This window comes from Streptomyces sp. NPDC093984 (assembly GCF_044764595.1).
Classification (GTDB): domain Bacteria; phylum Actinomycetota; class Actinomycetes; order Streptomycetales; family Streptomycetaceae; genus Streptomyces; species Streptomyces cynarae.
Genome location: NZ_JBIWIM010000012.1, coordinates 169991 through 220869 on the forward strand (window position 1 = coordinate 169991; position 50879 = coordinate 220869).

Consider the following 50879-nt stretch of genomic DNA (forward strand, 5'->3'; position numbering starts at 1 on the left):
TGCTGCTGATGCTGCCTGGCCTGGTCTCCGACGCGGCGGGCCTGCTCCTCCTGCTCCCGCCGGTCCAGAAGGCGGTCGGCCGATACGCGGAGCGCACGATCGACCGCACACTCCGCCGGTCCGCGTACGGCAGCTTCGGTGACGCCTTCCAGCAGGCTCGTATGCACCGCCCCGACGGGAAGGTCGTCCAGGGTGAGGTCATCAGGGACGAGCCCGCGGACACCTCGGGGGAGCCCCGCCCGCCCCTGCCCCGCTGACTTTCCGGGCCGGGGGCGGAGCCCCGTGGACGCCCGACCCACCCGCGCCGGACAACAAGACAGGGGCCCCGTGAACAAAACAGTGGGCGCCGTACGTCACAAAGACGTACGGCGCCCACTGACTGGCACGCACAGTATTCCGCCCGATCCCCGGAGGGATTACGCGGACTTGCGGCTGTCCCGCGGATGCACCGCGATGTTCATCGCGCCGGACCGCAGAACCGCGAGACGCTCCTCGAGGACCTCTTCGAGCTCCTCACGGGTGCGCCGCTCCATCAGCATGTCCCAGTGCGTACGCGCGGGCTTCGCCTTCTTCTCCTCCGGACCTTCGCCGTCCACCAGGAGCGCCTGGGCACCGCAGACCTTGCACTCCCACTCCGGCGGGATCTCCGCCTCGACCGAGAAGGGCATCTCGAACCGGTGCCCCTTCTCGCATGCGTACTCCACGGCCTGGCGCGGAGCCAGGTCGATGCCGCGGTCCGTCTCGTAGCTGGTCACCACGAGGCGCGTGCCGCGAAGAGCTCGCTCACTCATGAATCGTGCCTCCCGGGCTTGTCGCCCACAGGACAGGTGTCGCTGTCGTCGTCATCCGGTCAACGTCCGGTCGGCGGTAAAGATTCCCGTTCCGAGTCCCGTTCCGGGTCATGCGTCGCCGTCGTAGCCGCCCCTTGTTGTACCCACCGGCGCCCGGTTTGTCACATCTGCTAGCAGATGTCACCCAGCGTTTCGGCTCCTTTGACGCGCAGTAACGGTACGCCTGGCAGGCCAAACGCGTACACTACCGCCCTTTGCGCTCGGACGCTAAATCCTCTCGGGCACCGGATTGCCCGCGTCGCGCACCGCCTCGCGTACCGGAACCCGGGCCAGCAGCACGAACCCGAGGACGAAGAACGCCACCAGCGAGATGATCGCGTCCCGGTAGCTTCCCGTCAGCTGGTACGTGACCCCGAACAGGAGCGGGCCCAGCCAGCTCATGCCGCGGTCGCTCATCTCGTACGCGGAGAAGTACTCGGCCTCCTTGCCGGGTGGGACCAGATGTGAGAAAAGCGACCGGGACAGCGCCTGGCTGCCGCCGAGGACCAGCCCGATGCAGGCCGCCAGCGCGAAGAACCCGGCCGGCGCGCCCGCGGGCAGGAAGAAGCCGGCGGCGAGCGTCGCCGTCCAGGCGACCAGCGAGCCGAGGATCGTGCGCTTGGCGCCGTACGTCCGGGCCAGCCGGCCCATGCCCAGCGCGCCGCCCACCGCCAGCAGCTGCACCAGCAGCACGGCGGCGATCAGCGTCGACTGACCGAGGCCCAGTTCCTGGGAGCCGTACACCGAGGCCTGAGAGATCACCGTCTGGATGCCGTCGTTGTAGATGAGGTACGCCAGCAGGAAGGCGAGGGTGAGCGGGGTGCGGCGCATGTCCCGGACGGTCGCGGCGAGTTGCCGCCAGCCGTGCACCGCCTCAGCCGTCGACGTCGTACGGCGGTCGCGCAGGCGGCTGAGCGGGATCAGCGTGAAGGCGCCCCACCACAGGCCCGCCGAGGCCAGGCAGATGCGGACCGCCGTCGACTCCGAGACGCCGAAGGAGTCGTGGGCCGTGAAAAGGACCAGGTTCGCGATCAGGACCAGCGAACCGGCCGCGTAGCCGAAGGCCCAGCCGCGCGAGGAGACCGCGTCGCGCTCCTCGGGCGGGGCGATCAGCGGCAGATACGAGTTGTAGACCACCATCGAGACGGCCACCGACGCGTTCGCGACGATCAGCAGCAGGCCACCGAGCAGATACCGGTCACCGTCAAGGAAGAACAGGCCCGTCGTGGCCGAGGCGCCCAGGTACGCGCACAGAGCGAGCAGCGGCTTCTTGCGGCCGGTGCGGTCGGCCGCCGCGCCCGCGAGCGGCATCACGAGAATCGCCACGACGACCGAGGCCGAGACGCAGTAGGCGAAGAACGAGCCGGCGCGCACCGGAACGCCCAGCGGGTGGACGTATCCGTCCGGGTCCGCCGCCGACTTGGCCACCGAGGTGAGATAGGGACCGAGGAACACCGTCAGCACGCTCGTCGAGTAGACCGAGCACGCCCAGTCGTAGAAGTACCAGCCGCGTTGTTCGCGCCGCCGCTCGGCGGCCTCGTCGCCGGCCTGTGCCCGCACGGTGTCGGTGCCCACCCGTGCCCTCGCTTCCCCGTGGAACGTGATCGTGCGCGGGGCGTTCAGACCCAGGTGCCCCGTTCTTCGAGGACCTTGCGCAGTGTGTCGATGTGATCGGTCATGATGCCATCCACTCCCAGGTCCAGGAGCCGGTGCATGCGATCGGGTTCGTTGATCGTCCACACGTGCACCTGCAGTCCGAGCGCGTGGGCGGTGCGCACGAAGCGGTGGTCGACCACGGGGACGCCCGACTGGGACACCGGCACCTGGGCGGCGACCGCCGAGCGGCGCACCGCCGCCGGGATGCCCCAGGAGCGCAGCCGCAGGTTGAGGACACCGCGGGTGCCGTACGACGTCGCCAGGCGCGGTCCGGCCAGGCGCTGGGCGCGCACCACGCGTGCCTCGGAGAACGAGCCGACGCAGATGCGGTCCCAGGCGTCGGTGCGCTCGATCAGGTCCAGCAGGGGCCGCAGCGCGGGCTCCGCCTTGACGTCCACGTTCCAGCGCACATCCGGGAACTCCTCCAGCGCGTCCTCCAGGAGGGGCACCGGCTCGCTGCCCGCCACGCGCGCGTGCCGCACGTCCTCCCAGGGCAGGTCGGCGATCCGGCCCGCGCCGTCGGTCACCCGGTCCAGGGTCGCGTCGTGGAACGCCACCAGCTTCCCGTCGGCCGTGGCGTGCACGTCCGTCTCGATATAGCGGTAGCCCGCCGCCACCGCGCGCCGGAACTGCGCCATGGTGTTCTCCAGGCCGTGGGCCGCCCCGCCCCGGTGGGCGAAGGCGATCGGGCCGGGATGGTCGAGGTAGGGGTGGCGTATGAGGGTGGTCACGGACGCAGTATCGCGCGCTCCGGTTGCCCGGCGGCAACGACCGTGCTGCGCCCCGATGCCGCGGGGGCGGCGAACACGCGCAGGAAGAACTGGGCGAGCGGTCCGATGGACAGCGCGTACACGATGGTGCCGATCCCGACGGTGCCGCCGAGGGCGAAGCCGGTCGCGACGACGGTGATCTCCACGGCTGTGCGGATCAGCCGGATCGAGCGGCCCGTGCGCCGGTGCAGTCCCGTCATCAGGCCGTCTCGGGGGCCGGGACCGAAGTCGGCGGCGATGTAGAGGCCGGTCGCCACGCCGTTCAGCACCACGCCCGCGACCACGAGGGCCACGCGGACCGCCAGTGAGCGCACCTCGGGGAGCACGGCCAGGGTGGCGTCCATGGCGAAACCGATCACCAGGACGTTGGAGATGGTGCCGAGTCCCGGACGCTGCCTCAACGGGATCCACAGCAGCAGGACGGTCGCGCCCACGATCGTCAGTACGACACCCATGCTGAGCCCGGTGAGCTCGGACAGACCCTGGTGCAGGACGTTCCACGGCTCCAGGCCGAGACCCGCCTTCACCAGGAGTGCGGAGCTCGCGCCGTAGAGGGCGAGACCGGCGTAGAGCTGGAGCATCCGCCGCCCGAGACGGCTCCTCATGGACTTGTCAATGGACCGGTCGCTCGGCGAGTCGGCAGACAAAACGTGCCCCCCTGTGGTGGTAGTGGCCTGACGCATGTCACTCTGTGGCTTGGAAAGACAAGCCATCCATGGCCAATTCCGGGAAGGTGGACTGGGACTCATGGCGCAGTGGACCTCGGCGGTGGGGGCGGCACAGCTGGCCCGGCTGCTCACCTCCCAGCAGGACCGCCCCGCGGGCCCCGGCAGCCGCCGCCCGCCCGCGTACCGGGCGCTCGCGGACGGCATCCGGCTGCTCGTGCTGGAGGGCCGGGTACCGGTCGCCGCCCGGCTGCCCGCCGAGCGGGAGCTGGCGCTCGCCCTGTCGGTGAGCCGTACCACGGTCGCGGCCGCGTACGAGGCGCTGCGCACCGAGGGTTTCCTGGAATCCCGCCGCGGAGCGGGCAGCTGGACCGCCGTCCCGGCCGGGAACCCGCTGCCGGCGCGCGGCCTCGAACCCCTCCCGCCCGAGGCGCTCGGCTCGATGATCGACCTGGGCTGTGCCGCGCTGCCCGCGCCCGAGCCCTGGCTCACCCGCGCCGTGCAGGGTGCCCTCGAGGAACTGCCGCCGTACGCACACACGCACGGCGACTACCCGGCGGGCCTGCCCGCGCTGCGGTCCATGCTCGCCGACCGCTACACGGCGCGCGGCATCCCGACCATGCCCGAGCAGATCATGGTCACCACCGGAGCCATGGGCGCGATCGACGCGATCTGCCACCTGTTCGCCGGGCGCGGTGAGCGCATCGCCGTCGAGTCGCCGTCGTACGCCAACATCCTCCAGCTGATGCGGGAGGCGGGCGCCCGGCTCGTTCCCGTCGCCATGGCCGAGGGGCTCGGCGGCTGGGAGCTCGACCGCTGGCGCCAGGTGCTGCGCGAGGCCGCACCGCGGCTCGCCTACGTCGTCGCCGACTTCCACAATCCGACGGGCGCGCTCGCCGACGAGGACCAGCGCCGCCGCCTGGTGGAGGCGGCCCGCTCCGCCGGGACGGTCCTGGTCGTCGACGAGACGATGAGCGAGCTGTACCTCGAGGAGGGGCTCGAGATGCCGCGCCCGGTGAGCACCTTCGACCCGGCGGGCTCGACCGTCATCACCGTCGGCTCGGCGAGCAAGGCGTTCTGGGCGGGCATGCGCATCGGGTGGGTGCGGGCCGCCCCCGATGTCATCCGCAGCCTGGTCGCGGCCCGCGCCTACGCCGACCTGGGCACCCCGGTCCTTGAGCAGCTGGCCGTGAACTGGCTGCTGAGCACGGGCGGTTGGGAGCAGGCGGTGGAACTGCGGCGCGGCCAGGCCCGGGAGAACCGGGACGCCCTGGTCGCCGCGGTGCGCAAGGAGCTGCCGACGTGGGAGTTCTCGGTGCCCCGGGGCGGCCTGACGCTGTGGGTGCGCACCGGCGGCCTCTCGGGCTCCCGTCTCGCGGAGGCCGGGGAACGGGTCGGGGTCCGGGTGCCGTCGGGGCCGCGGTTCGGTGTGGACGGCGCCTTCGAGGGCTATGTGCGACTGCCGTTCACGGTGGGCGGCGCGGTGGCGGAGGAGGCGGCGGTGCGTCTGGCGGCCGCGGCCCGCCTGGTCCAGACGGGCGCGTCGGGGCCGGCGGAGGCTCCACGGACGTTCGTGGCCTGATCAGGGGCATGGTGCGGGACTGCGGTCAGCCCTCCACGGCCAGTGCCTCCGTCGGGACCGACTCGACCGGTGCGCCGCGGTCGGCCGGCTTCTCGCAGTCGATCGGAGCGCCGGGGGCGATCGGTGTGCTCGGGGCGATCGGTGTGCTCGGCGCGATCGGTTCGCTGGGGGCGCTCGGTTCGCTGCGGCGGGGCAGCAGGGCGAGGACCGCCTGTCGCTGCTGTTCGCCGGCGGTGTCGTCGTACGGGTCCGGGGTGGCCGGTACCTGGAGGCGGTGGACCGGGCCCGAGCCCAGTCGGGCGTAACCGCGGCCGGGCGGCACGTCCTTGACGGGGGTGGTGTGCGGCGGGGCGCCGAGCACCGCCTGCAGCTCGCCGGGGGCCACCGGGCCGAGCGCCACGCGCGCGCGGGTGTGCTGCAGGACCGCGTCGGACAGGGCGTCCAGGGCGTCCACCTGCTCGGCGACCACCACCGTGACGTTCGCCGCGCGGCCGTGCCGCAGCGGCACCTGGAGCAGGGCCTGGGGGTCGGGGCGGCCGTCGGCGGCGGCGAGAGGCCCGAGGACGGTCGGCCGGTCCAGCAGAATCCACAGCGGGCGCCTGACGTCGTCCGGCGGGGGGTGACCGGCCTGCCGGGCACGGTTGGCGGCGATCAGCCGCCGCTCCGTCTCATGGGTGGCCCACTCCAGGCTCGCCGCCGCCCCCGCGAGCCCGGACTCCACCGCCAGCACCCCGTCCCGGCCTGTCAGGAACGCGTACTCCCCGGCGCCACCACCCTCGACGATCAGCACGTCCCCGTGCTGCAGCGCCTGCAGGGCGATGGAGCGCACCAGCGTCGTCGTGCCGCTGCCGGGTGTGCCCGCGATCAGCAGGTGCGGCTCGGCGCACCGCGGGCCGGTGCGCCACAGCACCGGAGGCACGTCGCGTCGCTCCTCGCCGTGGGTGAGGGGGAGCGTGCGCTGGACGCCGGTGGGGTCGGTGAAGCCGAGGACCGTCTCGCCCGGGGCGGTCACGAAGCGCTGCGCGGCGATGTCGGTGGGCAGGGGAGGCAGCACGGTGACCGTCAGTTCGTTGCCTTCCTCGTCCCAGGCGAAGTGGTACTCGCGGTCCCGTCCCGACTTGGCGTGCAGGAGCTGTTCGATCCTGGCCCGTGACTCGGGCTCGCCGTCGGTGAAGTAGGCGGGATACCGGATGACGAGGCGGGAGACGCGGCCGGTGTCGTCGAACTCGCAGGAGGAGAAGGCCCGGGCGAAGTCCCCGCCGTGCGCGTACAGCGGAGCCGGGTCCTCGGCGGCCGAGAAGTACGGCACCAGAGCCTCGTACAGCGCGCCCAGCCGCTTGGCCTGCGCGGGGTCCGGGCCCGGGGGTGCCGTCGGCCTGTTTTCCCGGCCCTTCCAGGCCGACGCCGCCATCAACGTGATGGCGGCGAGCAGCGGCCCGTACGGCACCAGCGCCACGACCAGGATCACCGAGGCCACCAGGAAGAGCAGCGGCCCCCGCCGGTCCTTCGGTGTGTCCGCCCACGTGCGCCGCCCGGCCGCGGCCAGCCGGCGCAGGCCACGCGTGATGGTGATCACCGGGTGGAGGACGTCGGTGGCGCCGCCGGCCGCCGCCCGCGCCAGCTCCCGGCTGCGGGCGATCCGGTCGCCGCCGTTGCTCAGAATGCGGGGAAGGGGACGCCGAGCCACGTCGTTCTCCTGGGGGTGTGTGCGGACGGGAGCCGGGTCAGAAGTTGAGCCCGCCGAGGAGGCCCGCGAGACTCGCCCCGCCGGCCTTGATGCTGGGGGCGATGGCGGTGCTCGAGAGGTAGAACCCGAAGAGCGAGCAGACCGTCGCGTGGGAGCCCTTCAGGCCGTCCTTGCGGAAGAAGAGGAAGACGATGGTGCCGAGCAGCACGACGCCCGAGATGTTCAGAATCATTGCTCTCTCCTGGTTCGTGGGGACAGTCACCATGAGTCCTTCCAGGCTCACAGAATGTATCCATACGATAAAAGGTGCAACTGGGTGAAATTCACCGGATTTCCTTCGGTCGGCGGAGTCGCCTCCGTCCCTTGACCAGCCCTGACGCCCGCCACGGGACTCGTCGTGATCTTTGCCGAGTACGGGGCCGGTCATGTGACGCGGAAGCCAGTACGCTGGCGATTCACCCGTACGGGGCACCAGTACCGGAACCCGCGGGGCGTCAGTACCAGCAGCCGTAGTGGAGAGGCGGTCCGGCCGATGAGTGAAGCCCCCGACCCCGAGGTCGTGGAGCTCGCGACCAAGATCTTCGATCTGGCGCGGCGAGGCGAGACCGAGACGCTCGCGGCATACGTCGACGCGGGCGTTCCGGCCAACCTCACCAACGACCGCGGTGACACCCTGGTGATGCTCGCCGCCTACCACGGCCACGCCGACGCCGTCCGGGCCCTGCTCGAGCGCGGCGCGGAGGCGGACCGGGCCAACGACCGAGGCCAGACACCGCTCGCCGGAGCCGTCTTCAAGGGCGAGGCCGAGGTCATCCGGGTCCTCCTGGACGGCGGTGCCGACCCGGCCGCGGGGACGCCCTCGGCGATCGACACCGCCAAGATGTTCGGCAAGGCGGACCTGCTCGAACTGTTCGGCGCACACTGATCCGAACACACTGACCAGCGGAAACGACGAAAACGGGGGAGGCGGTACCGGACCGCCCGAAATAAGGTCGCGGCAGCGAGAGAGCCCGGGTCATCATGACGTCGTGATTCACGGACGCGACGGCCGGGCAGGTGATGCCGCACCGCGCGGACCGTGATCGGTCCCCACGGGCCACCAACGAGAGGCAGAGGAAAATGGTCTTCAGCGAGCAAGAGACGGCGGGCGCCCCGACGTGTTGTCACGCGGCCAGGTAATGCGTGTCCCCCGGTTGCGTCGACGCTTGATGTGAGGCTGTTTCCCATGTTCGAACCGGTCATAGCGCCCAGCGGTACGCTGCTCGGCCTGCTCCAGAGGGGCCGCGGCGACGGCACACTGCACGCGCTCACCGCCCCCCGCGCCGAGGCGCTCGCGGCCCTCGACCACTGTGTGCTGCGCGACCCCCGCCACGACTGGCAGGTGGAGAACCGCTCCCTGTACTACGCCCGGCTCTACCTCGACCTGGGCGGTGAGCTGGACGCCATCGAGGCGCACCTGTTCAGCGCCGAGGACGTCCTCGATGCGGACGAGTGCCGCACCGGACTCGCCCTCGCCGTCCTCGGGCACCTCGCCTCGTACGGCAGGCGCGACGCGCTCCAACTGCTGCGCAGGTACGCAGCCTCGGGCACCAACTGGGCCTGGGCCCTGGACGAGCTCGCCCTGCGCGACGACGACGCGGGCCTGCGCGCCCTGGCCGCTCCCGTCCTGGCACGCTTCCCGGCCGACCCCGAGGGCGAGGCCGAACTCGCCGCCGCCGTCCGGGACGCCTTCGAACCGCGGCCCTGGCGGCTCTGGGCCGACGACCCCCGGGAATCCATCGCCTCGCGCGTGCGTGCCGCACAGGAGGCCGGCTGTTTCGACCGCTGGCAGCGGCAGCTGCGGTCCCAGGGACCTCGCCCGGGGTGGAGCGTGCAGGCCGTCTTCGACTGGGCCCAGCAGGGCATCGAACGTGGTGCCGCGCTGCACGTGCCCGCCGCGCGCTGCCTCACCGCAGTCGCCGGCCCCGAGGACCGCGCCGAGATCGTCGAGGCCGCCCGCTCGGGCGGCGACGGGGCCCGCTCGACGGCCCTGCGGTACCTCGCCGACAGCAACGATCCGGACGCCCTCGAGCTCATCGAGAATGCCGTGACCACGGGTTCCGCGTTCGTCGTCGACGCGGCCGTGGACGCCTTCGAACGCATGCGCAGTCTCGCCGCCGTGGACCGCGCACGGCGCTGGGCCCGCCGGCCCGACGCCCTCGGGGCCGCCGCCGGGCGCATGCTCGCCTGCCGTGGCGGTGCCCAGGACAGCGACCTGGTCCTCGCGGCCCTCAGGGAGGCGGTTCGGGGCGAGGGCCCCGACGCGCCGACCCTGTGGACCCTCGTCGACGGCGCCGGACGGCTCGGCATCGCCTGCGCCGCGCCTGTCCTGCGCCATGTCTACCGCGAGACCGCGTCCTCCCATCTGCGGGGGCGAGCCGCCCGCGCGCTGGCCGCCACCGATCCCTCCTTCGCCTCGGGATTCGCCGTCGAATGCCTCTGGGACTGCGAGGAGTCCACCCGCGAGATCGCCGCACGGCACGCCGAGACGGGAGACGCCCGCGTCGTGGAGCGGCTGCGCCGGCTCGCCGCGGACCCCGCCGAGGAGGCCGAGGTGCAGACCGCCGTACGCAGCCGGATCGGGCCCGACATGCCGGCCGTGTGAACATCCGGTGACCCGCGGGTCAGGAGTGCGTGGACACGGGCGGACCTGCTCGGCTGTGCAGCTCAACGCTCATGGGACGTTCCCCGGCCGGAAAGATCGACGTTGACGCGGCCACGTCCGGCGCGGCGAGAACACGGGTATGCGTGTCGTCATCGTGACCGAATCCTTTCCCCCCGATGTGAACGGCGTGGCCCACTGCGCGCTGCAGACCGCCCGGCACCTCGTCGATCGCGGTCATGCTCCCCTCGTCGTCGCTCCGGCCACCTCTCCCAAGTTCTCGACTGCGTTCGAACCGGGAGGTGCCCCCATCGGCACAGGGCCCGACGCCCTCGCGCCGTGCCCCGTCGTCCGTGTCCCCTCCCTGCCGCTCCCCGGCTACCCCCAGGTGCGCGTGGCACTCCCCAGCCGACGCGTCGCCGCGGCCATCACCGAACACCGCGCCGACATCGTGCACCTGGCCAGCCCCTTCATCCTCGGCGTCCGCGGCATGGCGGCCGCCGCCCGGCTCGGCATCCCCGCCGTCGCCATCTACCAGACCGACCTCGCCGGCTACGCCCGCACCTACATGGGCGCGGGCGAGGCGGCGGCCTGGCGGCGCATCCGCTCCGTGCACGCTGCCGCCGACCGCACCCTCGCGCCCTCCAGCGCCGCCCTGCACGACCTGGAGGCACACGGTGTGCCCCGGGTGCAGCTGTGGCCACGGGGCGTCGACACCGTCCGTTTCCGGCCAGACCTGCGGGACGAGGCGATCCGCCGGGAACTCGCCCCGAACGGTGAGCTGATAGTCGGCTACGTCGGCCGGCTCGCCCCCGAGAAACACGTCGAACTCCTCGCCGGCGCCTGCGGTCTGGACGGCGTACGCGTCGTCGTCGTGGGCGACGGGCCGAGCGAGACCACCCTGCGCGCCGCCCTGCCCGGAGCCGCCTTCCTGGGCCGCCGCACCGGCGGCGAACTCGCCCGGATCTTCGCCTCGCTCGACGTCTTCGTGCACACCGGCCCCTTCGAGACGTTCTGCCAGACCGTGCAGGAGGCCATGGCGAGCGGCGTGCCGGTCGTCGCGCCCGCCGCGGGCGGCCCGCTCGACCTGGTGGCCCACGGCCGCACCGGACTGCTCGTGCCACCAGGGGACGCGGCCGCCTTCCGGGACGCCGTGTGGTCCCTGGCGGCCGACCCCGCGCTGCGGGCCGCCTACGGAGCCGCCGCGCGCACTCTCGTCGAGGGCCGCACCTGGGCCGCCGTCGGCGACCAGCTCATCGGCCACTACGCGGACGTGCTCGCCGCGCGCAAGACGGTGGTGGCGGCATGAGCTTCGCCACCGAGCGGACCGGCGCCGGGCTGCGTATCGTGCGCCTCGCCAACTTCGTCGCCCCGGCGTCCGGCGGTCTGCGCACCGCGCTGCGCGAGCTGGGCAAGGGCTTCAAGGAGGCCGGGCACGAGCCGGTGCTCATCGTGCCCGGCGAGCGCCACACCGACGAGACGACCGAGCAGGGCCGGGTCATCACCCTGCCCGGGCCGTTGCTGCCCGGCACCGGCGGCTACCGCGTCCTCGTGGACAAGCGCCGCGTCGCCGCCCTCCTGGAGGAACTGGACCCCGACCGTCTGGAGATCTCCGACCGCACGACCCTGCGCTGGACCGGGAAGTGGGCCCGGCGCGCCCGGGTCCCCGCCGTGATGGTCTCCCACGAGACCGCCGACGGCGTCCTGCGCACCTGGGGCCTGTCCGAGACCATGTCCCGGCGCGCCGCCGACGCCCTCAACATCCGTACGGCGCACACCTACGCGCGTGTGGTGTGCACCACCGAGTTCGCCGAGCGTGAGTTCGTGCGGATCGGCGCCCGCAACGTCGTACGGGCACCGCTGGGCGTCGACCTCGCACAGCGGCACCCGGCGCTGCGGGACGCGGGGCTGCGCGCACGGTACGCGCGCGGGGACGAGACGCTGCTCGTCATGTGCTCCCGGCTGTCCGTGGAGAAGAAGCCCGGCACGGCCCTGGACGCCCTGGAGGCCCTGCTGCACCGCGGACGGCGCGTGGTGCTGGTGGTCGCCGGGGAAGGGCCGCTGCGGGCCCGGCTCGCACAGCGGGCCGAGGAGCGGCGGCTGCCCGTCACCTTCCTCGGCCACGTCGCCGACCGGGACCTGCTCGGCGCGCTGCAGGCCACGGCCGACGTGTGCCTGGCCCCGGGACCCGCAGAGACCTTCGGGCTCGCCGCCCTTGAGGCGATGGCGTGCGGCACGCCCGTGGTGGCCAGCGCCCTCTCCGCGCTGCCCGAGGTGATCGGCTCGGCCGGGGCGACCGCCGTGAACACCGGTGAGGCCTTCGCCGACGCGGTGGAGGTGCTCATGGAGCGGTCCGAGTGCGAGCGCCGGGAGACGGCACGCGCGCGTGCCGAGTGCTTCGGCTGGAAGACGGCGGTGGACGCGTTCCTCGCGGCCCACGACGCCCTGCCGTTCGACGCTCCGACGGCGGCCGGTGACGCCCGCCCGCGGGAGGCGGCCCGGGAGGGCGTGCGATGAGACCCCTACGGTTCGTCGCGCTCGGCGACTCGCTGACGGAAGGCGTGGGCGACCCCGTCGGGGACACCTGGCGGGGGTGGGCCGCGCTCCTCGCCGACGGGCTCGCCCCGGCGAACAGCCCCGCGGAGTTCACCAACCTCGCCGTCAGCGGTGCCCAGACCCGGGACGTCCTGGAGCGGCAGACCCCGGCCGCGCTCGGCTTGCGTCCCGGCGTCGTCTCCGTGGTCATAGGCGTCAACGACACCCTGCGCTGCACCTTCGACATCCATGCCGTGGCCTCTCGCCTCGACCAGGTGTACGCCGCGTTCCGCGCTCAGGGCACGGCGCTGCTCACGGCCTGCCTGCCCGACCCGGGGACGATGCTGCGGCTGCCCGGAGCGCTGGCGCGCCCCCTGGCGCGGCGGCAGCGGGCCGTCAACACGGTCGTGCACGCGCTGTCCGAACGGCACGGGGCGGTGCATCTGCACGCGGCGCACGGGGACTGGATCAGCGACCGCGCGATGTGGAGCGCGGACCGGCTGCACCCGGGGGAGCGCGGGCACCGGCAGCTCGCCGTGCGCTTCCACGCGCTGCTCGCCGAGGCGGGCCTCGCCACCGGTGCCGCGCCCTCGGCGGAGCCCGAGTTCTCGGCGCCGAGCCGCTCGGCGAGCCTGTGGTGGCTGGCCACCGCCGGGACGGGCTGGGTGGCCAGGCGGTGCACCGACCTGCTGCCGCAGCTGATCACGCTGGCCGCCGACGAGGTCCGCCACAAGGCCAGGGGGTCCAGCGCCCGGCTGGACCTGACCGCCTCGCACGCGGTGGCCTCCGCGCTGACCGCGCTGTCGGTCGCGGAGCAGCCGGACGCGGCGTGAGCGGCCCGCCTACTGGCGGCTCACGGCCGTGAACCGCACGGGGGTGCCCGGGGCCGCCTGGGCGGCGGCCGCGAGGTCGGCGGTGCGGACGACCGCGATCACCGGGTACCCCCCGGTGGTCGGATGGTCGGCCAGGAAGACGACAGGGCGGCCGTCGGGCGGCACCTGCACCGCGCCCAGCACCATGCCCTCACTGGGGAGTTCACCGGTCCGGGCACGCTCCAGGGCGGGGCCTTCGGTGCGCAGGCCGATGCGGTTGCTCGCGGCGGACACCCGGTACGCGCGCGTGACGAGCGTGCGGAGCGCGTCCCCGGTGAACCAGTCGGCGCGCGGCCCGAGCGTCACCCGCAGCACCAGCTCGGCCGGCGGGCCCGGCTGGGGAACGGCGTCCACGCGCGCGTGAGGGCCGGCCGGCACACCCAGGGGCAGTACCGCACCGTCCGCGAGCGGGGGCGGGCCGAGCCCGGAGAGCAGGTCGGTGGAACGGCTGCCGAGCACCGGGTCCACCGCCACTCCGCCCGCGACACCGACGTAACCGCGTACTCCGGCCCGTGCGGGCCCCACCTCCAGCAGTGCCCCGCCCGGCACGCGGACCGGCGCTCCCCACGGGGCGGGGCGGCCGTCCACGGTGACCGCGCAGGGCGCGCCGCCGACCGCGACGGTGACCGTCGAACGCGGGCGCAGTGCGCAGCCGTTGAGCGTGGTCTCCAGGACGGCGGCTTCCGGTGGGTTGCCGACCAGCCGGTTGACGAGCGCCGCCGCGGGCGCGTCGAGTGCCCCGGAACGCGGTACCCCGAGATGGGCGTGCCCGGGCCGGCCCCGGTCCTGCACGGTGGTCAGCAGCCCCGCGCGTACGACGACGAGAGCACGGTCCGCCATCAGGACCCCACCGGGACGAAGCGGACGCTGACGCCCGGGGCGAGCAGCGCGGCCGGCACGCGCGCGTGGTCCCACAGCACCGCGTCGGTCGTGCCGATGAGCTGCCAGCCACCCGGCGAGGAGCGCGGATAGACCCCGGTGTACGGGCCCGCGAGCGCCACCGAACCCGCCGGGACGGCCGTGCGCGGGGTGGCCCGGCGCGGCACGTGGTAGCGGTCCGGCAGGCCGGTGAGATAGCCGAACCCCGGCGCGAACCCACAGAAGGCGACACGGAATTCGGCCGCCGCGTGGATCCGCGCCACCTCCTTGCGCGACACGCCCCACACGGCGGCGACCTCGGGAAGGTCGGGACCGTCGTACCGTACGGGGATCTCGACCGGCTTCTCCGCGCGCGTGGCGACCGGCGGGACGTCCCACTCGGCGATCCGGGCCGCGAGCCGGGCAGGGTCGGCGACGCCGTCCAGGAGGACCGTGCGGGCCGCGGGGACCACCTCACGCGCGGCCAGCTCACCACAGGCCCGACGGCGCAGCAGCTCGGCGTGCAGGGCCTGTGCCTCGTCGCCGCTGGAGAGCTCGACGAGCAGCGCCTCGTCCCCGACGGGCAGCACCCTCATGCGAAGGCCTCCACGCGCACGCCCGAGGCCTCGAGCGCGGCGCGCACCCGGCGGGCCAGGTCGACCGCGCCCGGTGTGTCGCCGTGCAGGCACAAGGAGCGTGCGCGCACCGGGATCTCGCGCCCCGAGTGGGCCACGACGGTCCCGGAGCGGGCGAGGCCCACCGAGCGCGCGACGACCGTGTCGACGTCGGTGATCACCGCCCCGTCCCGGCCGCGCGGCACGAGCGTGCCCTCCTCGGTGTAGGCGCGGTCCGCGAACGCCTCGGTGACGACCGGGAGCCCGGCCTTGCCGGCCACCTCCAGGAAACGCGACCCGGGCAGCCCCAGCACGGGCAGCGTGGCGTCGGCGAGCAGCACGCCGTCCACGACCGCCTGGGCCTGCCGCTCGTCGTGGACCACCCGGTTGTAGAGCGCGCCGTGCGGCTTCACATAGGCCACGCGGGAGCCCGCCGCGCGCGCGAAGACCTCCAACGCGCCGATCTGGTACGCCACTTCGGCGGCCAGTTCGTCGGGCGGCACGTCCATCGAGCGCCGCCCGAAACCGGCCAGGTCGCGGTAGGAGACCTGGGCGCCGATCCGTACGCCGCGCTCGGCCGCCAGTTCGCACACCCGGCGCATGGTGGCCGCGTCCCCCGCGTGGAACCCGCAGGCCACGTTGGCGCTCGTGACGACCGACAGCAGCCGCTCGTCGTCGGTGAGCTGCCAGCGGCCGAAGCCCTCGCCGAGATCGGCGTTCAGATCGATCATGGTCCCTCCTGGTCGGGCGCCGTCGGGCGAGGTGGTACCGGTCGTCGTCGGGCGACGCGGTGCCGGTCGTCGTCGGGCGACGCGGTGCCGGTCGTCGTCGGGCGACGCGGTGCCGGTCGTCGTCGGGCGACGTGGTACTGGTCGTCGTCAGACCACGCGGTACTGGTCGTCGCGCGCGTCGGTGATGAACATCTGCCCCGGTGCGTGGGTGATGGCGAACGGCGGGCGCGAGGCCATCACCGCGGCCTGCGGGGTCACGCCGCAGGCCCAGAACACCGGGATGTCGTCCGGTTCGGCGTCCACCGGGTCGCCGAAGTCGGGCCGGCGGAGGTCCTCGATGCCGAGGACCGACGGATCGCCGCAGTGTACGGGGCCGCCGTGCACCGCGGGGAGCAGACTGCTCTCCCGGATCGCGGTGGGCAGGTGCCGTGGCGGGACCGGGCGCATGGACACCACCATGGGGCCGTGCAGACGGCCTGCCGGACGGCAGGGGCGGGCGGTGACGTACATCGGGACGTTGCGGCCCTGCTCGATGTGGCGCAGGGGCACGCCCGCCTCGCCGAGCGCCCACTCGAAGGTGAAGCTGCACCCGATGAGGAACGACACCAGGTCGTCCCGCCAGTGGGCGCGCACGTCCGTCGGCTCGTCCACCAGTTCGCCGTCCCGCCACACCCGGTAGCGCGGGAGATCGGTCCGCAGGTCGGCGCCCTCCGCGAGGACCGTCGTGGGCGAGCCCGCGTCGGTGACGTCCAGGACCGGACAGGGCTTGGGGTTGCGCTGGCAGAACAGCAGGGTGTCGTACGCCCAGTCGGCGGGCACCGAGATCAGGTTGACCTGGGTGTGGCCCGCGGCGACCCCGGCGGTGGGGCCGCTCAGGCCCTCCCGGACACGGGCCCGGGCGTCCTTCGCGCTCCACGCGTGCGCGTGCTCGTCGACGAGGATCAGCGGTCGGTCTTCCATGAGGGTCGGGGAGTGGTCTTCCGCGCGGTTCACCGCAGCTCCTTCCCACGCGTCTCCGGCAGGCCCAGCAGCGCCAGTGCCGCGATCCCGTACCCGATCGCCCCGAAGACCAGCGCACCGCCCACGCCCCAGCTGTCGGCCAGGAAGCCCACCAGGGTCGGGAAGGCGGCGCCCACCGCACGACCGGTGTTGTAGGTGAAGCCCTGTCCCGTGCCGCGCACCGCCGTCGGGTACAGCTCGCTCAGGTACGACCCGAAGCCGCTGAAGATGGCGGACATGCAGAACCCGAGCGGGAAACCGAGCACCAGGAGCAGGGTGTTGGCGCCGCTCGGGATGTTCGCGTACGCCAGGATGCAGATCGCCGACAGCAGGGCGAAGAGCCAGATGTTGCGCCTGCGGCCGAGCCGGTCGGTGAGGTGGCCGCCGGTGAGGTAGCCGAGGAAGGCCCCCGAGATCAGGAACGTCAGGTAGGAGCCGGTGCCGACGACCGACAGGCCCCGCTCCGACTTCAGGTACGTCGGCACCCAGGTCGCCAGTGTGTAGTAGCCGCCTTGGACACCGGTGGAGAGCAGACCCGCGAAGACCGTCGTGCGCAGCAGGCCGGGCTGGCCGTCCCTGCCCGGCTTGAAGATCGCGGCGAAGGAGCCCTTCTGGGCGCTCCGTTCGCGCTGGGCCGTCGCCTCCGGGGCGTCGTGCACCCGGCGGCGCATCCAGATCACCAGCAGCGCGGGCAGCGCACCGGTCCAGAACATGACCCGCCAGGCCAGGTCGTCGCCCAGGAACGAGAAGACCAGGGTGTAGACGACCGCGGCCAGCGCCCAGCCGACGGCCCAGGAGCTCTGGATCGCGCCGAGCGTACGGCCCCGGTGCCGGGCGCTCGCGTACTCGGCGACCAGGATCGCGCCGACCGCCCACTCGCCGCCGAAGCCGAGGCCCTGGAGGGCACGGAAGACCAGCAGGGTCTCGTAGGTCGGGGCGAATCCGCAGGCGACCGTGAAGACGGCGTACGTCACCACGGTGATCATCAGGGCCTTCACCCGTCCGACGCGGTCGGCGACCACACCCGCGACGGCGCCGCCGACCGCCGAGACGACCAGGGTGACCGTGGTGAACAGGCCGGTCTGGCCGCTGTCCAGACGGAAGTACGCCGCCAGCGCGACCATGCTGAGCGGCAGCGTGAAGTAGTCGTAGGAGTCCAGGGCATAGCCGCCGAAGGCGCCCGCGAAGGCACGGCGGCCACGCGGGCCGAGGGCGCGCAGCCAGCCCAACGCGCCGTCGTCAGCGCCGCGTTCGCCGGCGCCGGAGCGGGCGTCGGCGGTCGGGGCCGGGGAAGGAGGAGTCGTGCTCATGGGCACCTCGCAGTGAGGGACGGAGGGTGCTTGGGGGATGAGCCGTGCGGTGCGGAAGCCGCGACGCCACGGTGAGCGGAGCGGTGCCGTGCCCAGCAAGGTAGAGGATCGTTGAACGATCCTTCAATACCCATGTTGTCTCGTCCTTGTCTGTGCGCTTGAATTCCGGGCATGGCAGAGGAGCTGACGGGACTGGCCGACGACCGCGCGCTGCTGGGGCGCACCAGCACCGCCGAGCGGGTGTCGGACATCCTCAGGAGCCGTATCGCCGAGGGCTACTTCCCGCCCGGCACCCGGCTGTCGGAGGACAGCATCGGCGGCGCCCTCGGCATCTCGCGCAACACGCTGCGCGAGGCGTTCCGGCTGCTCACGCACGAGAGGCTGCTCGTCCACGAGTTGAACCGGGGCGTCTTCGTACGGGTCCTGACGGTGGACGACGTGGAGGACATCTACCGCACCCGCACGCTCGTCGAGTGCGCCGTCGTACGGGGCCTCGGGCAGCCGCCGTACGCCCTGGAAGGTCTCGCGGCAGCGGTCGCGGAGGGGCAGCGCGCGGCGCGCGAAGGTGACTGGAAAGGCGTGTCGACGGCCAACATCCACTTCCACCGTGAACTGGTGGCCCTCGCCGGGAGCGAACGCACGGACGAACTGATGCGCAGCGTCTTCGCCGAACTGCGCCTGGCCTTCCACGTGGTGGCGGACCCGCGCCGGCTGCACGAGCCGTACCTGGCTCGCAACGAACAGATTCTCCGGACCCTGCAGGCCGGGCAGAGCGAGAGGGCCGAGCAGCTCCTGGCGGCCTACCTCGACGACTCACGAGCGGGCCTGGTCGAGGTGTACGGGCGCCGGGTGGCCGACACAGGTCAGGGACTCGGGGCTTGACATCGGCGGCTTTGCCGTGGACCGCGGCCGGCGGAGCGCACCCGGCGATTTGGGTCGTTGTCAGACCCAGGACCTAATCTGTGCACCGTGACTTCGCCTGCATCGACGGATCGTGTTCCGCCCCAGTTCAGCACGGGGCCGCGCCCCGCTTCGGGGCCGGCCGCCGACGAGGGGCTGGCCCGGCGGCTGCGCGCGCTCGCCTGCACCGCGCCGCTGCACGACCTGGACGCGCGCAAGGCCAACCTCGCGGGTGAGTACTCGGTGTACGGCATGGCGGAGATCGCCCTCGCCGCCATCGACCTGGTCACGCTGAACATGGACTTCGACACCGGCGCTGACCACGACCAGATAGTCGCCCGCCTCATCCCGCGCATCGCCGCCCAGGCCCCGCAGCGCCCGCCCGCCGAACACGAGCGCGTGGCCCGCTGGGTCCTGGAGAACCTGATCAACGTCGGCAGCGTCGACCGCGGCTTCCGGGCCGTCTACGGGACGTTCGCCCCGGACGGCACGTACGTCCGCCGCGACTACGACTTCAAGCTGATCGAGGAGGTCCCGGGCTACGGCGGAGGCGTCTACCTGCGGACGACGGACGAGGCGGTCAACGTCCTCGTCGGCGCCCTCGACACCGATGTCACCAGCGCCCAGATCGCCGCCGAGGTCAAACTGGAGGTGCTGATCAGCCGGGGCCGCCTCGCCGACGCCCAGCTCGCCGCCGAGCAGGCGCGCTACCGGACCGTGCAGTACTCGGAGTCCCTGCGCAAGGCCCTGGACGCCACCCGGCGCAACGTCCGTGCGGTGGACTGGCTGAACGCGGTCCCGGACATGATCACCGAGGCCCTGGACCACGTCGCCGAGCGCTACCGCCACGAGAACGCGATCCTCACCAACATCCGCAAAGCCCGAGACGAGTCCGAGGAACCCGATCAGAAGCGGCGCGCCGCCGAACTCGTCGACATCGTCAAGGACTGCATCCGCCGGCACACGCAGCTGCAGTCCCGGCTCCTGGAAGCGGGCCCGCTGTTCCGCGCCGAGCAGGACCGGCAGGCGTTCGCCACGCCCTCCGCGACGTCCGGGATCGACCTGTACGGGCACCTCGTCGCCCAAGTGCTGCCCCTGGCGCTGGAGCGGGCGACCCGCGTCACGGACGCCTTCTTCACGCACGGTACGGGACTGCGCACGCCGTTCTCCGTGCGGGTCTCGGACCTCGTCGACCTGCTGCTGACGCCTCCGGTGGAGCGCGAGCACCTGGGCGCCGAGATGCCCGAGCCGGACCTGATCGCCACACCGGACGACAGCAGGTTCAGCGAGGAGCAGCTGGCCGCCGCCATGGAACTGCTCGACCTGCCGGCGGACGCGCCACGGCGGCTGTCGGGGCTGTTGGCCGAGGCGCGCCGCAAGGACCCCGACCTGCCCTATCTGGTCGCCCTGTTGGCCGTGCACGCGGCGAGCCCGCCGGTGGGCACGGCGTACCGGCAGGGGGAGGAGAAGCTGCTGTTCGCGGTGGACGACGGCACGGAGCTGGACGACCCGGAGTTCGGCGGGGCCGACCTGATCGTGGGCACGGCCCTGCTGGACGCGGCGGGCATGGCGGCGGACCGGACGGAAGCGGCGTGATGCCGATGACCACGAACAAGCACCAGCGCACCAAGGAGCCCCAACCGTGACCGAGCACGTCGAGTGGAGTGAGCCGGACGCCGCCGCCACGCCGGTGAGCAGCGCCGTCACCCCCGCCGACGCCGCCGACGCGGCGCGGCTCGTCGCCTTCGGGCTGCAGCCCAAGCTGCAGCCCGCACGCGACCAGGAGTACGCCGACCTGCTGCGCCGCTACCGCGAGGACCCGCCGTTCGCGCGGCTCGCCGACGCCGTCGCCACCGGGCTCGGCCTCATCGTCCTGGAGGTGTCCCCGCGCGCGGGCATGGCCGTCACCGCGGCCGAGGACTCGGTGTTCGCGGTCCGGATGGGCGACTACGCGCGTCGCACATCGGCCGACTCCGCCGACCGCTTCCTCCACGGGCTCGCCCATCTGGCCGTCGCCGCCCTGGCGTTCCCGCGACCGGAGGACCTCGCCGACGACGGCTACATCGGGCGCGTCACGGTCAACGGCGTCGACGCCTTCGTCCGCCAGGCCTGCCGCCGCCTCGAGGAGCGGGCCGAGGAGCAGGGGGAGAACACCGACCCGGCCACCGACGCGCCCGGCCTCGAGGCCGCCTGGCGGGTTTGGGCCAGACGCAGCGCGACCGGTGCCACCAAGGACGCGCGCCGGCCGGCCGCCTCGACCACCGGCATCGTCGCGAAGGCCGTCGCGTTCCTCACCGACTCCGGGTTCCTCCAGCGCACGGGCGACGATAACGGCGGCACGTACCGCACGACGGCCCGCTACCAGCTCCAGGTGCGCGACATGGCCGGCAGCGCCGCCATGGCCGAACTCCTCGAACTCGGCATCGTCCCGGTCACCGACGGCACGGCGACCCTGCTGCCCGCCGAGGACACCGACGACCTGGAGCTCGTGGCCGACGCCGGACTGCCGTTCCACTCCTGAAACACCCGCATTTTCCGAACACCAGCAAGACTTACGACGAGAGTCCGCCGCCATGTACGAGCTGTCCCGGGTCCGCCTCTACTCCATCGGCCCGGCCGGTGCGCGCTACGCCGACACCGTGCTGGACCTACGGGGCGTGGGTGATCCGGTGCCCGAACCCGCGCCCACCCAGGCGGAGTTCTTCGAGGAGGAGCCCGCCGGGCCGCCGCGCAGGCCCGCCCCCGCGGGCGTGCTCTTCCTGGAGAACGGCGGCGGCAAGTCCGTCCTGCTCAAGCTGATCTTCTCCGTGATGCTGCCGGGCCACCGCAACACGCTCGGCGGCGCCAGTTCCGGTGTGCTGCGCAAGTTCCTGCTCGCCGACGACTGCGGACACGTGGCCCTGGAGTGGCAGCACGTGCAGACCGGCGAGTGCGTCGTCGTCGGCAAGGTCAGCGAGTGGCGCGGGCGCCAGGTGTCCAATGACCCGCGCAAGTTCGCCGAGGCCTGGTACTCCTTCCGCCCGGGTCCCGGACTCACCCTGGACAACCTGCCCGTCGCCGAGTCCAACGCCGTACGGCCGCCCGTCGAGGGCGCCTCCGGGGCGCAGGGGCGACGCCGCACGATGAAGGGTTTCCGGGACGCCCTCATGGAGGCGGGCAAGGCGTATCCGCACCTGGAGGTGCACTGGGAGGAGATCCACGACCGCTGGAACGAGCACCTGACGGACCTCGGCCTGGACCCCGAACTCTTCCGCTACCAGCGGGAGATGAACGCGGACGAGGGTGAGGCCGCCGGTCTCTTCGCGGTCAAGAAGGACTCCGACTTCACGGACCTGTTGCTGCGTGCCGTCACCGACACCCGGGACACCGACGGACTCGCCGACCTGGTCAGCGGTTTCGGCAACAAGCTGGGCCGACGGGCCGAGCTGATCGCCGAACGGGACTTCACCGCCGGGTCCGTGGACCTGCTCGGGCGTATCGTCGACGCCGCCGAGGCCCGCTCGCGGGCGCGCGACATCCACGCGGGCGCCGAACGGCGGACACGCACGCTGGCGCGGCGCCTGTCCGCGCGCGGGGTGCAGGAGCGGGTGCGCGCCGCCGATCTCGCCGAGCAGGTCACCACGGCCGCGCACGCTGTCACCCAGGCCGAGACCGCCCGCGAGCACAGCGCGCTCATCGCGGCCGAACTCGCCTACCGGCACGCCTCCTTGGCGCTCACCGGTGCCGAGAAGGCCGCCGCCGCGCAGAAGCGCGAACTGGCCGACGCCCGCCAGCTCTACTCCGCGTGGCAGGCCGCCGAGGCCGTGCTGCGGCACCGTGCCGCCGCCGACCGGGTGGCGCGCGTGTCGGCCGCCATCCAGGAGGCCGAACGGGACGCCGCGCCCGCGCTCGCCGCCCGCGCCAAGGCCGCCGTCGATCTCGTACGGGCGCTCCACGGGGCCGCCGAGAGCGCCGAGTCCCTCGCCAACGAGGAGGAGGAGCGGTCCGCCGCCCTGCAGGAGGTGAGCGAGTCCGCCTACCGGGACTCGACCTCCGCCGCCACCGAGGCGCAGCGCGCCCGCAGCGAGGCCGGACATCTGCGCCAGCGGCTCACCGAGGTGGAGCAGGAGACCGCCGAGGCCGTGCGCGCGGGCTGGCTGGACGACAGCGCACCCGACGCCGACCCGGCGCGGGCGGCGCTCGCCGCGAGCGACGCCGAGAAGACCGCCGTCGCCGCCTGGGACATCGCTCGTGAGGCCTCCCGCCGGGCCTCCGAGCACGCGCGCGAGGCGGCCACCGCCGAGTCCCGGGCGGAGCTGACGGCGGCCCGCGCCGCGGACGCGGCCACGGCCGCCGAGCGGGCGTACGAGGCCGAGCGGCGCACCGCCGAGGCGCTGGCGGCCGAGGAGCGCCTGGCGGAACTGCTGAGCCTGTCAGGCACCGGCGCACGCCCCCGGGTCCCCGGGCCCCGGCGCGACGAGGACACCGGCGAGGCCGAGGCGCCGATGGCACCGGACGGCGCCCTCACCGCCGAGGAACTGGACCGCTTCGCCGACGAACTGCGCGAACTGCTCGACGACTCCGTCTCCTCCGCAGAGCGGCAGCTCTTCGAACTGCGGACCGCCGCGGCCGACGACGCGCGCATCCTCGGCGCCCTCGGTGACGGCGGGCTGCTGCCCCCCGGCCCGGACGTGCTCGCCACCGTCGAGTACCTCGGCGAGCACGGCATTCCCGCGCTGCCCGGCTGGCGCTACCTCGCGCAGGCCGTCGACCCCGCCGACCACGCACGCGTGCTGACCGCCCGGCCCGAGCTGGTCGACGGCGTGATCATCACCGATCCGGAGTCGCACGTCTGGGCCCGTCAGGCGCTGAGCGAGGCCGCACTGCTGCCCCGCTCCGCCGTCGCCGTCGGCACCGCCGCCGCGCTGCTCGCCCCGACCCCGCCCGTCGACGAACGCGACGACAGTGGCGATGTGTTCCTGGTCCCGCCGAACCCGGCCATGCACGACGAGCACGCCGCCGACGAGGAGCGCCAGGCGCTGCGCGCCCGCGCCACCGAGCGGGACGAGGAGATCCGGACGCTCGCGGCCCGGCTCGGCAAGGACCGCGAGCTCGCGGCCCGGCTCGCCTCCTGGCGCACGGGATGCCCGGCGGGCCGGCTCACCGAGCTGGCGCAGGCCGCCCGGGACGCCCGCGCGTTCGCCGAGGAGGCCGAGGCCGAACTGGCCGAGGCACGCACCGCCCGGGCGGAGGCCGACGAGACGGCCGCCGAGGCCGCCCAGGTGCGCGACGAGCGCCAGGAGGCCGCGCAGAAGGCCCGCCGCGCCGCCGACGCCCTCGCCGGACTCGCCTTCCGGCTGCGCGAACGCGCCGGCTGGCAGGTCAAGCTGCGCGAACTCGCCGACGAGGCGGTCGAGGCCGAGGCCCGCGCCCAGGCCTGCCTGGAGCGCGCCCGCGCCGCCGACGAGGACCGGCGCGCCGCCCAGCGCGCCGCCGACGACGCCCGCCGCACGGCGCGTGCGCTGCGCGCCGAACGCGCGGAGATCGCGGGAGCCCCCGACGACGTACCGGAGGACGCCACGGACGCGCCGAAGGCGTCCCTGCCCGCCCTCCGGGAGGCCTACCGGGCCGCCTCCCAGGTCTACGAGAAGGTCGGTGTCGGTGCCGACCTGCGCGCCGAGCAGGCGCGGGCCGAGAGCGACGAGTCCGCCGCACGCGCCGAACTGGACCGGCTCAGCAACAAGGTGCGCACCCGCGCCGAACAGCTCCTCGCCTCGCCGGACGGCTCCGACGGGCCGTCCCGGCAGGCCGCCGCCGCCCGCGCCGAGGAGCTGGTGCAGCTCCTGGAGACCCGGATGTCCTCCGCCAGCGAACAGCTCGGCCGGCTGCGCGGGGAGGCCGAGCGGCACGCACCCGAGAACGGCGAGGCCCACACCGAACTCCCCGACGAACTGGTGCCGCGCGACACCGAGCACGCCCAGGCCCTGCTGCGCACCGCGACGGCCGAGCTCGCCTCCCGCACCGAGGCCCTGACCCAGGCCCGCGACGCCCATGCCGAACTCCTTCAGGCCCACCGGGCCGCCGAGGACGCGGCGAGCGGCTTCGACGAGATCGCCGCGATGCTCCGCGACCTGCTGCGCGAGCACGCCTCGGAGGAGGAGCACGAGGAGCCGGAGCCCTACCCGGGCACCCTGGAGGAGGCCCGGAAGGCCGCCGCCGAGGCCCGCCGCTCCCTGCGTGGCTGCGCCGCCGACCTGTCCGCCGCCGAGGCCGCCGTACGCGAGGCGAGCGACGTACTTGTACGGCACGCCAACTCCACACGGTACGAGCAGGTCCGCACGCCCGCCCGCCAGCAGATCCGCGAACTGCCCGCATCCGCGCTGCCGGAGCACGCGCAGCGCTGGGCGGAGGCCTTCGCGCCCCGACTCCGGGTTCTGACGGACGAGTTGGCGCAACTGGAACGCAACCGGGACTCCATCGTCGACCGGCTGCGCGGCCTCGTGGAGTCCGCGCTGGCGACCCTGCGCTCCGCCCAGCGCCTGTCCCGGCTGCCCGAGGGACTCGGCGAGTGGTCCGGGCAGGAGTTCCTGCGGATCCGCTTCGAGGAGCCCGACCAGGCCACGCTCATCGAACGACTGGGCGAGGTCATCGACGAAGCGACCCGCGCGGCCGTCAAGAAGAACTCCGACCTGCGCCGCGACGGCATGTCCCTGCTCCTGCGCGGCGTGAGCGCGGCACTCCAGCCCAAGGGCGTCGCCGTCGAGATCCTCAAGCCGGACGCCGTGCTGCGCGCCGAGCGGGTGCCGGTCGGGCAGATGGGAGACGTCTTCTCGGGCGGCCAGCTGCTCACCGCCGCCATCGCGCTGTACTGCACGATGGCCGCCCTGCGCTCGAACGACCGGGGACGCGACAAGCACCGCCACGCGGGCACGCTGTTCCTGGACAACCCCATCGGACGCGCCAACGCGACGTACCTGCTGGAGCTGCAGCGGGCCGTCTCGGACGCGCTCGGGGTGCAACTGCTCTACACCACCGGCCTGTTCGACACGACGGCGCTCGCCGAGTTCCCGCTGGTCATCCGGCTGCGCAACGACGCCGACCTGCGGGCGGGCCTGAAATACATCCGGGTGGAGGAACACCTCCGGCCGGGCCTGCCGCAGCAGCCCCAGGCCGAAGAGGCGGTGCACAGCGAGATCACGGCGACCCGGATGTTCAAGCGGCCCGCGTGACTGCCCGCGCGACCGTGGGGCGGGCCCACGTGAGGTCCGCCCCACCGCGCGCCCTGCTGCCGCGTGCCGTCCCAGGCGTGCGGGGCCCTCATTCCGTCACGGATGCGACAACTGCCCGGTCCCGCCCCGCCGGCGTATGCGCTCCTGAGTCCGCTCCGCGACTCGTGCCCGGCGGTGGGCCGCGCGGCGTTCACGGCGCAGGGCGCGGGCCGTGCTGCTCGGGGCCGACACCACTCCATAGCGCTGGTTCCACACCTGGCGCGTCACCCAGACGTCCAGCGCGCCCCACGTCGCCACCACCGTGCTCGCCACGCTGCTGAGCACCATGGGGAACGCCAGCCAGGAGTCGGCCAGCGTGCACAGCACGGCGATCACCGCCTGGATCAGCGTCACCGCGATGATGAGGACCGCCCGAACTGCCGCCGTCCGCACGGGATCAGGCAGCCGCCGCCGACGCGCGGGCTCCTCCACCCACAACGGCCGGTAGGACGGCGCGTCCCGCTGCTCCTCGCCCGCCGCGATGTCGCGATCCGGCGCCTGGGGACCCCGTCGCGCTGCTGTGGGCGCCGCGGCGCCCGTCCCGGGTGCCCCGTGCCGCTCCGCCGTGTCCATCAACCCGTCACTCCCCACCGCCCGCAGACCACTTGTCCCGGTGTCACCCGACACCGACTCCCCAGTGGCTGCCCGGCTTGCGCTGTTTTACGCCGCCCGAGTGCGGCATGCGGCGCCTGTGGCCGATTCCGCCCCCAATTCCCATACAGGGAGACGATCGTCGTTCCGCGAAGATTCCCAGCGAACGAAAAATTCCGGCCAAGGAGCCCCCAATTCCCGGCCGGATGCCCCGCCGCACCGCGTGCCGGTCGCGGGGAGGTGATGGGCCGTAATGGCAGGACAACTGCCCACCTGCTGCCGGCCTTCCGCGGGCGGCGCGCCCGCTCGCTCCTTCGAGATACCCGTGGGTCGGTAGTAGGCTCACGCCGTTTGTTGACGCACATGTGTACCCCCGGTACGGAGGGGGTCGAGCTGGGGGAGGCCATGCGCTTTCGCGGGAAGTCCATCCGCCGGAAGATCGTGGCGCTGCTCCTCGTGCCGCTGCTGTCCCTGACCGCCATCTGGGCTTTCGCCACGGTCCTCACCGGCCGTGAGGCCCAGTCGCTGTTCAACGTGTCCCACATCGTCGAAGAGGTCGGCTACCCCACCGAGGACACCGTCCGCGTCCTGCAGCAGGAGCGCCGCCAGACCCTCGTGTATCTCGCCGACCCGCGCGCCTCCGACTCCCTCGCTGCGCTCCGCCGCAGCCGCGCCGCCACCGACGAGATAGTGGCCAAGCTCCGTCGCAACAGCAAGGACGAGGACCTGCGCGAGGACATGGGTCAGGGCACCGCCGAGCGCCTCGCCTCCATCCTGGACGCCCTTGACGGCATGACGTCGCTGCGCCGCAGCGTCGAGGACGGCACCGTCAACCGCTCCCAGGCCCTCGACCTCTACAACCGTCTCGTCGACCCCTGTTTCACGCTGCTGGCCAATCTCCACCTCCTCGACAACGTGGAGATGGACAAACAGGGCCGCGCTCTGGTCAACGTCTTCCGCGCCCGTGAACTGCTCTCCCGCGAGGACGCCCTCCTCGGTTCCGCACTCGTCGCCGGCCGGCTCACCCGTGACGACATCCACGACGTCTCCGTCCTCGTCACCCAGCGCTCCGTGATGTACGACGTCAGCCTGCCGCTGCTGCCGGCCTCGGAGAGCCAACGCTTCCAGCGCTACTGGAAGAACGCCGGCACCGCGCCGCTGCGCGTGGCCGAACAGGCCGTCGTCGGCGCCGCTCCGGGCATCCCGCACGGCGTCACCGCCAAGAGCTGGGACGAGGCCGCAGGCCAGGTCCTGGACCGGCTGGACCGGATGAGCACGCAGGCCGACGACCGCTACCAGGACCGCGTCCGCCCCCTCGCCGTCAACGTCGTCATCAAAGCGGCCATCCCCGGCATCCTGGGCCTCATCGCCCTGCTGGTCTCCCTGGTCATGTCCGTCCGGATCGGCCGCGCCCTGATCCGCGACCTGCGTCGGCTGCGCCTGGAGGCCCACGAGGCGTCCGGGGTGCGGCTGCCCAGCGTGATGCGCCGCCTCTCGGCGGGAGAACAGGTCGACGTCGAGACCGAGGTGCCCCGCCTGGAGTACGACAAGAACGAGATCGGCGAGGTCGGCCAGGCCCTGAACACCCTGCAGCGCGCCGCCGTGGAGGCCGCCGTCAAGCAGGCCGAGCTGCGCGCCGGTGTCTCCGAGGTCTTCGTCAACCTCGCCCGCCGCAGCCAGGTCCTGCTGCACAAGCAGCTCACCCTGCTCGACGCCATGGAGCGCAGGACGGACGACACCGAGGAACTCGCCGACCTGTTCCGCCTCGACCACCTCACCACGCGCATGCGCCGCCACGCCGAGGGCCTCGTCATCCTCTCCGGCGCCGCCCCCTCCCGGCAGTGGCGCAAGCCCATCCAGCTCATGGACGTGGTCCGCGCCGCCGTCGCCGAGGTCGAGGACTACGAACGCATCGAGGTGCGCCGGCTGCCCCGCGTCGCCGTCACCGGGCCCGCCGTCGCCGACCTCACCCACCTGGTGGCCGAGCTTCTGGAGAACGCCACGGTGTTCTCGCCGCCGCACACCGCCGTACAGGTCGTCGGCGAGCGTGTCGCCAACGGCTTCACCCTGGAGATCCACGACCGCGGTCTCGGCATGACCGCCGAGGCGCTCATGGACGCCAACCTGCGGCTGGCCGAAACGCCGGAATTCGAGCTCTCCGACACCGACCGGCTCGGCCTCTTCGTGGTCAGCCGGCTGGCCCGGCGGCAGAGCGTCCGCGTCTCCCTCCAGCCGTCCCCGTACGGCGGCACCACGGCCGTCGTCCTCATTCCCGACACACTCCTCACCGACGACGTCCCGGACACCAACGGCATCGGCTTCCGTCTCGACCGCGCCCTGCCCGACACGGCGTCCGGCACCCGCAAGGACCGCGCCTCGGCACTGCCCCACGCCCCCGTCAGGCTCCCGGGTGTCCCCGCGTCGATCCTGGACGGCCCCGTCGAGCTCGACGCCCCCATCGACCTGGACGCGATCGACGACTTCGCGGGCGCCCTCGACGACCAGGACGACGAACCCGGCGTCTTCCGGCCCCGCCGCTCCCTCGCGGACACCCCGCGCGAGCAACACCAGCAGGCACGAGACACACCGCGCGTGCCCGCCCGCCCCGGCGACACCGACCACCCGGGTGCTCCGGTCCCGCTGCCGCGCCGCCGCGCCCCCAAGCTGGTCAGCTCCCACGGCCGCCCGGTGACCGGACAGGCACCGCGGCGGTCCGCGGCCGACGAGGAGCAGAGCCCGCCCGACCGCGGCCTGACGGGGCTCCAGGAAAACCGTCGGCCGTCCGGCCGATCCGGGGAACCCAAGGCCGACGCCGTACGTTCGTACGATGATCGCACCGAAGTGTCTGCCCTGCCCCAGCGGCGCCGCACCCGGCCCCCGTCCGGCCCGGACGGGACCATGGCCAACCCGGACGTGGCGGCCGGAGGGGCGGACGCGGGCGCGGGCCCGCTGCCCCGCCGGGTACGGCAGGCCAGCCTCGCCCCGCAGTTGAAGGACGGGCCGGGCCGGCGCGCCGAACGCGAGCAGTCGGGCACCGCCGACCGGGCGGGGCACGCCGAGCGCGACGCCGACGAGGTTCGCAGCCGTTTCGCCTCGCTCCAGCGGGGCTGGCAGCGCGGCCGCGAGGAGAACGCCGCGGGCGACGAGGCCCAGGACGGCTCAGCACGAGGAACGACAAAGGGGGACGGTCGATGACCGCACCGAAGGCCGCAGGGCCCACCGCGACCAACAAGGCGTCGGGGGAGCTGAACTGGCTCCTCGACGACCTGGTGGAGCGCGTCGCCAGCATCCGCAAGGCGCTCGTGCTCTCCAGCGACGGTCTGCCCACAGGGGTCTCCAAGGAGCTGAGCCGGGAGGACAGCGAACACCTGGCCGCGGTCGCCTCCGGATTCCACAGCCTCGCCAAGGGCGTCGGCCACCACTTCGACGCCGGCAAAGTCCGCCAGACCATCGTCGAACTCGACGAGGCCTTCCTGTTCGTCACCGCGGCCGGCGACGGCAGCTGCCTCGCCGTCCTGGCGGACGCCGACTCCGACGTCGGGCAGGTGGCCTACGAGATGACCCTTCTCGTCAAACGGGTCGGTATACATCTGGGGTCCGCTCCGCGCACCGATCTGCCCGCGGGCGGGTAGTGGGACGGCATGAGCCGAGACGGTCAGGGAAGCAGCCACTGGTTCGACGACGAGGCCGGACCGGTCGTCCGTCCGTACGCCATGACGCGCGGCCGCACCAGCCACGAGGTGCAGCACCGCCTCGACCTGATCGCGGTGGTCGTCACCGAGCCGCACGTGAACGATCCCGAGAGGGACCCGTCGCTGTCCCCGGAGCACGTGGACATCGTCGAACGGTGCCGTGACACTCCCCAGTCGGTAGCCGAGCTCGCCGCCGAGCTGGATCTGCCCGTCGGCGTGGTGCGGGTGCTCGTCGGGGACCTGGTGGACGAGGAACTGGTCCACGTCACCCGTCCCGTACCGCCCGCCGAGCTGGTGGACGAGAGCATCCTGCGCGATGTGATCAACGGCCTGCGCGCCTTGTGAGCCGGGGGTGCCGCGCGCTCCGGCCGAGTGCGCGCACACCCCCGCGGGCGGCGCCGACGTGCCCTCCCAGGCGCGGACCGGCGCCGCAACCCCCGTCCCGATATGATCCAAGTGATCGTCGGCCACCCACCGCAGCGGGCCGATCACCGACCTGCGGGCAGGGTTCCGAGCAGCGCGATCGGAGAGACGGACGTGACCACGGGCTGGCAGTTCTGGGTCGACCGCGGCGGTACCTTCACCGACGTCGTCGCGCGCCGCCCGGACGGCCGGCTGCTCACCCACAAGCTGCTGTCGGACAACCCCCACCGGTACGCGGACGCCGCCGTCGCGGGCGTACGCGCACTCCTCGAGGACGGGGGCCCCGTCGACGCAGTCCGCATGGGCACCACCGTCGCCACCAACGCCCTGCTGGAACGCAAGGGCGAACGCACCCTCCTCGTCATCACCCGCGGCTTCCGCGACGCCCTGCGCATCGCCTACCAGAACCGCCCGCACATCTTCGCCCGCGCGATCGAGTTGCCCGAGCTGCTGTACGAGCGGGTCGTCGAGGTCGACGAACGCATCACCGCCGACGGCACCGTCCTGCGCGCCCCCGACCTGGACGCCCTCGCCGGGCCGCTGCGGGAGGCGTACGGCGACGGGATCCGCGCGATCGCCGTGGTCTGCATGCACAGCCATCTGCACCCCGCCCACGAGCGGGCCATCGGCGAGCTCGCCACCCGCACCGGCTTCCCGCAGATCTCGCTGTCCAGCGAGGTCAGCCCGCTGATGAAACTGGTGCCGCGCGGCGACACGACCGTCGTCGACGCCTACCTCTCGCCCGTCCTGCGCCGCTACGTCCAGCACGTCGCCGACGAACTGCGCGGCGTGCGGCTGATGTTCATGCAGTCCAACGGCGGGCTGGCGGAGGCCGGACAGTTCCGCGGCAAGGACGCCATCCTGTCCGGGCCCGCGGGCGGCATCGTCGGCATGGCACGGATGTCGCAGCTCGCTGGTCACGACCGTGTCATCGGCTTCGACATGGGCGGCACCTCCACGGACGTCTCGCACTTCGCCGGCGAGTACGAACGCGTCTTCACCACGCGGATCGCCGGAGTGCGGCTGCGAGCCCCCATGCTCGACATCCACACGGTCGCGGCGGGCGGCGGCTCGATCCTCCACTTCGACGGCTCCCGCTACCGAGTAGGGCCGGACTCGGCGGGCGCGGACCCAGGACCCGTCTGCTACCGCGGTGGCGGCCCGCTGACCGTCACCGACGCCAACGTGATGCTCGGGCGCATCCAGCCCGCCCACTTCCCGCGCGTGTTCGGCCCCGACGGAGACCAGCCCCTGGACGACGCGCTCGTCCGGGAGCGCTTCGCCGCCCTCGCCCGCGACATCCGCGAGCGGACCGGGGACGACCGCACTCCCGAGCAGGTCGCCGAGGGCTACCTGCAGATCGCCGTCGCCAACATCGCGGGCGCCGTCAAGCGGATCTCGGTGCAGAAAGGCCGCGACGTCACCCGCTACGCGCTCACCACCTTCGGCGGGGCAGGCGGCCAGCACGCGTGTCTGGTCGCCGACTCCCTGGGCATCCGCACCGTCCTCGTACCGCCCATGGCGGGAGTCCTCTCCGCGCTCGGCATCGGGCTCGCCGACACCACCGCCATGCGCGAACAGTCCGTCGAGGCACCCCTGGAGCCCGCCTCGATGCCCGCCGTCCTGAAGACCGCCGACGACCTCGAGAGCGCAGCCCGCGCCGAACTCCTCGCCGAGGACGTGCCCGAGGACCGCATCCGGGTCACCCGCCGCGCCCAGCTGCGCTACGACGGCACCGACACCGCGCTCACCGTCGAGCTGACCGAACCCGGCACGATGCGGCACGCCTTCGAAGAACGTCATCGCGCGACGTACTCCTTCACGCTCGACCGCCCGATCGTCGTCGAAGCTCTCTCCGTGGAAGCCACCGGCGTCACCGAACCCCCCGATCTCTCCGCCCTCGCCCCGTACGAAGGCCACCGCGCCGCGCCCGAGACCGTCCGCCTCCACACGGGCGGCGCCTGGCGCGACGTACCTCTCCACCGCCGGGAGCATCTGCCGCCCGGCGAAGCCGTCACCGGACCGGCGATCATCACCGAGGCCAGTGCGACGACCGTCGTCGACGACGGCTGGCGTGCCGTGGCTCGAGACGACGGGCATCTGGTCATGGAACGCATGGCGATTACGGAGAGTTCCCGCGCGGACACAGAAGTGGATCCGGTCCTGCTCGAGGTCTTCAACAACCTGTTCATGTCGATCGCCGAACAGATGGGCGCCCGCCTCGAGTCCACCGCCCAGTCCGTCAACATCAAGGAACGTCTGGACTTCTCCTGCGCCCTCTTCGACCCCGAGGGCAACCTGGTCGCCAACGCCCCGCACATCCCCGTGCACCTCGGCTCGATGGGCACCAGCGTCAAGGAGGTCATCCGCCGGCGCGGCGACAGCATGCGCCCGGGCGACACCTACGCCGTCAACGACCCTTACCACGGCGGAACCCACCTGCCCGACATCACCGTCATCACACCCGTCTTCGACACGGACGGTGACCGGATCCTCTTCCACGTCGCCTCCCGCGGTCACCACGCGGAGATCGGCGGCATCGCGCCCGGCTCCATGCCGGCGCGCAGCCGCACCATCGAGGAGGAAGGCGTCCTCTTCGACAACTGGCTGCTCGCCGAGGGCGGCCGCTTCCGCGAAGGGGAGACCCTCCGTCTGCTGACCGAAGCGCGCCACCCGTCACGGAACCCGAAGACCAACCTCGCCGACCTGCGCGCCCAGATCGCCGCCAACCGCAAAGGCGTCGACGAAGTCGGCCGTGTGATCGAGGACTTCGGGCTCGACGTGGTGCAGGCGTACATGAAGCACGTCCAGGACAACGCCGAGGAGGCCGTGCGCCGCGTCATCGACGCCCTGGACGACGGCGAGTACGCCTACGAGACCGACTCCGGCGCCGTCATCCGCGTCCGGGTCCGCGTCGACCGCGCAAGCCGCTGCGCGACCATCGACTTCACCGGCACGTCCGCGCAGCTCCCGACCAACTTCAACGCGCCGTTGTCGGTGGTGAACGCCGCCGTCCTGTACGTCTTCCGGACTCTGGTCGCCGACGACATCCCGCTCAACGACGGCTGTCTGCGGCCCCTCGACATCATCGTCCCGCCCGGCTGCCTGCTGGCCCCCCGGTCCCCGGCCGCCGTCGTCGCCGGGAACGTCGAGACCTCCCAGGCCATCACCGGTGCCCTGTACGCCGCGCTCGGGGTGCAGGCCGAGGGCTCCGGCACCATGAACAACGTCTCCTTCGGCAACGACCGGTACCAGTACTACGAGACGGTGGCCTCCGGATCCGGCGCCGGTGACGGCTTCCCGGGCGCGCCTGTGGTGCAGACCCACATGACCAACTCGCGCCTGACGGACCCGGAGGTCCTCGAGTGGCGGCTGCCGGTCCTGCTCGAGGAGTTCGCGGTGCGCCGCGGCAGCGGCGGCGCCGGACGATGGCGCGGCGGGGACGGTGCCGTGCGCCGCATCCGCTTCCGGGAGTCCATGACCGTCTCCACGCTCTCCCAGCACCGCAGGATCCCGCCCTACGGCATGGCGGGCGGCAGGCCCGGATCACTCGGCGCCAACCGGGTGGAGCGCGCGGACGGGACCGTGGTGCGCCTCGCGGGCAGTGATGCGGCAGACGTCGGTCCGGGCGACGTGCTCGTCATCGAAACCCCCGGCGGCGGAGGTTACGGACCGCCGCCGTCCGATCCCAGTCGAGCAGGAGAAGAGAACGATGATCTTCGGGCGCAGTGAGCGCGGCAAGCCTCCGGTCGAGCCCGTCACGCTCAAGATCCTCGTGGCCGGCGGTTTCGGCGTGGGCAAGACGACCCTCGTCGGCGCGGTCAGCGAGATCAGGCCGCTGCGTACCGAGGAGGTGCTCACCGAGGCGGGCCGCCCGGTGGACGACACCCGTGGCGTGGAGGGCAAGCACACCACCACCGTCGCCATGGACTTCGGCCGCATCACCCTCCGCGAGGACCTGGTGCTCTACCTGTTCGGGACGCCCGGCCAGGACCGCTTCTGGTTCCTGTGGGACGAACTGGCCACCGGTGCCCTGGGCGCCGTCGTCCTCGTGGACACCCGCCGCCTGGAGGACTGCTTCGCCGCGGTCGACTACTTCGAGCGCCGCTCCATCCCGTTCGCCGTCGCCGTCAACTGCTTCGACGGCGCGGTCCGCCACCCCGCCGAGGACGTACGGCAGGCCCTCGACCTGGACGAGGACGTACCGGTCGTCCTCTGTGACGCCCGCGAGCGGGAGTCCGTCAAGGAGGTGCTGATCGAGGTCGTCCGGCACGCCGGGACGCACACGGCCGACGGCCGCGCGAGCGTTGCCACCTGATCCCGCGGACACGCAGGGCGGCCCGTACCCCCGCCGACCGGAGTACGAGCCGCCGTAGCGCACGCGCGCGTGGCTCAGGCGAGACGCACGCGCGCATGGCTCATGCGAGAAGCACGCGCGCGTCGACGTGCGGGTCAGTCCGTCTCGTCCTCCTGCCAGCCGAAGCTCTTCTCCACGGCCTTGCGCCAGTTGCGGTACTCCCGGTCGCGGACCGATGCCTCCATGGCGGGCGTCCACTCGACGTCCTTCTGCCAGTGCGACTTCAGCTCGTCGAGGTCGTTCCACACCCCGGTGGCGAGGCCGGCCGCGTACGCGGCGCCCAGGCAGGTCGTCTCGGAGACCTTCGGCCGGATCACCGGCACGCCGAGCACGTCCGCCTGGTGCTGCATCAGCAGGTTGTTCTTCGTCATGCCGCCGTCGACCTTCAGGGTGGTGATCGGCACCCCGGAGTCCTGGTACATGGCGTCCACGACCTCACGTGTCTGCCAGCTCGTCGCCTCCAGCACCGCCCGCGCCAGGTGTGCCTTGGTGACGTAGCGGGTCAGCCCGGTGACCACCCCGCGCGCGTCGGAGCGCCAGTAGGGGGCGAACAGGCCGGAGAAGGCGGGCACGATGTACGCCCCGCCGTTGTCGTCGACGCTCGCCGCCAGTGTCTCGATCTCGTCCGCGGTGCGGATGATGCCGAGCTGGTCGCGGAACCACTGCACCAGCGCACCGGTGATCGCGATCGACCCCTCCAGGCAGTAGACCGGCGCTTCGTCACCGATCTTGTATCCCATGGTCGTCAGCAGCCCGTTCTTCGACGGCACCGGCCGGTTGCCGGTGTTGAGCAGCAGGAAGCTGCCCGTGCCGTAGGTGTTCTTCGCCGTCCCCACGTCGTAGCAGGCCTGCCCGAACACCGCCGCCTGCTGGTCGCCCAGCGCGGAGGCGACGGGGACGCCCGCGAGTTGGCCCACGGCGGTCCCGTACACCTCGGAGGAGGACCTGATCTCCGGGAGGATCGCCTCCGGGACGTTCATGGCGGACAGGATGGAGGGATCCCACTGGAGCGTCTGGAGGTTCATCAGCATCGTGCGCCCCGCGTTGGTGACGTCGGTGACGTGCCGTCCGCCGTCCGTGCCGCCGGTCAGGTTCCAGATCAGCCAGGAGTCGATGGTGCCGAACGCGATCTCGCCGCGCTCGGCTCGGGCCCTGAGTCCGGGCACGTTGTCCAGCAGCCAGGCCGCCTTGGGCCCGGAGAAGTAACTCGCGAGCGGTAGCCCGGTCTGCTCGCGGAAACGGTCCTGCCCGTCGGGGCCGCCGAGTTCGTTGCACAGCGCGGCCGTCCGGGTGTCCTGCCAGACGATCGCGTTGTGCACCGGCTTGCCCGTGGCGCGGTCCCACAGGACCGTGGTCTCGCGCTGGTTGGTGATGCCGAGCGCGGCTATCTGGTCGGCGCGCAGCCCGGCCTTGGCGATCGCGCCCGCGACCACCGCCTGCACCTTGGACCAGATCTCCGTGGCGTCGTGCTCCACCCAGCCCGGCTTGGGGAAGATCTGGCGGTGTTCACGCTGGTCCACGGCGACGATCCCGCCGCTGTGGTCGAAGACGATGCAGCGGCTGGACGTGGTGCCCTGGTCGATAGCGGCGACGTACTTGCGGTCGTGGTCCGTCATGACGTCCCCTTCGTCAAAGGGTCAGAAGGCTGCTTTGTACACAAGGGCCGACAGCGCACCGCCGATCAGCGGTCCTACCACCGGGATCCAGGCGTAGCCCCAGTCCGACCCGCCCTTGTTGGGGATCGGCAGCAGGGCGTGGGTGATGCGCGGGCCGAGGTCCCGGGCGGGATTGATCGCGTATCCGGTGGGCCCGCCGAGGGAGAGGCCGATGCCGACGACGAGCAGGGAGACGAGCAGGATGCCGATGCCCGAGCCGTACGCCGTCGTGCCGGGGATGATGCCGATACCGGTGCCGAGGTTCTTGCCGAAGAACAGGATGGGCAGCACCAGACCCACGGTCGCGATGATCTCGGTGATCAGGTTGGCGACCGGATTGCGGATCTCCGGGGCGGTGGAGAAGATCCCGAGGGTGGGCTGGGCCCTGTCCTCCTCGGCGTTCGCCTGGAACTGGGTGAAGTAGACGAGCCAGGTCAGCACGGCGCCGAGGATCGCGCCCGCCATCTGGCCCAGCAGGTAGTACGGGACGTCTTCCCACTTGGTGATGCCGGCGATGGCGAGGCCGATGGTCACCGCCGGGTTGAGGTGTCCGCCGGACTTGGGGGCGGCGGTGTAGGCGCCCGCGAGGACACCGAAGCCCCAGCCGAAGGCGATGACGACCCAGCCCGCGCCTTTGGCCTTGGAGTAGTGCAGTGTGACGGCGGCGCAGACTCCCGCGCCGAACAGGATGAGTATGGCCGTGCCGATCAACTCGCCGACGAAGATGCTTGCATGCGTCATGGCGGCTCCTAGGCCCTCGCCCGGGGTCCGTCCGGCCCCGTGTCGGTCCTCCGTGCAGGGTTGCGTTTCCCTTGGCGACTTCAGCCGAAGGCAGGGAGGGTCCCGAACCCCGCCCGGCGTCCGCGACGAGCGTGCCTGTGCAGCGGAACCGCCCGTGGGGGACAACCCGTTGGTGCCGGTGTGGGCCTCGGGTCGCAAGACCCGAATACACCCGAATGCGGCGATGCCGACTGACATCCGGAAGTTTTCTCCCGCACCCACGGAGCGTCAAGGCAGGTGACGTAAACGGTGGGTAGGCATCCGCAGGATCGGGGAGAGCAGGCGGGTGGTGCGGCCTGGTGTCAGCGGCCGCCCGGGACGCCCGCCGGGGCCGGAGCCGGGAGCGAGCCGCGGCGGATCTCGTGGCCCGGTAGACCGGCCCGGCCCAGGACCCAACTCGCGCCGCTCAGCGCCTTCGCCGCCTGCTTGAGGGGGGCCAGACACGCTGCCGCCTGACGGTGGTCGGTCACGCTGCCGGGTGTGCACAGGACCGTGGCCAGCGACAGCGTGACCGTGCGCCCGCCCGCCGACCAAGGGGCGCCCAGCACCGACGCCGCCAGCGGATCGAGCCCCTCCGGATCGGCCAGCACCAGGAAGTCGTCCCCGCCGATGTGCCCCACCCGGGTGCTCCCCGACGCCGCGCCCTGCAACGCCCGCCCGACCGCACGGATGAGCTCGTCCCCGGCGGCGAACCCCGCCCCGTCGTTGACCTGCTTGAAGTGGTCGACGTCCAGCCAGCTCAGCGCGAACACCCGTCCGTCCGCGATCCGCCGGTCCACCTCACCGGTGATCGCGTCCGACCCGGGCAGCCGGGTCAGCGGATTGAGTCCCGCCGCCTCCTCGACCCGGCTCTCGGCCAGCGCCCGTACGAGGTCCGCGAGCCGTACGACGCCCACACACCGCCCGTGGAGGTCGACCACCGCCACATCGTCCGAGGTGCGGTCCCGCTCGCCGTCCGCGACCACGTCGAGCACCTCCCAGGCCGTGGCGCCGATGCCGACCGTGCGCGGCGGATCACCCAGCTTCGCGGCGGGGCGGTCGGCGTACAGCGCATGCCCGTACCGCCCCGACATCGACAGCAGGAACCGCGAACGGTGCACCGATCGGACCGGTACCCCGGCCCGGTCCACCAGCAGCACTCCGGACACCTCCGGTGAGCCGGTGAGCAGTGCCCGCACCTGACCCGCCGAGGCCGTCGCGGGCAGCAGCGCGGCGGGCCGCAGGAACTGCCGCACCGACGGCCCGGTACGCGGGGTCGCCGGCACGGAAGGGACCGTCACCGGAACGTATACGTCCACGGCAGGCCGCCGGGACGGCGGCGCGAACAGATCACCCTGTGCCAACTGCGCGCCCGCCGCCCGTACCGCCGCACACTGCGTCTCGGTCTCCACACCTTCGACCGACAGCAACGCGCCCAGCTGCTCGCACAGCGTCCGCATGGCCCGCACCGCGGCCGGCCGTGTCAGCAGGGACGCGTCGAGCTTCATCAGATCCGGCGCCATGTCCGCCAGCAGGCGCAGCGGTGCGTCGCCGTCGCCGACTCCGTCCGCGCAGATCCGGAAACCCTCGCCGCGCAGCACGCCCACGGCGTCCAACAGGGCCCGGTGCGGTACGTGCGTGTACGGCGGACCGACGTCGACCGTCACCTCCCACGGCAGCCGCCCCGCCTGGCGCACGGCCTGCCGCAGGGCGGTGAGGCCGCCGAGATCCGCGAGCGTCGCCGCGAACACGTTGACGTGCAGCGGCAGGAGCGTCTCCTGCCGCGCCGCCGCGCCGACCGCCAAGGCGGCCAGGCCGGCGTCGAGTTCAGGGTCCCGGCGGGCCTGCGCGAGGACATCGCCGGTCTCCGGGCGCGCGAGGATCTCCAGTGCCGCCACCCCTCCGGTCGTCAGATTGACCACCGGCTGGAAGGCGAAACGGATGCTGTCCGTCCAGGAGGGCACGGGAGCATGATGGCGTCGTCGGCGCCTGCCGAGGCCCAGTTCATGACCTGTTCACACAGCATTCCCGAGTGGTCACGCAGCGTACGAGTGGCCGGGTCACCGCACCGCGATCACCGCGGACCCGTGTCCGAACAGCCCCTGGTTCGCGGTGATCCCGATCCGTGCCCCCGCCACCTGGCGGTCTCCCGCCTCACCCCGCAACTGCCAGGTCAGCTCGCACACCTGGGCGATCGCCTGCGCCGGGACGGCCTCACCGAAGGACGCCAGGCCGCCGCTCACGTTGACGGGTATGCGCCCGCCGAGCGCCGTGGCGCCCTCTCTCAGCAGCTTGGCGCCCTCGCCTTGTACGCACAGGCCCAGGTCTTCGTACCACTGCAGTTCCAGGGCGGTGGACAGGTCGTAGACCTCGGCGAGGGAGAGGTCCTCGGGCCCGATCCCCGCCTCCTCGTAGGCGGCTCGCGCGATCGACGCGCGGAACGTCTCGGATGCCGGCTCGACCGCCACAGCCGAGTCCGTGGCGATGTCGGGCAGGTCCAGCACGGTGTTGGGATAGCGCGGCGTCACCGTGGACACCGCCCGGATCCGCACCGGTCGCGCCGCTCCGTGCCGGTGCGCGAACTCCATGCTCGACAGGACGAGCGCCGCCCCGCCGTCCGAGGTCGCGCAGATGTCGAGGAGCCGCAGCGGGTCGGCGACCACCGCCGAGGCGGCGACCTCATCGGCGGTGACCCGCTTGCGGTACCGGGCGTTGGGATTGAGTGCTCCCATGGCCGCGTTCTTGACTTTGACGCGGGCGAAGTCGTCGACCGTGTCCCCGTGGACGGCCATCCGGCGGCGGGCGTACAGACCGAAGTACGCCGGGTTGGTCGCCCCCAGGATCCGGAACCGCAGCCAGTCCGGATCGTCGGGCCGGTCACCGCCCGCGGGGCGGAAGAACCCCTTGGGGGCCGAGTCGGCGCCGACCACCAGCACCACGTCCGCGAGCCCCGAAAGGATCTGAGCCCGTGCGGTGTCGACCGCCTGCGCCCCCGAGGCGCACGCCGCGTACACGCTCGTCACCCGCGCCCCCTGCCAGCCGAGCGCCTTGGCGAACGTCGCCCCCGCCACATACCCGGGATAACCACCCCGCACGGTGTCCGCGCCCACGATCGAACCGACGTCCCGCCAGTGGACCCCCGCGTCGGTGAGCGCCGCCCGCGCGGCCACGATCCCGTACGCGACGAAGCCCCGTCCCTCTTTGCCCCACGGGTGCATGCCCGCGCCGAGCACCGCCACGTCGTCCGTCATCCCGTCACCCCCGTCGGCCGCCAGTTCCATGTCGTCCAGGTCGTCTCCGCGTCCTCGTGCAGCACGCCGGGGACGACCTCCGCCTCCATGCCCACCGCCAGATCGGCGACGGCCACCCCCGGAACCGCCTGCCCGAGCACCACGATCCGCTCTGCTTCCAGTTCCACCGCGATCAACGCGTAGGGCTTCCACGAAAGTTCCGGATTCGTCACATAGGGTGACGGGGGTCGGTAACGAGTGTCGGTGTACGACCAGATTCGTCCCCGTTTGGACAGTGACAGTTCGACGAGGTCGCCACCCTCGCAGCCGGGGTTGCGGCAGAAGGCGTCCTGGCGTGGAAAGAACACCGACCGGCAGGCGGAGCACCTTGTGCCGACAAGACGGAAGCCTTCTCCCTCACCCGTGAACCATCCGGCCATCACGGGGGTGCGGATGCGTGACACGGCCCCTCCCGAGCACCTATCTGACGGAACGTCAGGAGTCTGCCACGTGCTCCGGGAAATCGGCATAGGCGCCGCAGAACGGCACAGGCGTCCTTCCCCCGCCGAACCTCGACTGATAAATGCAAGGGACATGACACGTATCTCGGTCGTCGTACGAAGCCTGGCCACCGCGCTCGCCGCACTCCTCGCCGTCGTCTCCGCCTCGACCACCGCCCCGGCCGCGCCGCAGCCCAAGGCGCCCTCGGACTTCGTCACGCTGAGATCCGTGGACCCGACGATCCTCGAGGAGATCCGGTACTTCACCCCGCACAACTTCGTCGGCGAGCGCATCGACGGCTACCGACAGCCCCTGTGCATCCTCACCCGCCCGGCCGCCGAAGCGCTCCACAAGGCACAGACCGAGCTGGTGCGCGAGGGCTACACGCTCAAGGTCTACGACTGCTACCGGCCGCAACGCGCCGTCGACCACTTCGTGCGCTGGGCCAAGGACCTCGACGACCAGAGGATGAAGGGCGAGTTCTATCCGCGGGTCGACAAGACCCGCCTGTTCGCGGACGGTTACATCGCGGAGAAGTCCGGGCACAGCCGCGGATCCACCATGGACCTGACGATCGTCCGACTGCCCGCCAGGCCGACCCGTCCCTACGTCCCCGGCCGGCCGCTCGTGCCGTGCTACGCGCCGAAGGCCGAGCGCTTTCCCGACAACTCCGTCGACATGGGCACGGGATTCGACTGCTTCGACACCCTGGCCCACACGGACGACCCCCGGATCGTCGGCGAGCAGCGCGCCAACAGGCAGCTCCTGAAGCGCACCCTCGAGGGCCTCGGCTTCGTCAACCTCGCCGAGGAATGGTGGCACTACACCTTCAAGCCGGAGCCCTACCCGGACACCTACTTCGACTTCCCCGTGTCCATGAAGTCGCTGACGTGCTCCCCTTGAGCCGCCCCCGGAAGACGCCGCACAGATGATCGGATACAGTCCGCCACGTGTCCGAATCCCCGATCCCGTCCGCCGTCGACTCCGCGCCGGATTCCCACTGTTCGAGTTGCGGAGCGCCCTACGGAGAGGGCATCTCCGGCTGGCCCCGCACCTGCGCCGCCTGCGGCACGGTGGCCTACCGCAACCCGCTGCCCGTCGCGGTCGCCCTCCAGCCCGTGTACGACACCAAGGGCACGTCCCTCGTGGTCATCACCCGGACCGTCCCCCCCGCGCGCGGGGGCATCGCCCTGCCCGGAGGGTTCATCGACCACCGGGAGGACTGGAGACATGCCGTCGTCCGGGAGCTGAAGGAGGAGACCGGCATCGGCGCCGCCGCCCGCGATGTGCGGCTCGTCGACGCGATGAGCTCGCCCGACGGCCACCTGCTGCTGTTCGGGCTTCTCCCCGAGCGTCCGGCCGCGGACCTGCCACCGTCCACCGGGACGGAAGAGACGGAGGGCTGGCAGCTCCTGCGCCGACCCGCCGAACTCGCCTTCCCCCTGCACACGCTGGCAGTGCAGGGGTGGTTCGAGGGCCGCTACGTGTGAGCTCACGCGGGACGCGCGCGCAGCACAGCCTCGCGCGCGTCCCGCCCGGGTCACGCCTGGTCCAGGCCCCGTACCCGCACCGGACACCCGGGATCGCTGCGGCCTTCGTCCGTCTCCCGCCGGACCACCACCCGGCGCCCCTTCCACCGCGTCACATAGCGCTCGATCTCAGGCTCCTCCCAGCCGTCGCCCGCGTCCGGCACCACCGTCCCGCCCCCGGACCGCCCCCGCGCGGGCGCCCAGACCTCCAGCTCCAGATCCCCGTCCGCGCCCCGTACGGGCAGGACGGCGCCCGCGCGCGCGAACACCGGGATCCGCCCCAGGGGCGCGTCGACCACCACGTGGCCCGGCCCTTCGTACACCGCCTCGCTCACCGCGTCGTACCAGCGGCCCGGTGGCAGCAACACCGTCCGCCGGACCGCGCCGGCGTCCAAAACCGGTGCCACCAGGAGGCTGTCGCCGAGCAGGAAGGCGTCCTCGCAGTCCCTCAGCGCCCTGTCCTCGGGCGCGCCCCACCACAGGGGCCGCACGTAGGGCGCACCCGTGCGGCGCGCCAGATGCGCCAGGGTGACGAAGTACGGCAGCAGCCGCCGTCGCTCGGCGAGCGCCCCGCGCGCGTGCTCCAGAACGTCGGCGCCGAACTCCCAGGGCTCCCGTCGCCCGGCGCGGGAACTGGCGTGTGTGCGGAAGAGCGGCAAGTAGGAGGCGAGCTGGAACCAGCGCAGATACAGCTCCGGCGACGGACTCCCGTCGAAGCCGCCGACGTCCGGCCCGGAGTAGGGCACACCGCACAGCCCGAGTCCCATCACCAGCGACAGCGAGGCGCGCAGCCCCGGCCAGCCCGTGGCCACGTCCCCGGACCAGGTCCCGCCGTAGCGCTGCATGCCGGCCCACCCGGAGCGCGAGAGGAGGAACGGCCGCTGATCGGGGACGAGGCCGCGCAGCCCCTCGTACGCGGCCCGCGCCATGCACAGGGCGTACACGTTGTGGGCCTCCCGGTGGTCGCCGCCACGGCCCTCCAACGCGTGCCGGGCCGAGCGCGGCAGGGTGTTCTCGCCGAAGGCCGTGAACGACACCGGCTCGTTCATGTCGTGCCAGAACCCCGCGAAGCCCTGGGCGAGGCGCTCCTGGTAGAGCCCGCCCCACCACCCACGCACGCGCGCGTGCGTGAAGTCGGGGTAGACGGTCTCACCGGGCCACGCGACCCCTTCCACCAGTCGCCCCGACGCGTCCCGCACGAACGCGTCCTTCGCGCGCCCGCTGTCGTACACGGGATCGCCCGGCTCGGCCTTGACCGCCGGGTCGACGATCGACACCAGGCGGATCCCGTCCCGGCGCATATCCTCGGCGAGCACCGGCAGCTTGGGGAAGCGGTCCCGGTCGACCGAGAACACCCGGTGGCCGTCGAGGTGATCGATGTCGAGATGGACGGCATCGAGCGGAAGGCCGTGCTCCGCGTAGCCGGCGACGATCCGGCGCACCTCCTGCTCGCTGCCGAAGCCCCACCGCGCGTGATGGTGCCCCAGTGCCCAGGCCGGCGGCACGGCCGGCGCCCCGGTCAGCGACGCCCAGACGCTCAGCACGCGCGCGGGGGTGCCCACCATCACCCAGCAGCGCAGCGGCCCGCCGTCCATCCGCACCTCACAGGCTCCCGCCCGGTCGTGCCCGGAGCCCGCACCCTCCTCACCCTCGCGCAACGTCACCGTGCCGTCCCACGAGGTGTCGTGGAAGACCAGATGCGTGCCCGCGTCGGCCACCACCATCTGCACCGGCATGGTGATGTACAGGGGGTCGTCGCCGGGTCCGAACGGCCGCCCCGGATCCGTGTTCCACAGCCGGTACGTCCCGTCGTGCAGTCGCGGCCCCCCGACCCGCCCGCCGAGCCCGAAGAAGCGCGCGTCGGGCGCCACTTCAGCCCGCTGCATCCAGCGCGCGCCGTCCCCGCCCGCCGGCTCCCACCACCGGGGCGGCAGGTCGCGGCGCAGGGTCACGCCACCGGGCGTACACACCTCGATCGCTCCGTGCCGCGACACCACGACCGTGACGCGCTCCGCCACGACACGCCAGCCGCCGTCCTTGTCCGGCTCCAGCACCGCCCGCGGATCCGGCTCGGGGCAGCGGCCCGCGAGAGCGTAGGACGGCTCTGGCGCCACCCCGTCCCAGCCCCAGAAGACGGCCCCGTTCACGGCGACCATGACCCGCAGCTCGGTGCGCGCGAACCGTACGACACCCCCGCCCGGCCCGGGCTCCACATCCCGCACGGGCCCGGGTACCCGTGCCCGCTCCGCGCCCCGCCGCGGCAACCCGGTGGCATCGGTACGCCGCCTGCGCCAGGCGGCCCGCACGGTGCGCAGGCCCCCTGCCGCACCCACCGAGCCGACCGCTTTCACCGAACGCACCAGGTCACGACCGTCCATGCTGCTCACCCTGCCACTGACGTCCTCGTACAGGGGTACCGTTCAACTGCCGTTCACCTGTGTTCTGAGCACAGCTTCGCGATGCCGACTATGTGGGGCACACCCTGGTGCAGAAGTCGATCACATGGCATCGTCCGTGTCAGCCGCGTGACGCGCACACCCCAGCACGTGCGCGGACCACGCACACGACGCGTACAGTCCGGGAGCCGCCCCATGACCTCAGCGAACCCCACGCCTCTCTGGCAGCCCGACGCCGACCGCATCGCCCGGGCACAGATCACCCGGTTCCAGGCCTGGGCGGCCGAACGCCACGGTGCACCCGCCGAGGGCGGCTACCCAGCGCTGCACCGCTGGTCGGTGGACGAGCTGGAGACCTTCTGGAAGGCCGTCACGGAGTGGTTCGACGTACGGTTCTCCACGCCCTACGCGCGCTTGCTCGGCAACCGTTCCATGCCGGGCGCCGAATGGTTCCCCGGGGCGACCCTGAACTACGCCGAACACGCCCTGCGCGCGGCAGCCACCCGAGCCGACGACCCCGCCCTGCTGGCCGTCGACGAGACCCACGAGCCCCGCCCGGTCACCTGGTCCGAGCTGCGCCGCCAGGTCGGCTCGCTGGCCGCCGAACTGCGCGCCCTCGGCGTACGCCGCGGAGACCGCGTCAGCGGCTACCTGCCCAACATCCCCGAGGCCGTCGTCGCCCTCCTCGCCACGGCCGCCGTCGGAGGCGTGTGGACCTCCTGCGCACCCGACTTCGGAGCCCGCAGCGTCCTGGACCGCTTCCAGCAGGTCGAACCGGTCGTCCTGATCACGGTCGACGGCTACCGCTACGGCGGCAAGGAGCACGACCGCCGCGAGACCGTCGCCGAACTCCGCCGCGAACTGCCCACCTTGCGAGCCGTCGTCCACATCCCGCTCCTCGGCACCGAGGCACCCGAAGGCGCCCTGGAATGGTCGGCCCTGACCTCGGCGGACGTCGAGCCCGTCTTCGAGCAGGTCCCCTTCGACCACCCGCTGTGGGTGCTGTACTCCTCGGGCACCACAGGCCTGCCCAAGGCCATCGTCCAGTCCCAGGGCGGCATCCTGATCGAGCACCTCAAGCAGCTCGGTCTGCACTGCGACCTCGGCCCCGAAAGCCGCCTGTTCTGGTACACGTCCACCGGCTGGATGATGTGGAACTTCCTCGTCTCCGGCCTGCTGACGGGCACCACGATCGTCCTGTACGACGGCAGCCCCGGCCACCCCGACACCGGCGCCCAGTGGCGCGTCGCCGAACGCACCGGTGCCACACTCTTCGGCACGTCCGCCGCGTACGTCATGGCCTGCCGCAAGGCGGGCGTGCACCCGGCCCGCGACTACGACCTCACAAGGGTGCAGTGCGTGGCCACCACCGGCTCGCCGCTGCCACCGGACGGCTTCGCCTGGCTGCACGACGAGGTCCGCGACGACCTGTGGATCGCCTCCGTCAGCGGCGGCACCGACGTGTGCTCGTGCTTCGCGGGAGCCGTACCGACTCTCCCCGTGTACATCGGAGAACTCCAGGCGCCCGGCCTCGGCACCGACCTGCAGTCCTGGGACCCCAGCGGCAAGCCCCTCATCGACGAGGTCGGAGAGCTGGTGGTCACCAACCCCATGCCCTCCATGCCGATCCGCTTCTGGAACGACCCCGACGGCAGCCGCTACCACGAAAGCTACTTCGCCATGTATCCGGGGGTGTGGCGCCACGGCGACTGGATCACCGTCACCTCCCGCGGTTCCGTGATCATCCATGGCCGCTCGGACTCCACGCTCAACCGCCAGGGCGTCCGCATGGGGTCGGCCGACATCTACGAAGCCGTGGAACGCCTCCCCGAGATCAGGGAGTCCCTCGTCATCGGCATCGAACAGCCCGACGGAGGCTACTGGATGCCCCTGTTCGTCCACCTGGCCCCCGGGGCCGTCCTGGACGACGCCCTGCTCAACCGCATCAAGCAGACCATCCGCGAACAGCTCTCACCGCGCCACGTCCCCGACGAGGTCATCGAAGTCCCGGGCGTCCCCCACACCCTCACGGGCAAGCGCATCGAAGTCCCGGTCAAACGCCTCCTGCAGGGCGCCCCGCTGGAAAAGGCCGTCAACCCGGGCTCCATCGACAACCTCGACCTGCTCCACTTCTACGAGGACCTGGCCCGCAAGCGCGCCTGACGCACCCCGTCCAGCCCCCGCGACGACCTGCCGGTCACCTCGGCCGGCAGGCCGTTGTCAGTGCCGCCCGTTACGGTGAGTGAGCACAGATCACTGTACGTAGGGGGAATCATGCCGCACACCGAGCCACGGACCATGCGACGCGTCCTGCGCCGCGAGATCGCCGGCACCATCGGCCTGTTGACCGACGAACACGACTTCACCGCGATGCGGCGCTACCGCACCTTCACCTTCGACGACCACACGACCTACCTGCAGCAGGTGGAAGCCCTGCTCAGGAGCCTCGCCGCGCAGGGCGGCCACACGACCGTCGCCCTCTTCGACCCCGAGGAGTACGCGGAGTTCTGCGCCCACAACGGCCTGGAACCGGACGCCCCGTCCAGCCGCACCCGCTTCACCGCGGAACTGGCCGCCACCGGACCGACCCTCCCGTACGAAGGACAGCCCCTGGCCGAACTCGTCCCCGACCTGATCGACGAGGCAGTACGGCAGGCCACCTGGCAGTACGCGACCATCGTGCTGGCCCGGCTGGGCGCGTGCGCCTCCTGCGGCGAGGACATCGGGCGCTCGGCCTTCGCGCACGCCTCCCGCCTGATCGCCCGGATCCTCGACACCGCGAGCCCCGGGCACCGACACCTCGTGTGCAGCGTCTCGGCCGCACCCGAGACACTCGTCGCCGTGCTCCACGCGGACGAGGACCCCGACGGCACGGCCCACCTCGACGAGACCGAGGCACTGGAATTCACCAGCGTCCTCGCCCTCGGCATCGCCACCCACAGCGCCGGCGGCCTCGTCATGCGCACCACAGCACCCGGCACCCCCGACCGTGTCTACGGGTGGCGCCTGCGCGGCGAACGACTGGAACCGCTCACCGCCGCAGAGGTCTTCGACGCCTACTGCACCGACATCGAGTCCGGTGACCTGGTCTCGCCCGAATCCGGTGTCGACTACTGCACCCCGCCCGACCTCGGAGACGGTGGCCTCACACCCGGCCACACCCATTGAACGGGCGAGGGGCGCCCCACCAGAAGGCGGAGCGCCCCTCACCGGACCACGCCGGAGCGACGGCGCGTGCGACTACTCGCCGGACAGCACCGTCTGAGCCGCCCTGCGCGCCTCGTCGGCGCTGTCCGCGGCACGCGCGGCCGCCGCGGCACGCTCGCACTGCGCCAGCGTGTACTTCGCCAGCGTCGCCCGGACATAGGGAAGCGACGCAGCGCCCATGGACAAGGAGGTGACACCCAGACCGGTCAGCACGCATGCCAGCAGCGGATCCGACGCCGCCTCACCGCAGACACCGCAGCTCTTGCCCTCGGCCTTCGCCGCCTCCGCGGACAGCGCGACGAGGTCGAGCAGCGCCGGCTGCCACGGATCCTGCAGACGTGACACCGCACCCACCTGGCGGTCCGCGGCGAACGTGTACTGCGCGAGGTCGTTGGTTCCCAGAGACAGGAACTCGACCTCCTGCAGGATCGAGCGCGCCCGCAGCGCGGCCGACGGGATCTCCACCATGGCACCGAACTTCGCCCGCAGCCCGGCCTCACGGCACGCGTCCGCGAACGCCTTGGCGTCGGTGCGGTCGGCGACCATCGGCGCCATGACCTCGAGGTAGACCGGCAGCCCCTCCGCGGCCTTCGCGAGCGCCGTCAACTGGGTGCGCAGCACCTCCGGGTGGTCGAGCAGCGTCCGCAGACCGCGCACGCCCAGCGCCGGGTTCGGCTCGTCCGCAGGGGTCAGGAAGTCCAGCGGTTTGTCCGCACCCGCGTCCAGCACCCGCACGACGACCCGGCCCTCCGGGAACGCCTCGAGGACCTGCCGGTATGCATCGACCTGCTTCTCCTCGGACGGCGCCTTCTTGTTGTCGTCGAGGAACAGGAACTCCGTACGGAACAGACCGACACCCTCGGCGCCCGCCTCGACAGCGGCCGGCACGTCGGCCGGACCACCGATGTTCGCCAGTAGCGGCACCTTGTGACCGTCGGCCGTGGCACCCGGCCCGGTCGAGGCCGCCAGGGCCGCCTTGCGCTCCGCCGCCGCGGCCTCCAGTTGCGCCTTCTTCTCGTCGCTCGGGCTCACGAATATCTCGCCCGTGCTGCCGTCGACGGCGATCACCGTGCCCTCGGCGAGCTCACCCGCACCCGGCAGCGCCACCACGGCCGGAACGCCGAGCGCCCGCGCCAGGATGGCGCTGTGGCTGGTCGGCCCGCCCTCCTCGGTGACGAAGCCGAGCACCAGGGACGGATCCAGCAGGGCGGTGTCCGCCGGCGCGAGATCCCGGGCGACCAGTACGTACGGCTCGTCGCTGTCCGGCACACCCGGCATCGGCACTCCGAGCAGACGCGCGACGATACGGTTCCGCACGTCGTCGAGATCGGCCACGCGCCCGGCGAGGTACTCCCCGGCGCCCGCCAGCAGCTCCCGGTACGCGGCGAACGCGTCGTAGACCGCCCGCTCCGCCGTGCTGCCGACGGCTATGCGACGTTCCACGTCGGCCATCAGCTCGGGGTCCTGGGCCATCATGGCCTGGGCCTCCAGCACCGCCTGCGCCTCGCCGCCCGCAAGATTGCCGCGCGCGATCAGATCGGCTGCCACAGCTTCCACGGCCTGGCGCGCGCGCCCCTGTTCACGCTCCGCCTCCTCCGCCGGGATCTGCTTCGCCGGTGGCTCGAGCACCGCCGTCCCCATGTGCCGAACCTCGCCGATCGCCACACCGTGGCTCACACCGACGCCTCGCAGCGTTGTCTCCATCTCACCCGTCTCCGAATCATGCGGCGGGTCCCGCCACCGCGATGGTTGTGTGTTGTGCCGTTCAGTTACGGCGCCGGCATCACTGCCAGGAGAAGAGCTGGTCGCCCGCCTTCACTTCGCCGTCCTCACGGAGGCCGGACAGGGAGTCGGCCGTGGCCTCGAGCGCCACCACCGGGCACACCGGGGACTTGCCGGCCTGCTCGACGGCGGCCGGGTTCCAGCGCACGACGGCCTGACCGCGCGTGACGGTGTCGCCCTTGTTGACGAGAAGCTCGAAGCCCTCGCCGTTCAGCTGCACAGTGTCGATGCCCAGGTGGGTCAGAACGCCGTGTCCCTCTCCGTCCACCACGACGAAGGCGTGCGGATGAAGGGACACGATGACGCCGTCCACGGGGGAGACGGCCTCCACGGGCTCACGTACGGGGTCGATCGCCATGCCTGGACCGACCATCGCGCCTGCGAAGACGGGGTCGGGCACTGCGGCCAGTCCGATCGCACGTCCGGCGAGAGGGGACGTCACGGTGGTCATGGAAAGCCTCCCAGGGGTGGAGATCCGAAGGGGCCGCCACTGCCTGTCCCGGACGGCACACTGGGCAGCAGCGTATGTCATATGAACTGCCGGTTCCGCATGAGACGTACGGGTTGGCGGCCCTTGCAACGCGGCAAGAGCGATTTGCACCCGCTCCCGGGCCGGTGTACAGTCGTACTCCTGCCTGGGGCGGAGCGATGCGACCGAGCGTCGTTGGCCGGGCAGCACCCAAACTTGTCAGATCCTATCTCGGGGTCCGTTTTGCATGTCTGCAGGGCGGTGGTCAGAGAGACGGAAAAACACTGATAGAGTTTGAAACACCGAAGGGAAGCGCCCGGAGGAAAGCCGAGAGAGTGAGTCTCTCCGGTGAGTACAAAGGAAGCGTCCGTTCCTTGAGAACTCAACAGCG

Annotated in this window: 40 protein-coding genes (1 of these 40 cut by a window edge); 20 read left to right on the forward strand and 20 right to left on the reverse strand. The window is 72.5% G+C overall.

All coding sequences use genetic code 11. The annotated features are described in order from the left end of the window. Positions 1-257 carry the 3' portion of an FxsA family membrane protein gene (gene fxsA / locus ACIRC0_RS32655; RefSeq protein WP_403623432.1) on the forward strand. It extends 301 nt beyond the left edge of the window, so the window shows 257 of its 558 coding nt (coding positions 302-558); its start codon lies off the left edge, out of view; it ends in the stop codon at positions 255-257. A gap of 159 nt (positions 258-416) precedes the next feature. On the opposite strand, the gene ACIRC0_RS32660 is transcribed toward fxsA, so the two are convergent. The 4 genes from ACIRC0_RS32660 to ACIRC0_RS32675 all read right to left on the reverse strand — a co-directional run bounded on the left by ACIRC0_RS32660 (position 417) and on the right by ACIRC0_RS32675 (position 3939). After that, complete coding sequence (locus ACIRC0_RS32660; RefSeq protein WP_099500427.1) at positions 417-791, reverse strand: RNA polymerase-binding protein RbpA; 375 nt, start codon at positions 789-791, stop codon at positions 417-419. 267 nt (positions 792-1058) lie between these two features. Next, complete coding sequence (locus ACIRC0_RS32665) at positions 1059-2405, reverse strand: MFS transporter (RefSeq protein WP_403623435.1); 1347 nt, start codon at positions 2403-2405, stop codon at positions 1059-1061. 44 nt (positions 2406-2449) lie between these two features. Continuing rightward, entirely contained in the window at positions 2450-3217 is a 768-nt protein-coding gene (locus ACIRC0_RS32670; protein WP_403623438.1) for a glycerophosphodiester phosphodiesterase, read from the reverse strand. After that, complete coding sequence (locus tag ACIRC0_RS32675; protein WP_403623441.1) at positions 3214-3939, reverse strand: YitT family protein; 726 nt, start codon at positions 3937-3939, stop codon at positions 3214-3216. The genes ACIRC0_RS32670 and ACIRC0_RS32675 overlap by 4 nt, the downstream gene beginning before the upstream one ends. 64 nt (positions 3940-4003) lie before the next feature. Between ACIRC0_RS32675 and ACIRC0_RS32680 the strand changes: the two genes are divergently transcribed. After that, entirely contained in the window at positions 4004-5503 is a 1500-nt protein-coding gene (locus ACIRC0_RS32680; RefSeq protein ID WP_403623444.1) for a PLP-dependent aminotransferase family protein, read from the forward strand. A 25-nt stretch (positions 5504-5528) separates the two neighbouring features. Here the strand turns inward: ACIRC0_RS32680 and ACIRC0_RS32685 are convergent, their stop codons facing one another. Both ACIRC0_RS32685 and ACIRC0_RS32690 read right to left on the reverse strand, forming a co-directional pair. Then, positions 5529-7190, reverse strand: coding sequence for a hypothetical protein (locus ACIRC0_RS32685; protein ID WP_403623447.1), 1662 nt, complete (start codon positions 7188-7190; stop codon positions 5529-5531). 37 nt (positions 7191-7227) lie between these two features. Further along, positions 7228-7422 carry a hypothetical protein gene (locus ACIRC0_RS32690; protein ID WP_103842281.1) on the reverse strand — a complete coding sequence of 65 codons (195 nt, stop codon included), beginning with the start codon at positions 7420-7422 and terminating at the stop codon, positions 7228-7230. A 300-nt stretch (positions 7423-7722) separates the two neighbouring features. Between ACIRC0_RS32690 and ACIRC0_RS32695 the strand changes: the two genes are divergently transcribed. From ACIRC0_RS32695 to ACIRC0_RS32715, 5 genes are all read left to right on the forward strand, one after another. Beyond that, positions 7723-8115: an ankyrin repeat domain-containing protein gene (locus ACIRC0_RS32695; protein ID WP_403623450.1), complete on the forward strand. Its 393-nt coding sequence runs from the start codon at positions 7723-7725 to the stop codon at positions 8113-8115. A gap of 300 nt (positions 8116-8415) precedes the next feature. Next, entirely contained in the window at positions 8416-9834 is a 1419-nt protein-coding gene (locus ACIRC0_RS32700) for a HEAT repeat domain-containing protein (protein WP_403623453.1), read from the forward strand. Between the two features lie 139 nt (positions 9835-9973). Continuing rightward, positions 9974-11140 carry a glycosyltransferase family 4 protein gene (locus tag ACIRC0_RS32705; RefSeq protein WP_403623455.1) on the forward strand — a complete coding sequence of 389 codons (1167 nt, stop codon included), beginning with the start codon at positions 9974-9976 and terminating at the stop codon, positions 11138-11140. Beyond that, on the forward strand, positions 11137-12348 hold the full coding sequence (locus tag ACIRC0_RS32710; protein ID WP_403623458.1) for a glycosyltransferase: 1212 nt from the start codon (positions 11137-11139) through the stop codon (positions 12346-12348). The genes ACIRC0_RS32705 and ACIRC0_RS32710 overlap by 4 nt, the downstream gene beginning before the upstream one ends. After that, positions 12345-13199: an SGNH/GDSL hydrolase family protein gene (locus ACIRC0_RS32715; protein WP_403623461.1), complete on the forward strand. Its 855-nt coding sequence runs from the start codon at positions 12345-12347 to the stop codon at positions 13197-13199. The genes ACIRC0_RS32710 and ACIRC0_RS32715 overlap by 4 nt, the downstream gene beginning before the upstream one ends. Positions 13200-13208: 9 nt before the next feature. Here ACIRC0_RS32715 and ACIRC0_RS32720 read toward each other — a convergent pair whose 3' ends face one another. From ACIRC0_RS32720 to ACIRC0_RS32740, 5 genes are all read right to left on the reverse strand, one after another. Further along, the gene (locus ACIRC0_RS32720) at positions 13209-14078 is read right to left on the reverse strand and encodes a biotin-dependent carboxyltransferase family protein (RefSeq protein ID WP_403623464.1); all 870 of its coding nucleotides are present in this window, start codon (positions 14076-14078) and stop codon (positions 13209-13211) included. Next, a complete protein-coding gene (gene pxpB, locus ACIRC0_RS32725) occupies positions 14078-14692 on the reverse strand; it encodes a 5-oxoprolinase subunit PxpB (protein ID WP_403623467.1) in 615 nt (204 codons plus the stop codon). Before pxpB ends, ACIRC0_RS32720 begins: the two co-directional genes overlap by 1 nt. Further along, positions 14689-15441, reverse strand: a complete 753-nt coding sequence (locus tag ACIRC0_RS32730; protein WP_403623470.1) for a LamB/YcsF family protein — start codon at positions 15439-15441, stop codon at positions 14689-14691. Before ACIRC0_RS32730 ends, pxpB begins: the two co-directional genes overlap by 4 nt. 147 nt (positions 15442-15588) lie before the next feature. Further along, positions 15589-16401, reverse strand: a complete 813-nt coding sequence (locus ACIRC0_RS32735) for a putative hydro-lyase (RefSeq protein WP_403623562.1) — start codon at positions 16399-16401, stop codon at positions 15589-15591. Positions 16402-16430: 29 nt separating this feature from the next. Beyond that, positions 16431-17750, reverse strand: a complete 1320-nt coding sequence (locus tag ACIRC0_RS32740; protein WP_403623473.1) for an MFS transporter — start codon at positions 17748-17750, stop codon at positions 16431-16433. Between the two features lie 171 nt (positions 17751-17921). Here ACIRC0_RS32740 and ACIRC0_RS32745 point away from each other — a divergent pair, with 171 nt between their 5' ends. The 4 genes from ACIRC0_RS32745 (at position 17922) to ACIRC0_RS32760 (ending at position 25858) form a co-directional block, all read left to right on the forward strand. Further along, on the forward strand, positions 17922-18632 hold the full coding sequence (locus ACIRC0_RS32745) for a GntR family transcriptional regulator (protein ID WP_403623476.1): 711 nt from the start codon (positions 17922-17924) through the stop codon (positions 18630-18632). Between the two features lie 87 nt (positions 18633-18719). Continuing rightward, on the forward strand, positions 18720-20246 hold the full coding sequence (locus ACIRC0_RS32750) for a hypothetical protein (protein WP_403623479.1): 1527 nt from the start codon (positions 18720-18722) through the stop codon (positions 20244-20246). A gap of 46 nt (positions 20247-20292) precedes the next feature. Next, positions 20293-21171 carry a hypothetical protein gene (locus ACIRC0_RS32755; RefSeq protein WP_403623482.1) on the forward strand — a complete coding sequence of 293 codons (879 nt, stop codon included), beginning with the start codon at positions 20293-20295 and terminating at the stop codon, positions 21169-21171. 52 nt (positions 21172-21223) lie between these two features. After that, positions 21224-25858, forward strand: a complete 4635-nt coding sequence (locus ACIRC0_RS32760) for a hypothetical protein (RefSeq protein ID WP_403623485.1) — start codon at positions 21224-21226, stop codon at positions 25856-25858. Positions 25859-25954: 96 nt separating this feature from the next. On the opposite strand, the gene ACIRC0_RS32765 is transcribed toward ACIRC0_RS32760, so the two are convergent. Beyond that, a complete protein-coding gene (locus tag ACIRC0_RS32765; RefSeq protein ID WP_403623488.1) occupies positions 25955-26470 on the reverse strand; it encodes a hypothetical protein in 516 nt (171 codons plus the stop codon). Between the two features lie 423 nt (positions 26471-26893). On the opposite strand from ACIRC0_RS32765, the gene ACIRC0_RS32770 reads away from it, so the two are divergent. The 5 genes from ACIRC0_RS32770 (at position 26894) to ACIRC0_RS32790 (ending at position 34921) form a co-directional block, all read left to right on the forward strand. Further along, positions 26894-29683: a nitrate- and nitrite sensing domain-containing protein gene (locus tag ACIRC0_RS32770; RefSeq protein WP_403623491.1), complete on the forward strand. Its 2790-nt coding sequence runs from the start codon at positions 26894-26896 to the stop codon at positions 29681-29683. Continuing rightward, positions 29680-30120: a roadblock/LC7 domain-containing protein gene (locus tag ACIRC0_RS32775; RefSeq protein WP_403623494.1), complete on the forward strand. Its 441-nt coding sequence runs from the start codon at positions 29680-29682 to the stop codon at positions 30118-30120. The genes ACIRC0_RS32770 and ACIRC0_RS32775 overlap by 4 nt, the downstream gene beginning before the upstream one ends. Positions 30121-30129: 9 nt before the next feature. Continuing rightward, complete coding sequence (locus ACIRC0_RS32780; protein ID WP_403623497.1) at positions 30130-30525, forward strand: DUF742 domain-containing protein; 396 nt, start codon at positions 30130-30132, stop codon at positions 30523-30525. A 192-nt stretch (positions 30526-30717) separates the two neighbouring features. Continuing rightward, positions 30718-34335 carry a hydantoinase B/oxoprolinase family protein gene (locus tag ACIRC0_RS32785; RefSeq protein ID WP_403623500.1) on the forward strand — a complete coding sequence of 1206 codons (3618 nt, stop codon included), beginning with the start codon at positions 30718-30720 and terminating at the stop codon, positions 34333-34335. Further along, positions 34316-34921 (forward strand): GTP-binding protein, encoded by a 606-nt coding sequence (locus ACIRC0_RS32790; RefSeq protein ID WP_403623504.1) that lies wholly within the window; start codon positions 34316-34318, stop codon positions 34919-34921. Before ACIRC0_RS32785 ends, ACIRC0_RS32790 begins: the two co-directional genes overlap by 20 nt. A 134-nt stretch (positions 34922-35055) precedes the next feature. Here ACIRC0_RS32790 and glpK read toward each other — a convergent pair whose 3' ends face one another. From glpK to ACIRC0_RS32815, 5 genes are all read right to left on the reverse strand, one after another. Next, positions 35056-36576 (reverse strand): glycerol kinase GlpK, encoded by a 1521-nt coding sequence (gene glpK / locus ACIRC0_RS32795; protein ID WP_403623507.1) that lies wholly within the window; start codon positions 36574-36576, stop codon positions 35056-35058. Positions 36577-36597: 21 nt separating this feature from the next. Then, positions 36598-37356 (reverse strand): MIP/aquaporin family protein, encoded by a 759-nt coding sequence (locus tag ACIRC0_RS32800; protein ID WP_403623510.1) that lies wholly within the window; start codon positions 37354-37356, stop codon positions 36598-36600. A gap of 341 nt (positions 37357-37697) precedes the next feature. Beyond that, positions 37698-39338: an EAL domain-containing protein gene (locus ACIRC0_RS32805; protein WP_403623513.1), complete on the reverse strand. Its 1641-nt coding sequence runs from the start codon at positions 39336-39338 to the stop codon at positions 37698-37700. A 96-nt stretch (positions 39339-39434) separates the two neighbouring features. Further along, entirely contained in the window at positions 39435-40625 is a 1191-nt protein-coding gene (locus ACIRC0_RS32810) for a lipid-transfer protein (protein WP_403623516.1), read from the reverse strand. After that, positions 40622-41047 carry a Zn-ribbon domain-containing OB-fold protein gene (locus ACIRC0_RS32815; RefSeq protein ID WP_403623565.1) on the reverse strand — a complete coding sequence of 142 codons (426 nt, stop codon included), beginning with the start codon at positions 41045-41047 and terminating at the stop codon, positions 40622-40624. The genes ACIRC0_RS32810 and ACIRC0_RS32815 overlap by 4 nt, the downstream gene beginning before the upstream one ends. Before the next feature lie 151 nt (positions 41048-41198). Between ACIRC0_RS32815 and ACIRC0_RS32820 the strand changes: the two genes are divergently transcribed. Together ACIRC0_RS32820 and ACIRC0_RS32825 are read left to right on the forward strand one after the other, a co-directional pair. Further along, a complete protein-coding gene (locus tag ACIRC0_RS32820) occupies positions 41199-42008 on the forward strand; it encodes a M15 family metallopeptidase (protein ID WP_403623519.1) in 810 nt (269 codons plus the stop codon). 47 nt (positions 42009-42055) lie between these two features. Next, positions 42056-42595, forward strand: coding sequence for an NUDIX domain-containing protein (locus tag ACIRC0_RS32825; protein WP_403623521.1), 540 nt, complete (start codon positions 42056-42058; stop codon positions 42593-42595). 50 nt (positions 42596-42645) lie between these two features. Here ACIRC0_RS32825 and ACIRC0_RS32830 read toward each other — a convergent pair whose 3' ends face one another. After that, on the reverse strand, positions 42646-45012 hold the full coding sequence (locus ACIRC0_RS32830) for a glycoside hydrolase family 31 protein (protein WP_403623524.1): 2367 nt from the start codon (positions 45010-45012) through the stop codon (positions 42646-42648). Positions 45013-45225: 213 nt separating this feature from the next. On the opposite strand from ACIRC0_RS32830, the gene ACIRC0_RS32835 reads away from it, so the two are divergent. Together ACIRC0_RS32835 and ACIRC0_RS32840 are read left to right on the forward strand one after the other, a co-directional pair. Continuing rightward, on the forward strand, positions 45226-47193 hold the full coding sequence (locus ACIRC0_RS32835; protein WP_403623527.1) for an acetoacetate--CoA ligase: 1968 nt from the start codon (positions 45226-45228) through the stop codon (positions 47191-47193). A gap of 111 nt (positions 47194-47304) precedes the next feature. Next, complete coding sequence (locus ACIRC0_RS32840; RefSeq protein WP_403623530.1) at positions 47305-48198, forward strand: hypothetical protein; 894 nt, start codon at positions 47305-47307, stop codon at positions 48196-48198. Between the two features lie 72 nt (positions 48199-48270). Here the strand turns inward: ACIRC0_RS32840 and ptsP are convergent, their stop codons facing one another. Further along, positions 48271-49941 (reverse strand): phosphoenolpyruvate--protein phosphotransferase, encoded by a 1671-nt coding sequence (gene ptsP / locus ACIRC0_RS32845; protein ID WP_403623532.1) that lies wholly within the window; start codon positions 49939-49941, stop codon positions 48271-48273. Between the two features lie 79 nt (positions 49942-50020). Continuing rightward, on the reverse strand, positions 50021-50470 hold the full coding sequence (locus ACIRC0_RS32850; protein WP_403623535.1) for a PTS glucose transporter subunit IIA: 450 nt from the start codon (positions 50468-50470) through the stop codon (positions 50021-50023). Positions 50471-50879: the final 409 nt, after the last annotated feature.

Bases quoted from the DNA above. Each gene is read 5' to 3' on its own strand.
- ACIRC0_RS32765 (WP_403623488.1), bottom strand. From the start codon at position 26,470: ATGGACACGGCGGAGCGGCACGGGGCACCCGGGACGGGCGCCGCGGCG.
- ACIRC0_RS32680 (WP_403623444.1), top strand. From the start codon at position 4,004: ATGGCGCAGTGGACCTCGGCGGTGGGGGCGGCACAGCTGGCCCGGCTG.
- ACIRC0_RS32695 (WP_403623450.1), top strand. From the start codon at position 7,723: ATGAGTGAAGCCCCCGACCCCGAGGTCGTGGAGCTCGCGACCAAGATC.
- ACIRC0_RS32800 (WP_403623510.1), bottom strand. From the start codon at position 37,356: ATGACGCATGCAAGCATCTTCGTCGGCGAGTTGATCGGCACGGCCATA.
- pxpB (WP_403623467.1), bottom strand. From the start codon at position 14,692: ATGAGGGTGCTGCCCGTCGGGGACGAGGCGCTGCTCGTCGAGCTCTCC.
- ACIRC0_RS32830 (WP_403623524.1), bottom strand. From the start codon at position 45,012: ATGGACGGTCGTGACCTGGTGCGTTCGGTGAAAGCGGTCGGCTCGGTG.
- ACIRC0_RS32705 (WP_403623455.1), top strand. From the start codon at position 9,974: ATGCGTGTCGTCATCGTGACCGAATCCTTTCCCCCCGATGTGAACGGC.
- ACIRC0_RS32810 (WP_403623516.1), bottom strand. From the start codon at position 40,625: ATGACGGACGACGTGGCGGTGCTCGGCGCGGGCATGCACCCGTGGGGC.
- ACIRC0_RS32820 (WP_403623519.1), top strand. From the start codon at position 41,199: ATGACACGTATCTCGGTCGTCGTACGAAGCCTGGCCACCGCGCTCGCC.
- ACIRC0_RS32675 (WP_403623441.1), bottom strand. From the start codon at position 3,939: ATGCGTCAGGCCACTACCACCACAGGGGGGCACGTTTTGTCTGCCGAC.
- ACIRC0_RS32770 (WP_403623491.1), top strand. From the start codon at position 26,894: ATGCGCTTTCGCGGGAAGTCCATCCGCCGGAAGATCGTGGCGCTGCTC.
- ACIRC0_RS32745 (WP_403623476.1), top strand. From the start codon at position 17,922: ATGGCAGAGGAGCTGACGGGACTGGCCGACGACCGCGCGCTGCTGGGG.
- ACIRC0_RS32700 (WP_403623453.1), top strand. From the start codon at position 8,416: ATGTTCGAACCGGTCATAGCGCCCAGCGGTACGCTGCTCGGCCTGCTC.
- ACIRC0_RS32720 (WP_403623464.1), bottom strand. From the start codon at position 14,078: ATGGCGGACCGTGCTCTCGTCGTCGTACGCGCGGGGCTGCTGACCACC.
- ACIRC0_RS32840 (WP_403623530.1), top strand. From the start codon at position 47,305: ATGCCGCACACCGAGCCACGGACCATGCGACGCGTCCTGCGCCGCGAG.
- ACIRC0_RS32760 (WP_403623485.1), top strand. From the start codon at position 21,224: ATGTACGAGCTGTCCCGGGTCCGCCTCTACTCCATCGGCCCGGCCGGT.
- ACIRC0_RS32790 (WP_403623504.1), top strand. From the start codon at position 34,316: ATGATCTTCGGGCGCAGTGAGCGCGGCAAGCCTCCGGTCGAGCCCGTC.
- ACIRC0_RS32715 (WP_403623461.1), top strand. From the start codon at position 12,345: ATGAGACCCCTACGGTTCGTCGCGCTCGGCGACTCGCTGACGGAAGGC.
- glpK (WP_403623507.1), bottom strand. From the start codon at position 36,576: ATGACGGACCACGACCGCAAGTACGTCGCCGCTATCGACCAGGGCACC.
- ptsP (WP_403623532.1), bottom strand. From the start codon at position 49,941: ATGGAGACAACGCTGCGAGGCGTCGGTGTGAGCCACGGTGTGGCGATC.
- ACIRC0_RS32660 (WP_099500427.1), bottom strand. From the start codon at position 791: ATGAGTGAGCGAGCTCTTCGCGGCACGCGCCTCGTGGTGACCAGCTAC.
- ACIRC0_RS32735 (WP_403623562.1), bottom strand. From the start codon at position 16,401: ATGGAAGACCGACCGCTGATCCTCGTCGACGAGCACGCGCACGCGTGG.
- ACIRC0_RS32740 (WP_403623473.1), bottom strand. From the start codon at position 17,750: ATGAGCACGACTCCTCCTTCCCCGGCCCCGACCGCCGACGCCCGCTCC.
- ACIRC0_RS32775 (WP_403623494.1), top strand. From the start codon at position 29,680: ATGACCGCACCGAAGGCCGCAGGGCCCACCGCGACCAACAAGGCGTCG.
- ACIRC0_RS32730 (WP_403623470.1), bottom strand. From the start codon at position 15,441: ATGATCGATCTGAACGCCGATCTCGGCGAGGGCTTCGGCCGCTGGCAG.
- ACIRC0_RS32690 (WP_103842281.1), bottom strand. From the start codon at position 7,422: ATGATTCTGAACATCTCGGGCGTCGTGCTGCTCGGCACCATCGTCTTC.
- ACIRC0_RS32780 (WP_403623497.1), top strand. From the start codon at position 30,130: ATGAGCCGAGACGGTCAGGGAAGCAGCCACTGGTTCGACGACGAGGCC.
- ACIRC0_RS32835 (WP_403623527.1), top strand. From the start codon at position 45,226: ATGACCTCAGCGAACCCCACGCCTCTCTGGCAGCCCGACGCCGACCGC.
- ACIRC0_RS32710 (WP_403623458.1), top strand. From the start codon at position 11,137: ATGAGCTTCGCCACCGAGCGGACCGGCGCCGGGCTGCGTATCGTGCGC.
- ACIRC0_RS32850 (WP_403623535.1), bottom strand. From the start codon at position 50,470: ATGACCACCGTGACGTCCCCTCTCGCCGGACGTGCGATCGGACTGGCC.